The 56,291-nt window shown below is 65.4% G+C and carries 51 protein-coding genes, 1 tRNA gene and 3 pseudogenes (2 of these 55 only partly in view); 27 read left to right on the top strand and 28 right to left on the bottom strand.

The features are described from left to right. A protein-coding gene (locus ACXAGF_RS09755; protein WP_475016536.1) for a MarR family winged helix-turn-helix transcriptional regulator crosses the window boundary here: on the bottom strand, positions 1-167 show its 5' end (the start). 301 nt of this gene lie to the left of the window's left edge; only the first 167 of its 468 coding nucleotides appear in the window; it begins with the start codon at positions 165-167; its stop codon lies off the left edge, out of view. A gap of 142 nt (positions 168-309) precedes the next feature. Between ACXAGF_RS09755 and ACXAGF_RS09750 the strand changes: the two genes are divergently transcribed. From ACXAGF_RS09750 to ACXAGF_RS09740, 3 genes are all read left to right on the top strand, one after another. After that, positions 310-1,101: an alpha/beta fold hydrolase gene (locus ACXAGF_RS09750; RefSeq protein WP_475019251.1), complete on the top strand. Its 792-nt coding sequence runs from the start codon at positions 310-312 to the stop codon at positions 1,099-1,101. Positions 1,102-1,300: 199 nt separating this feature from the next. Continuing rightward, a complete protein-coding gene (locus ACXAGF_RS09745) occupies positions 1,301-2,932 on the top strand; it encodes a GMC family oxidoreductase (protein ID WP_475016533.1) in 1,632 nt (543 codons plus the stop codon). 323 nt (positions 2,933-3,255) lie between these two features. Next, entirely contained in the window at positions 3,256-3,561 is a 306-nt protein-coding gene (locus ACXAGF_RS09740) for a hypothetical protein (RefSeq protein ID WP_475016531.1), read from the top strand. A 63-nt stretch (positions 3,562-3,624) separates the two neighbouring features. Here ACXAGF_RS09740 and ACXAGF_RS09735 read toward each other — a convergent pair whose 3' ends face one another. The 4 genes from ACXAGF_RS09735 to ACXAGF_RS09720 are packed head-to-tail and all read right to left on the bottom strand — an operon-like array spanning position 3,625 to position 5,559. After that, the gene (locus ACXAGF_RS09735) at positions 3,625-3,834 is read right to left on the bottom strand and encodes a helix-turn-helix domain-containing protein (protein ID WP_475016529.1); all 210 of its coding nucleotides are present in this window, start codon (positions 3,832-3,834) and stop codon (positions 3,625-3,627) included. A gap of 52 nt (positions 3,835-3,886) precedes the next feature. Then, positions 3,887-4,297 carry a DUF2177 family protein gene (locus ACXAGF_RS09730; RefSeq protein ID WP_475016527.1) on the bottom strand — a complete coding sequence of 137 codons (411 nt, stop codon included), beginning with the start codon at positions 4,295-4,297 and terminating at the stop codon, positions 3,887-3,889. A gap of 24 nt (positions 4,298-4,321) precedes the next feature. Beyond that, positions 4,322-4,993: a ChrR family anti-sigma-E factor gene (locus tag ACXAGF_RS09725; protein ID WP_475016525.1), complete on the bottom strand. Its 672-nt coding sequence runs from the start codon at positions 4,991-4,993 to the stop codon at positions 4,322-4,324. Continuing rightward, positions 4,990-5,559 (bottom strand): sigma-70 family RNA polymerase sigma factor, encoded by a 570-nt coding sequence (locus ACXAGF_RS09720; protein ID WP_475016522.1) that lies wholly within the window; start codon positions 5,557-5,559, stop codon positions 4,990-4,992. The genes ACXAGF_RS09725 and ACXAGF_RS09720 overlap by 4 nt, the downstream gene beginning before the upstream one ends. 231 nt (positions 5,560-5,790) lie before the next feature. Between ACXAGF_RS09720 and ACXAGF_RS09715 the strand changes: the two genes are divergently transcribed. From ACXAGF_RS09715 to ACXAGF_RS09705, 3 genes are read left to right on the top strand one after another with little or no spacing between them, the layout of a single operon-like run. After that, positions 5,791-7,146, top strand: coding sequence for an NAD(P)/FAD-dependent oxidoreductase (locus ACXAGF_RS09715; protein WP_475019250.1), 1,356 nt, complete (start codon positions 5,791-5,793; stop codon positions 7,144-7,146). Then, positions 7,146-7,955 (top strand): DUF1365 domain-containing protein, encoded by an 810-nt coding sequence (locus ACXAGF_RS09710; protein WP_475016520.1) that lies wholly within the window; start codon positions 7,146-7,148, stop codon positions 7,953-7,955. The genes ACXAGF_RS09715 and ACXAGF_RS09710 overlap by 1 nt, the downstream gene beginning before the upstream one ends. Further along, positions 7,942-9,162, top strand: a complete 1,221-nt coding sequence (locus ACXAGF_RS09705; protein WP_475016518.1) for a class I SAM-dependent methyltransferase — start codon at positions 7,942-7,944, stop codon at positions 9,160-9,162. The genes ACXAGF_RS09710 and ACXAGF_RS09705 overlap by 14 nt, the downstream gene beginning before the upstream one ends. On the opposite strand, the gene ACXAGF_RS09700 is transcribed toward ACXAGF_RS09705, so the two are convergent. The 7 genes and pseudogenes from ACXAGF_RS09700 to ACXAGF_RS09670 form a co-directional block, all read right to left on the bottom strand. Continuing rightward, positions 9,159-9,944, bottom strand: coding sequence for an SDR family NAD(P)-dependent oxidoreductase (locus tag ACXAGF_RS09700; protein WP_475016516.1), 786 nt, complete (start codon positions 9,942-9,944; stop codon positions 9,159-9,161). The genes ACXAGF_RS09705 and ACXAGF_RS09700 overlap by 4 nt on opposite strands. A gap of 80 nt (positions 9,945-10,024) precedes the next feature. Beyond that, complete coding sequence (locus tag ACXAGF_RS09695) at positions 10,025-11,383, bottom strand: MFS transporter (RefSeq protein ID WP_475016513.1); 1,359 nt, start codon at positions 11,381-11,383, stop codon at positions 10,025-10,027. Positions 11,384-11,387: 4 nt separating this feature from the next. Then, the gene (locus ACXAGF_RS09690; protein ID WP_475016511.1) at positions 11,388-11,870 is read right to left on the bottom strand and encodes a DUF3833 family protein; all 483 of its coding nucleotides are present in this window, start codon (positions 11,868-11,870) and stop codon (positions 11,388-11,390) included. Between the two features lie 86 nt (positions 11,871-11,956). Then, entirely contained in the window at positions 11,957-12,346 is a 390-nt protein-coding gene (locus tag ACXAGF_RS09685; RefSeq protein ID WP_475016509.1) for a hypothetical protein, read from the bottom strand. Between the two features lie 319 nt (positions 12,347-12,665). Beyond that, positions 12,666-13,000, bottom strand: a pseudogene (locus ACXAGF_RS09680) (IS3 family transposase); the annotation flags it as partial. A 555-nt stretch (positions 13,001-13,555) separates the two neighbouring features. Further along, positions 13,556-13,666: pseudogene (locus ACXAGF_RS09675) on the bottom strand (transposase); the annotation flags it as partial. A 135-nt stretch (positions 13,667-13,801) separates the two neighbouring features. After that, positions 13,802-13,891, bottom strand: a tRNA-Ser gene (locus ACXAGF_RS09670). A gap of 574 nt (positions 13,892-14,465) precedes the next feature. Here ACXAGF_RS09670 and ACXAGF_RS09665 point away from each other — a divergent pair. From ACXAGF_RS09665 to ACXAGF_RS09650, 4 genes are all read left to right on the top strand, one after another. Then, entirely contained in the window at positions 14,466-15,467 is a 1,002-nt protein-coding gene (locus ACXAGF_RS09665) for a septal ring lytic transglycosylase RlpA family protein (RefSeq protein WP_475016507.1), read from the top strand. Between the two features lie 62 nt (positions 15,468-15,529). Next, complete coding sequence (locus tag ACXAGF_RS09660) at positions 15,530-16,690, top strand: D-alanyl-D-alanine carboxypeptidase family protein (protein ID WP_475016505.1); 1,161 nt, start codon at positions 15,530-15,532, stop codon at positions 16,688-16,690. Positions 16,691-16,869: 179 nt separating this feature from the next. Next, on the top strand, positions 16,870-17,562 hold the full coding sequence (gene tmk / locus ACXAGF_RS09655) for a dTMP kinase (protein WP_475016502.1): 693 nt from the start codon (positions 16,870-16,872) through the stop codon (positions 17,560-17,562). Further along, positions 17,559-18,593, top strand: coding sequence for a DNA polymerase III subunit delta' (locus tag ACXAGF_RS09650; protein WP_475016500.1), 1,035 nt, complete (start codon positions 17,559-17,561; stop codon positions 18,591-18,593). The genes tmk and ACXAGF_RS09650 overlap by 4 nt, the downstream gene beginning before the upstream one ends. A 28-nt stretch (positions 18,594-18,621) precedes the next feature. Here the strand turns inward: ACXAGF_RS09650 and ACXAGF_RS09645 are convergent, their stop codons facing one another. After that, positions 18,622-19,422, bottom strand: coding sequence for a sulfite exporter TauE/SafE family protein (locus tag ACXAGF_RS09645; RefSeq protein WP_475016496.1), 801 nt, complete (start codon positions 19,420-19,422; stop codon positions 18,622-18,624). Positions 19,423-19,645: 223 nt separating this feature from the next. On the opposite strand from ACXAGF_RS09645, the gene metG reads away from it, so the two are divergent. The 3 genes from metG to ACXAGF_RS09630 are packed head-to-tail and all read left to right on the top strand — an operon-like array spanning position 19,646 to position 22,839. After that, on the top strand, positions 19,646-21,196 hold the full coding sequence (gene metG, locus ACXAGF_RS09640; protein ID WP_475016494.1) for a methionine--tRNA ligase: 1,551 nt from the start codon (positions 19,646-19,648) through the stop codon (positions 21,194-21,196). Between the two features lie 10 nt (positions 21,197-21,206). After that, complete coding sequence (locus tag ACXAGF_RS09635; RefSeq protein WP_475016493.1) at positions 21,207-21,986, top strand: TatD family hydrolase; 780 nt, start codon at positions 21,207-21,209, stop codon at positions 21,984-21,986. A 4-nt stretch (positions 21,987-21,990) separates the two neighbouring features. After that, positions 21,991-22,839 (top strand): MBL fold metallo-hydrolase, encoded by an 849-nt coding sequence (locus tag ACXAGF_RS09630; RefSeq protein WP_475016491.1) that lies wholly within the window; start codon positions 21,991-21,993, stop codon positions 22,837-22,839. 54 nt (positions 22,840-22,893) lie between these two features. On the opposite strand, the gene ACXAGF_RS09625 is transcribed toward ACXAGF_RS09630, so the two are convergent. Further along, positions 22,894-23,844 (bottom strand): phosphoribosylaminoimidazolesuccinocarboxamide synthase, encoded by a 951-nt coding sequence (locus ACXAGF_RS09625; RefSeq protein WP_475019249.1) that lies wholly within the window; start codon positions 23,842-23,844, stop codon positions 22,894-22,896. A gap of 404 nt (positions 23,845-24,248) precedes the next feature. Between ACXAGF_RS09625 and ACXAGF_RS09620 the strand changes: the two genes are divergently transcribed. Continuing rightward, positions 24,249-26,198: an elongation factor G gene (locus ACXAGF_RS09620; RefSeq protein ID WP_475016489.1), complete on the top strand. Its 1,950-nt coding sequence runs from the start codon at positions 24,249-24,251 to the stop codon at positions 26,196-26,198. A gap of 271 nt (positions 26,199-26,469) precedes the next feature. Continuing rightward, complete coding sequence (locus tag ACXAGF_RS09615) at positions 26,470-26,895, top strand: DUF4864 domain-containing protein (protein WP_475016488.1); 426 nt, start codon at positions 26,470-26,472, stop codon at positions 26,893-26,895. A 79-nt stretch (positions 26,896-26,974) separates the two neighbouring features. Here ACXAGF_RS09615 and tgt read toward each other — a convergent pair whose 3' ends face one another. The 5 genes from tgt to coaD form a co-directional block, all read right to left on the bottom strand. Continuing rightward, positions 26,975-28,114 (bottom strand): tRNA guanosine(34) transglycosylase Tgt, encoded by a 1,140-nt coding sequence (gene tgt / locus ACXAGF_RS09610; RefSeq protein ID WP_475016487.1) that lies wholly within the window; start codon positions 28,112-28,114, stop codon positions 26,975-26,977. Next, complete coding sequence (queA, locus tag ACXAGF_RS09605; RefSeq protein WP_475016484.1) at positions 28,111-29,196, bottom strand: tRNA preQ1(34) S-adenosylmethionine ribosyltransferase-isomerase QueA; 1,086 nt, start codon at positions 29,194-29,196, stop codon at positions 28,111-28,113. The genes tgt and queA overlap by 4 nt, the downstream gene beginning before the upstream one ends. A gap of 107 nt (positions 29,197-29,303) precedes the next feature. Then, a complete protein-coding gene (locus ACXAGF_RS09600) occupies positions 29,304-29,813 on the bottom strand; it encodes a peptidylprolyl isomerase (protein WP_475016481.1) in 510 nt (169 codons plus the stop codon). Positions 29,814-29,837: 24 nt separating this feature from the next. Beyond that, on the bottom strand, positions 29,838-30,407 hold the full coding sequence (locus tag ACXAGF_RS09595) for a peptidylprolyl isomerase (RefSeq protein ID WP_475016479.1): 570 nt from the start codon (positions 30,405-30,407) through the stop codon (positions 29,838-29,840). A 27-nt stretch (positions 30,408-30,434) separates the two neighbouring features. Further along, positions 30,435-30,929, bottom strand: coding sequence for a pantetheine-phosphate adenylyltransferase (gene coaD, locus ACXAGF_RS09590; RefSeq protein WP_475016476.1), 495 nt, complete (start codon positions 30,927-30,929; stop codon positions 30,435-30,437). Between the two features lie 244 nt (positions 30,930-31,173). Here coaD and ACXAGF_RS09585 point away from each other — a divergent pair, with 244 nt between their 5' ends. Beyond that, complete coding sequence (locus ACXAGF_RS09585) at positions 31,174-31,311, top strand: hypothetical protein (protein WP_475016474.1); 138 nt, start codon at positions 31,174-31,176, stop codon at positions 31,309-31,311. Further along, positions 31,308-31,448 (top strand): hypothetical protein, encoded by a 141-nt coding sequence (locus ACXAGF_RS09580; RefSeq protein WP_475016472.1) that lies wholly within the window; start codon positions 31,308-31,310, stop codon positions 31,446-31,448. The genes ACXAGF_RS09585 and ACXAGF_RS09580 overlap by 4 nt, the downstream gene beginning before the upstream one ends. Positions 31,449-31,576: 128 nt before the next feature. On the opposite strand, the gene gyrA is transcribed toward ACXAGF_RS09580, so the two are convergent. Then, positions 31,577-34,375, bottom strand: coding sequence for a DNA gyrase subunit A (gene gyrA / locus ACXAGF_RS09575; protein WP_475016469.1), 2,799 nt, complete (start codon positions 34,373-34,375; stop codon positions 31,577-31,579). A 240-nt stretch (positions 34,376-34,615) separates the two neighbouring features. On the opposite strand from gyrA, the gene ACXAGF_RS09570 reads away from it, so the two are divergent. Then, a complete protein-coding gene (locus ACXAGF_RS09570) occupies positions 34,616-35,245 on the top strand; it encodes a MarC family protein (RefSeq protein ID WP_475016467.1) in 630 nt (209 codons plus the stop codon). Between the two features lie 93 nt (positions 35,246-35,338). Here ACXAGF_RS09570 and ACXAGF_RS09565 read toward each other — a convergent pair whose 3' ends face one another. Further along, positions 35,339-35,869, bottom strand: coding sequence for a single-stranded DNA-binding protein (locus ACXAGF_RS09565; protein ID WP_475016462.1), 531 nt, complete (start codon positions 35,867-35,869; stop codon positions 35,339-35,341). Positions 35,870-36,158: 289 nt separating this feature from the next. On the opposite strand from ACXAGF_RS09565, the gene uvrA reads away from it, so the two are divergent. From uvrA to ACXAGF_RS09550, 3 genes are read left to right on the top strand one after another with little or no spacing between them, the layout of a single operon-like run. Continuing rightward, positions 36,159-39,077, top strand: coding sequence for an excinuclease ABC subunit UvrA (uvrA, locus tag ACXAGF_RS09560; RefSeq protein ID WP_475016460.1), 2,919 nt, complete (start codon positions 36,159-36,161; stop codon positions 39,075-39,077). A gap of 4 nt (positions 39,078-39,081) precedes the next feature. Next, on the top strand, positions 39,082-39,708 hold the full coding sequence (locus tag ACXAGF_RS09555) for a glutathione S-transferase family protein (RefSeq protein ID WP_475016458.1): 627 nt from the start codon (positions 39,082-39,084) through the stop codon (positions 39,706-39,708). Between the two features lie 34 nt (positions 39,709-39,742). After that, complete coding sequence (locus tag ACXAGF_RS09550; protein ID WP_475016456.1) at positions 39,743-40,555, top strand: DUF72 domain-containing protein; 813 nt, start codon at positions 39,743-39,745, stop codon at positions 40,553-40,555. A 14-nt stretch (positions 40,556-40,569) separates the two neighbouring features. Here ACXAGF_RS09550 and ACXAGF_RS09545 read toward each other — a convergent pair whose 3' ends face one another. After that, entirely contained in the window at positions 40,570-41,463 is an 894-nt protein-coding gene (locus ACXAGF_RS09545) for an EamA family transporter (RefSeq protein ID WP_475016453.1), read from the bottom strand. A 63-nt stretch (positions 41,464-41,526) separates the two neighbouring features. Next, positions 41,527-43,008 carry an NAD(P)H-hydrate dehydratase gene (locus ACXAGF_RS09540; RefSeq protein ID WP_475016449.1) on the bottom strand — a complete coding sequence of 494 codons (1,482 nt, stop codon included), beginning with the start codon at positions 43,006-43,008 and terminating at the stop codon, positions 41,527-41,529. A gap of 344 nt (positions 43,009-43,352) precedes the next feature. Between ACXAGF_RS09540 and ACXAGF_RS09535 the strand changes: the two genes are divergently transcribed. The 3 genes from ACXAGF_RS09535 (at position 43,353) to hspQ (ending at position 45,734) form a co-directional block, all read left to right on the top strand. Next, positions 43,353-43,691, top strand: a complete 339-nt coding sequence (locus tag ACXAGF_RS09535; protein ID WP_475016446.1) for a P-II family nitrogen regulator — start codon at positions 43,353-43,355, stop codon at positions 43,689-43,691. Positions 43,692-43,755: 64 nt separating this feature from the next. Further along, complete coding sequence (gene glnA / locus ACXAGF_RS09530) at positions 43,756-45,165, top strand: type I glutamate--ammonia ligase (protein WP_475016444.1); 1,410 nt, start codon at positions 43,756-43,758, stop codon at positions 45,163-45,165. A 233-nt stretch (positions 45,166-45,398) separates the two neighbouring features. After that, a complete protein-coding gene (hspQ, locus tag ACXAGF_RS09525) occupies positions 45,399-45,734 on the top strand; it encodes a heat shock protein HspQ (RefSeq protein WP_475016442.1) in 336 nt (111 codons plus the stop codon). 91 nt (positions 45,735-45,825) lie between these two features. On the opposite strand, the gene ACXAGF_RS09520 is transcribed toward hspQ, so the two are convergent. Next, positions 45,826-46,449, bottom strand: coding sequence for an invasion associated locus B family protein (locus tag ACXAGF_RS09520; protein ID WP_475016440.1), 624 nt, complete (start codon positions 46,447-46,449; stop codon positions 45,826-45,828). Between the two features lie 282 nt (positions 46,450-46,731). Between ACXAGF_RS09520 and ACXAGF_RS09515 the strand changes: the two genes are divergently transcribed. Both ACXAGF_RS09515 and ACXAGF_RS09510 read left to right on the top strand, forming a co-directional pair. Beyond that, a complete protein-coding gene (locus ACXAGF_RS09515) occupies positions 46,732-48,531 on the top strand; it encodes an extracellular solute-binding protein (RefSeq protein ID WP_475019248.1) in 1,800 nt (599 codons plus the stop codon). 110 nt (positions 48,532-48,641) lie between these two features. Continuing rightward, positions 48,642-49,313: a DsbA family oxidoreductase gene (locus tag ACXAGF_RS09510; RefSeq protein ID WP_475016438.1), complete on the top strand. Its 672-nt coding sequence runs from the start codon at positions 48,642-48,644 to the stop codon at positions 49,311-49,313. A 61-nt stretch (positions 49,314-49,374) separates the two neighbouring features. Here ACXAGF_RS09510 and mfd read toward each other — a convergent pair whose 3' ends face one another. Continuing rightward, on the bottom strand, positions 49,375-52,887 hold the full coding sequence (gene mfd, locus ACXAGF_RS09505) for a transcription-repair coupling factor (protein WP_475016436.1): 3,513 nt from the start codon (positions 52,885-52,887) through the stop codon (positions 49,375-49,377). Further along, a complete protein-coding gene (locus ACXAGF_RS09500; RefSeq protein ID WP_475016434.1) occupies positions 52,884-53,198 on the bottom strand; it encodes an FAD assembly factor SdhE in 315 nt (104 codons plus the stop codon). Before ACXAGF_RS09500 ends, mfd begins: the two co-directional genes overlap by 4 nt. A 169-nt stretch (positions 53,199-53,367) precedes the next feature. Between ACXAGF_RS09500 and recG the strand changes: the two genes are divergently transcribed. Next, positions 53,368-55,473 (top strand): ATP-dependent DNA helicase RecG, encoded by a 2,106-nt coding sequence (gene recG, locus ACXAGF_RS09495; protein WP_475016430.1) that lies wholly within the window; start codon positions 53,368-53,370, stop codon positions 55,471-55,473. Between the two features lie 7 nt (positions 55,474-55,480). On the opposite strand, the pseudogene ACXAGF_RS09490 reads toward recG, so the two are convergent. Together ACXAGF_RS09490 and ACXAGF_RS09485 are read right to left on the bottom strand one after the other, a co-directional pair. Next, a pseudogene (locus ACXAGF_RS09490) lies at positions 55,481-56,172 on the bottom strand (DUF502 domain-containing protein). A gap of 21 nt (positions 56,173-56,193) precedes the next feature. Next, a protein-coding gene (locus ACXAGF_RS09485; RefSeq protein WP_475016426.1) for a GNAT family N-acetyltransferase crosses the window boundary here: on the bottom strand, positions 56,194-56,291 show its 3' portion. Its footprint extends 397 nt past the window's final position; 98 of the gene's 495 nt are visible here — the last part of the coding sequence; its start codon lies off the right edge, out of view; its stop codon occupies positions 56,194-56,196.

Here is a 56,291-nt window from a genome sequence, read left to right as displayed (position 1 = left end):
TGCTTGTCCTCGCTCCACAAGACATTGAGCACGAGATATTGCGGGTAAGTCAGCCCCAACTGGTCGAGGAGGGGTTTGTAGGCTCGCTGAATGGCGATGCCGGCAGTGTAAATTGCGTAGCACAGCTGGTCGTGCAAGGGCGGTGGATCGTTGCGGAGTTTGGCCATTTTGAGCTCCTGTTAGGCCTCTATATAGCCAATCCTACAACGAAAATAAATATCGCGATAACAATTAACTTGACGGATATGTTGGGATCTGCCACGAAATGTATCGCAATAACATTTCTCGCGATTAGGGATGGATACAACGATGACAAACAGGACCAAGACGACCGTTGCAGCTATGGCAGCCGCAGCCGTGCTATCCGCCGCACTGCCGGCAAACGCCGCCGACACGGTTCCCGGGAATCAGGCCGTAAAGAATGTTGTGCTCGTGCATGGCGCCTTCGCCGATGGCTCGGGGTGGAAAGGTGTCTATGACAGGCTGACAAACCGCGGCTATCGCGTCACCGTGGTCCAGAACCCGTTAACCTCCCTCGAAGATGACGTTGCCGCGACCAACCGCGCGCTTGAGCGGCAGGACGGACCGGTCATTCTCGTCGGGCATTCCTGGGGCGGTACGGTCATCACGGAAGCGGGGATCGATCCGAAGGTTGCAGGCCTCGTCTATGTCTCGGCTCTCTCCCCGGATGCCGGCGAGACGACGGCCCAGCAGTACGAAGGGTTTGCTCCCGCATCGGAGTTTGTCATCGAGACCACGAAGGATGGCTTCGGCTATGTCAGCCCGGAAAAGTTCAAGGCCGGTTTTGCCCATGACGTCAGCGATGCCGATGTAGCGCTGATGCGGGACGCGCAGGTCCCGATCAACATGTCGGCATTCGGGACGAAGCTCCAGAATGCTGCCTGGCGCACGAAGCCCAGCTGGGCCGTGATCGCAACCGAAGACAAGGCATTTGACCAGGCGATGCTGATCCACATGGCCGAGCGCATCAAAGCCAAGATCACCAAGGTGGCCGCAAGTCACGCGCTGTTCATGACGCAGCCGGAAGTCGTTGCGGATACCATCGATCAGGCCGCCAAAGCAGTCTCTACCAAGAACTGATGATGACGTGCGTCGTATCACCGGGACAATTGGCACTGTTCCGGTGACGGCCGGCGCGCGCCCCGGACCGACGGCACGGAAGGGCGATTGCGAAGATGGCAGTCCAGCCTGAGCTCTGACCGAGCGTCAACGCGCGTTCGCGCCCGCCGCCACCACCACTTCACAATCTTTTCCAGTTCCATTCACGGAGGTCAGTCACGTGAAGCTGAATACCCATGAGCAAAATACACCAGATCATTCGGCCATTCCGCAGCGTGCGGTCGGCGATGTGTTCGACTTCATCGTTTGCGGCGCCGGCTCCAGCGGCTCGGTTGTTGCCGCCCGGCTTGCAGAAGACGAAAGCGCGCGCGTGCTGCTGATCGAGGCAGGCGGCGATGATTCGGCCGAGTCCGTCGCGGATCCTGCGCAGTGGCCGCTCAACCTCGGCTCGAGTCGGGACTGGGGTTTCGTCGGGGAGCCGGCGCCCGGCCTCGGCGGTCGGCGTCTTCCTCTCAGCATGGGCAAGGGGCTTGGCGGCGGTTCGAGCATCAATGTCATGGTGTGGGCCCGAGGACACAGGGAAGACTGGAATCATTTCGCCGCCGAGGCGGGGGATGACGCCTGGGGCTATGAGGCGATCCTCGGCTACTATCGCCGGATCGAAGATTGGCGCGGCGCTCCGGACGCTACCCGCCGCGGCGTGGGAGGGCCGGCATATGTTGCGCAGCCGCTGGCACCTCAGCCAGTTGCAGAGGCATTGCTGGGTGCCGCATCCGCCATGGGCATTCCAGTCTTCGACACACCGAACGGGGAAATGATGGAGGGCGCTGGAGGCGCCTCGATCGCCGAACTGCGGATCCGAGATGGCAAGCGGCAATCTGTATTCGGCTCCTATGTTCGTCCCATGATGGCGCGGCATAACCTTACGGTACTGACCGACGCGCTGGTCACACGCCTCATCTTCGATGGCAAACGAGTGACGGGCGTCCACGTTGTCGTTGATGGCCGGCCGCGTCAGTTCACCGCGCGTTGCGAGACGGTGCTGTCGCTTGGCGCGATCAGCACCCCGAAAGTTATGATGCAGTCGGGCATCGGTCCGGAGGATGAACTGCGGGCCCACGGCATTCCGGTCATACAGCACCTCCCGGGGGTCGGACGCAATCATCAGGACCATCTCGCTTTCGGCTGCACCTGGGCCTACCGGAAACCGCAAGGCGTCGGGGGTGGAGGCTGCGAGGCCCAACTGTACTGGAAGAGCGACTCGCGTCTTGCCCAGCCAGACATCCTCCAGTGCCAGCTGGAGTTCGCGGTCCCATCGCCGATCGAGACGGGCCTCGAGACCCCTGAACATGGCTGGACCATGTTCACCGGTCTTGCCCAGCCGAAAAGTCGCGGTCGGCTGCGGCTGTCGGGACCGGGCGCAGACGATCCGATGCTGATTGAACCGAATTCCCTCAGCGAGGCGGAAGACATGGCCGCCGCCTTGGTGGCAGTGGAGCTGTGCCGTGACATCGGAAACAGCGATGCGTTCGCTTCGCTCGTGACAGGCGAGACCGCTCCAGGCGGTCGGGACCGGGGCGGGATGATCGATTTCATTCGGCGGTCGGCGGTAACCTACTGGCACCAGTCCTGTACCGCCAAGATGGGCCGCGACAGCATGTCGGTCGTCGATAGCGAGTTGAAAGTCTACGGCATCGATGGCCTGCGCATCGCGGACTCCTCGATCATGCCTCGGATCACAACTGGCAACACCATGGCACCTTGTGTCGCCATCGGAGAACGGGCTGCAGATCTGGTAAAGGCGACGCACAGCCTCATCGCTTCAAGCGGCGCACTCTCTTCATCCCTCTGAAGAGTTGAGTTCGGCGTCCAATACCCGCGGGTCGCCGAACTTCGCACCACGGGTTGGCGGTTCGTACTGGTTCGACCGTTCGGAGTTGTTCATGCGAGCACGCCGATCCGCAGTGCCAAAGCAGCAAACGATTTTTCGGCAACGCGCAGAACTGCGGGGGACCTTTCGCGGCTGGCGGGCTTCGGTTCGGACCTGCTGCACGACGCGGTCTGCTCGAGCGAGCCCCGAGTGGTCACCGTGATGCAAAGCCCGTGAGGAAAGTTTGCGTTGACCGTCCCCTTTCGCAAGGCGACACTCCAGCCTGGAGCAGACAGGAGGGAAAGATGGACGAACCAGACCGCTGGCGGCATATGCGAAGCGCGCCGAGGGACGGCAGTCGCATCCTCGTGACAATCCGTCCGTCCGAACAGGGACCCGGAACGGTTGACCTCGCTTACTGGTCGAATGGTGATCAATTCGGCGGAGATGCCTGGCGCTCATCGGATTCCACGCCAGGGCGGATAATCGAATATGCCGAGCCAGAATTGAAGTGCTGGATGCCGATGCCTTCAGCCTATCTCGATCGCATGACGTTGCCCTCGCCTTGGAAGGGCGACGATGCCCGAGAGCTCGACGGATCGGGGATTTAACGACTTCGCACCGTGGAACGAACGGGCCAACGGCCCCCCGGGGCCTAACCCGGATCCGGACCGCTATTTGGTCTTACATATGCCGCGCCGAAGCCTCGACCGCATGGCTCCACTCCCTGGGGGACTGGCCGTACAGGCGCTTGAATCCTGGCTGAACTGCGAGGTGCTCGCGTAGCCCACGTCCCAGGCCGCCTCGGTCACGGTCTTGCCCTCGGCAATCTTCATCGCGGCGTTGTTCAACCGCATCGACTTCACGAACTGGATCGGCGACATCGTCGATGCTTCCCCCTGCCGGTCGCGCCGAACCCGGACGTCAATGTCGGGATCATGGGGCGGGTGGAGACCAACGCATTGCCATCAGGCATCCGGCCACGGCGGATGCTCCGGTAATGACCATGCCCCAGGCCATGTCGACAAGGCTCACCGGCAGCGACCAGCCCTTCAGCGTCGCCAGGTTCGTCATGTCGTAGGTGCCGAAAGCGACGAGGCCGAGAAGGGCGCCGGAAGTCAGCGCGCTCGTCCAGCTGCCGGCGTGCACCGCCGGGAGGACGGCGAAATAGACGATACCGCCCACATACAGGAGGTAGAAGGCGCCGGCAGCGGCAAAATTCGGTTGCGCCAGCAGTAAGTCACCGATGCGGCTGCGATAGAAGGCAGATGAGATGCGCGTCAGCCAGAGGAAGTCGAGTCCGAGAAAGGCCAATGCCGTGGCCAAATATGCGATGATGTAGGTCATGCCCTGCGCCACCCCCTCGCTCTGTCAGATCCCGAGCACCGGCTGGACCAGCCGCACCAGCCAGCTACGGAACTTCAGCGGTGCATCGGTCACGGCAAGGCAGATGCAGTCTTCCCCCGGGGTCGCCACGGGTTGGTGCTGGATACTGGCATCCGCTTCCTCCAGGTCGCCACGTGCAAATATCGTTTCGCCATCGACGAAGCTGCCGCTGAGAACCAGCGTCAGTTCACGACCGCCATGGCCATGCTCCGGCACCGGCTTTCCGGCCGGGATCCGCAAGAGCCGGACCATCGTCGTGGTGTCCTCGGTCCTGATCCGGATGTGATAGGCACCACGGCCGAGCGCCTTCCACTTCAGCGTCTCCACGTCGCCGCCGACATAGGACCGCAGCGGTTCCGGCAACACCGGCTGGGCCACGCTCGCGGGTTGCGGCCTCGCATGCGCGGGCGCGTCCGGATCCGGCACCGCCTCGGCACGAATGCGCTGCCGCAACTGGTCGAAGGACGTCGTCATATCCGGCTCGGGAGAAATATCCTCCAGCAACTGTCCGGCCGTTTTCTCCATCAGTGAAAGCCGCCTGCGGCACGCTGGGCAGAGCGCCAAATGCGTTGCAACGGCAATCCGCCAGCCTTCCTCGAGGCTGCCGGAAGCATAGGCGAGCAAGAGTTCGTCCGCGACGTGGTGGCGGATGCTCATCGTCCATCCTCCAGTGCCGCGCGCAACTTGGAAAAGGCTAGCCGGATTCGCGACTTCACCGTACCGAGCGGCAAGTTCAGGCGTTCGGCGATCGAACTGTGCGAGCACTCGTTGAAGAAGGAAAGACGGAGCAACTCAAGCTGTTCCGGCGGCAGAACCGCCATCGCGCTGCGCAGTCGCTCCGCCTCCTGCTGCTCCTCAAAGGCGGCGTCCGCCGGCGGCGTGTCATCCGGCACGAAGGCTGGGTCGTTGGGGTCGAAATCCGGACGTCTGTTCTTGCGGTAGGCGTCGATGCGCAGGTTTCGAGCGATGGAAAAAATCCAGGTAGACGCGTTGCCACGCTGATGGTCGAACTGCGCCGCCTTGTTCCAGACTGCTATCATGGTCTCCTGCATCAGTTCTTCAGAAAGGCTGCCGTCCCGGGTCAGGCTGGCCATGTAAGCCTTTATCCTCGGGCCGTAGTGGCGAAAGAGAGCCTCGAATGCCTCCAGGTCGCGATCGCTCCCAACGGCCTCCAGCAGTGTCCGCGCCTCGTCTCTGGTCAAGTCCCTGACCGTTTCGCTCATCCGTGCGCACTTTTCTGTTGCCCAGTACCTGCGCCCGGCCAAGCGCCGGGGCTGCAGAATGGGGTTGTCGGGGCACGCGGGCGCCAAAATCGGGACAGCAATTGTCATGATCGCCGTTACGGCAGCGCCAGCGTGCCGGATCACCATTGTTCAAAAATCTGCGCCGGCATCAATCCAGCCGCGAAAATTCTTCGTAACAAATCAGGCAAAGCGTGGAATGGAGAGGGAAGCATGCGTTTCGATCGTGATCTCGCCGACCTTCTGGGCCGACGCCGGGTGGCGGTGATCGGTGCCGGCATCTCAGGCCTGTCGGCGGCCTGGCTGCTCGCACGCAGCATGGATGTGGTGCTCTATGAATCCGCGGACCGGCCGGGCGGCCATGCCCACACCGTATCGGCGCCTTCGCCGGCTGGCCCCGTCCCGGTCGACACCGGTTTCATCGTCTACAATGACCGCAACTATCCCAACCTCGTCGCCCTGTTCGACCATCTCGGCGTCCCCACCCAGGCGTCCGACATGTCCTTCGCCGCATCGCTCGATGGCGGCGCTTTTGAATATTCTGGCTCTGGCATCAGGGGGCTACTCGGCCAACCCGGCAATGTCCTGCGGCCACGCTTCTGGCGGATGGTGTCGGATGTGATGCGCTTCTACCGCGAGGCGCCTGGCGCGCTCAGCCGAGAGGACCTGACCGGGAAGACGCTCGGAGACTATCTCGATGACAACCGCTACAGCGCGGCCTTTGTTCGCGACCACCTGCTGCCGATGGGCGCGGCAATCTGGTCGACAACGGCACGGCAAATGCGCGACTACCCCTTGCATGCGTTTATAAGATTTTTCGAGAGCCACGGCCTCCTCGCCCTGTCTGACAGGCCGCGCTGGCGCACGGTCACCGGCGGCAGCCGCGAGTATGTAGACCGGCTTCTCGCCGAATTTTCCGGCGAAGTTCGGCTGCGTAGCGCGGTGCGGGATGTCCGGCGCGACATGGGCACCGTGACTGTGACGGACTGGCGCGGAAACAGCGATACCTTCACCGATGTCGTCATCGCGACGCACGCCGACCAGGCGTTAATGATTCTGGCCGATGCCGATAGCGAGGAACGACAGTTGCTGGGCGCCATCGGCTATACGCCCAACAGGGCGGTGTTGCACACCGACGAGCGCCTGATGCCCCGGCGTCGGTCTGTCTGGTCGAGCTGGAACTATATGGGCGGGCAGGAGCGCGGCGGCGAAAGGCCCCTCTGCGTGACCTACTGGATGAACAGGCTTCAGGGCATCGCCCCTCGCACGCCTCTGTTCGTCACGCTCAATCCCCATCGGCCGATACCCGAAGAGGCCATCATCGCCGAGATCGATTACGAACACCCACTGTTCGATCTCAAGGCGGTGGCGGCCCGCAAGCAGCTCTGGCGCCTGCAGGGCCGGGAAGGCGTCTGGTTCTGCGGCGCCCATTTCGGCAGCGGCTTCCATGAGGACGGACTGCAGTCAGGGCTGGCGGTCGCCGAGGTGATCGCGGGGCGGAGACGCCCCTGGTCGGTTGGCGACGAATCCGGTCGCATCCTCTCAACGACGAGACTGGTGGCGGCATAATGACCAGCGTATCGGCCCTCTATGTCGGAGAAGTCGTTCATGCGCGCCGCCGCCCACGACGCCATCGGCTTCGTTATCGTGTTTTCTCGCTGCTCCTGGATCTCGACGAGCTGCCGGTTCTGGACCGCAGCCTGAGGCTGTTCGGCTACAATCGGCGGGCGCTGTTCAGCTTTCGCGATGCCGATCACGGCGATGGGCGGGTCGGCGCGTTGCATGGCTGGGTGGTGAGACAGCTGGTCGAAGCAGGCGTCGACGTGAGCGGTATCCGCATCCGTCTGCTGTGCTACCCGCGCATGTTCGGCTACGTTTTCAATCCGTTGACGGTCTACTTTTGCCACGCGCCGGACGGAGCCGTGCGGGCTGTCCTATACGAGGTTTGCAACACCTTCCGCGAGCGGCACACCTATGTCATTCCCGCCCCCGACGGCGGCAGCGGCGCAATCCGCCAGTCGTGCCCCAAGAAGCTCTATGTTTCGCCGTTCGTTCCGATGGACTGTCACTACGACTTCTTCATCGAACCGCCGGACCGGCGCGTGCTGGTCGCAATTCACGAGAGCGACGGTGACGGGCCGCTGTTGACGGCCATGTTCTGCGGAGAACACGAAACCCTTTCCGACCGACGGCTGCTGGCGATGCTGTTCCGCTATCCGCTGATGACGTTGAAGGTGATGGCCGGCATCCACTGGGAGGCGCTGCGGCTCTGGATCAAGGGCGTTCCGGTCCATCGCCATCGACCGGCCGATATTCCTGTCGCCACCACCATCGTTACACGCATTCAAACGGAAGAGCCCCAGCATGAGCCAAGCTGAACAGGACACCCCGACCTTCCTCGCCCCGCGCCGCCCGCTCTGGCAACAGGTCTTGTGCCGCTGGGCCGATGGCATCGCGTGCGGCCAGATCCGGCTCAGCTTTCCGGGCGACGACGCGGCGCACCAGGCGGCCGGCACGAGGGCGGGCCCGTCCGCCGCGGTCCACTTCAACAATGCCCGCCCGTTGCGGCGTCTCCTCGTCGGAGGCAGCCTCGGCTTCGCCCGGGCCTATCTCGACGGCGACTGGGACACGCCGGACCTCGGCGCGGTGATGGAGCTGGCAATCGCCAACGAGACGGCCCTGCGGCCGGTGCTGAAGTCCTTTCCGCTGATCGGCCGACTCGCCTACCTGCGCCACAAGCTGCGACGCAACTCCCGCAGCGGCAGCCGCCGCAACATCGCGTTTCACTATGACCTCGGCAATGCCTTCTACGGCGCCTGGCTCGACCCGACGATGACTTATTCCGCCGCGATTTTCGAGCGCGGGGGACAGCCGCTTGCCGAGGCCCAGCAAGCCAAATACGACCGGATCCTGCGGGAGCTTGCGATCGGTCCCGACGACCACGTGCTCGAGATCGGCTGCGGTTGGGGCGGGTTCATGGAGCATGCCGCGTCGCGCACCGGCTGCCGGGTGACGGGGCTGACCCTGTCGGCCGAGCAGGCGCAGTTCGCGCGGCGGCGGTTGACCGCCGCCGGCCTGTCGGAGCGGGCGGAGGTGCGGATGCAGGACTACCGCGATTGCCGTGGACGCTTCAGCAAGATCGTGTCGATCGAGATGTTCGAGGCGGTCGGCGAGGAGAACTGGCGGCTCTACTTCGAGCGTCTTCGGCAATTGCTGACGCCGGGTGGCCAGGCGATGATCCAGGTGATCACGATCGATGAGGCTCGTTTCGAACATTATCGGCGGAACGCCGACTTCATCCAGACCTACATCTTTCCGGGTGGCATGCTGCCCTCGCCGACGGTGTTCATGGAAAAGGCGGCCGCGGCCGGCCTCGCCGTCCGCGATGCCCTGTCCTTCGGCCGGGACTACGAGCGCACGTTGTTGCACTGGGAGAGTGCCTTCGTCGCGCAATGGCCGGCGATCCGGCGCCTCGGCTTCGACGAGCATTTCTTTCGGATGTGGCGGTACTATCTGCACTACTGTGCCGCAGGGTTTCGCGCCGACAGGATCGACGTCTACCAGTTCCGCCTGGAAAGCCGCTAGGGCAGGGGGGCGTCGCGCAACATGCGCCGGGTCAGAGCGAAACGGAACCGGTGCGGCAGCGCCCTCAACAGCCGCATCGCCACCATCATCTTCCAGGGAAAGACGATCTCGAATTGTCCGCGGTCAAGGCCGCGAACAATGTGACCGGCGGCCTCGTCGGACGAGATCAGGAATGGCATGGGAAAGTCGTTCTTGCGCGTCAGCGGCGTGTCGACGAAGCCGGGATTGATCACCGTCATGCGGACGCCGCCGCGATCGAGTTCGGGGTAGAGCGCCTCGCACATGTTGATCAGCGCCGCCTTGGTCGCGCCGTAGCCGGCCGCCCCGGGCAGGCCGGTATAGCCGGACACAGAGGCCATCACCGCGATCTGGCCGGAGCGGCGCGCCACCATCCTCGGCATGGTCACCTGCAGGCAGTTGACCGTGCCCATGATGTTGAGCGCGACCATCTCGCCGATCGTCCCGGCGTCGAAGCTCTCGACCGTCTCGCGCCGGTAGGTGCCGGCGCCGAATACAGCGAGCGAAACGGGCGCCAGCTCAGTTTCGATCGCTGCGAGCGTGGCCTCGGTCGACGCGGCGTCGGTGACGTCGAGCGGATAGGCATGGATGGCATGCGGTGCCGTCCGCGCCAACTCCTCGAGCGCAGCCGTTCCGCGCGCGCTGACCGCGACCGTCCAGCCGTTCTTCGCCAGCCGGACGGCGAGCGATCGTCCGATGCCCGAGCTTGACCCCGTGATCCAGGCGACCCTGCGGGTTGATTGCCGTCGATGCTCGTCTGCCAATTGTACACCTCGGGTTCGTGTTTCCCGTATGTCGGTACGCGGCCGGCATGCCTCCGGATCATAGGCGCGCCGGGCGCGCCTCAGTCGCCGCTGCCGATCCGGCGCCGCAGTTCCCCTTGCGCGGCCCTGTCGATCGGAAAGCGCCACATCAACCCGATCGCGGCGAGTTTCGGGGCGATCGGCAGCCAGGCATAGAGCATCGCAAGCGCCTCCAAAGACGCGGGTGCGCCGTCGCCGGCGGCCGGGCTGAAGCCGAACAATGCAAGAAGCGGAAAGACGAGCCCCACCGCAGCGGCCAGCGACAGCTTCGTCGCCAGGCTCCAGGCTGCAAAATAGAGGCCGGAGCGCTGGGCACCCGAGCGAGCGGTATCGTGGTCGATCACGTCGGCCTGGATCGATGGCGGAAGAGCGAGGTCGAAGCCGAGCAGCAGGCCCGTCAGCGCGCAAATGGCAGCGAACGCGGTCACGTCGCCCGGTCCCAGAAATCCTGCGAGCGCAAAGATCGGGCAGGTCGCGAGCATCGCGCCGCACCATGCCTTGTGCTTGCCGAAGCGGCTGGCCGCACCGACCGCCAACGGCACCCCGAGGACGGCAAAGGCGAAATAGGCAAGAAGCAGCGGGCCGCGCCATTCCGGCGCGCCGAGGCGGTCGGAGACAAAATAGAGAAACAGCGTGGCGGGGATCGCATTGGCGAAGCCGTTGAGGAGAAAGGCCGCGATCAGCCGCAAGAATGGCCGATTGCCGGCCATGAAGGCGACACCTTCGCGGATGTCGAGGTCGCGCGACGAGCGGTTCGCCGGCTCCGGCGCCAACATCACGGCCGCGAGCCCCGCGAGCGGCAGCAGCAAGGCGACGAGGACGCCGAGCACCTGAAGACCGTGCACGCCGGCCCCTGGCGCAAGGCCGATCGCAAAGGGCAGGGTCGTTGCAAACAGGATACCGATCAGCGTGGCACCTTCGCGCACGGCGGCAATGCGGGTTCGTTCCGCATAGTCGATCGACAGTTCCGCGCCCCAGGCGGTGTAGGGCAGTGATGTCCAGGTGAAACCTATCGAGACGAGCGCGGCCCAGAACCCTAGATAGCCAAGGCCGGCCTGCTCCGGCGGCCAGAACAGCATGAAGGCGGCAATGGCGGTGAGCGGCAGCGAGGCCAGGAAGAAACCGCGGCGACGGCCGCCGCGCCCGCGCCACCGGTCGGCGAGCCAGCCGAACACCGGGTCGGTCGCCGCGTCGAGCAGGCGGATGCCGAGGAGAACGGCGCCCACGGCCGCAACCGGCAGTCCGATCGCCTCCGAATAGAAGGTCGGCACGATGACGTAGAGAGGCAGGGCCAGCGCCGCCAGCGGCAAGGCTGGCAGCGCGTAGGCGAGATAGGCGAGAGGGCGCGCAACCGACGTCGGCGCCGTCTGCTTCTGGCGGAGACCGGGCGCGCGCCGCATCGCTTCAGCGTCGCCTGAACTCGACGCGCGTCCAGGCGACCGGCAGCCCGAACTTGGTGACATAGGCGGTGTTGAGAACCGAACCGTCGCTTCGCAACGTCATCGTGTCGTGGAAGCGAACCTTGTTCGCTTGCCTGGTCGAGTCGAGAAGGACAAGGTAGCTGAACCGCGCTACTTTGCCGTCGACCCTGACGATCGTTTCGCCGATCACGTCCTCGCGCGTGCCACGGTAGGTGCTGGGTCCGGTCTTGACGAAGCGCCAGGTCTTGCGATCCTGCGTGCCGTCGTCGAAGGCAAAATCCTCCCGCAGCGTCAGCCTGCGACCGTCCCATCTGCCATGGAGGGCGACGGTGAATGTCCTGTGAAGGCCAAGGATCGTGCGGAAGCTTCCTTCGGCAATCGTCTTGCCTTCAAAGAAGCGCTCGAGCACAAGCTGGCGTCCTTCCGCCATCGCCTCCGTCGGACCAAGCACAGCGGAGATCAGCATCAGCAACGCCGCCATGAGGCGGATCGGATCACGTTGCCCGAATCTGAAGGCCTTCCTGGGATGGCCGCGCTCTTTCGTTGCGAAACTCATAGCCGAGGCCCGATCCGCGCTGAGCCCGCCTTGCCGTCGTTGCGAATCCACTTCAGCCGACTGTCGTCGATGCGGTAGAGTTCAAAGCACATCGACCGGCCGTCGTACCAGCTGCGAAACTTCTGGCAGAGACGGTCGGCATCGATCCACCATCGGCCGGAATCGTTCGGCTTAGCGAAACGTCCGAGGCCGAACGCCTCCCCGTTGCCGTCGACGCGACCGTTCGTCCGATAGTTCAACGGAAACTCGCCGCCAAAGGGCACCGCCAACAGAATGCGCCGGCCGACGATGTCTTCCTTGATGTCCGCGCTGGAGAAGCGCTCGCCGGTGGCGTGGCCGGGCTGCGCGGCGAGCAACGCGATCGCAATTGTAACAAGCCTGAGCATGATCGAGCCCCCGGTAATTTACCTGACGCCCCGGATACGTCGCGTCGCCCCGACCGGATCACAGGCCGAGAAGTTCTGCGGGAGACCTTGCATGGAACTCATGGCAAGCATAGCGGGCGCATCCTCGCGGCGGCACGGATGATTGTCGGGCCCACAAACTAGCTTTGAGCCTCTGCTTTCGGCGCGAGCGCCATGGCCACAACGATGACTGTCGAAAAACGCACGCAACGGCTAGGTTGACGGCTGAATGAAAGTTGCGGTCAAGCTTGTCGTCTCGGGTGGCGATGCAGCGGAAATCTTTGAGGCGGCAGAACACAGCCAGCCTCTTCCAGCTCATCGCGACGCCCTCCCGCTTCAAAAGCAGGTGCAGGCGGCGGTAGCCGAACCGCCGTCGCTCCGATGACAGCTCCCGCAAACGTTCTCTCAGAGCAGCATCGTCCGGCCGGGTGGATATGGATCGGTAGACCCGCGGCGCAATGCCAACCAGGGCGTAGGCCCGCCGCTGCGAGTAGTTCTTCGCCTCGACTGCCCAACGCACGGCATTCCTCCTCGAGCCGGGCGTCAGACGTTTTCTGTCAGCATCTCGCGGAGCGTCGATACATCCATCATCGACCTCGCCAGACGTTTCTTCAGGCGCGCATTCTCCTCCTCCAGCGCTCAGGGTGATACGTGCCTAAAGGCTTCTGTCGGCCCAAATCGGCCTTTCAGGGGTCACTCGCGGTTTCGGCGATGGTAGTCGTGATCCAAGTCTTTGCAGACGTAGAACCCATTCCAAAGACCGAGCCAAGCCGACAATGCTCCGAAAGAGTCACTGTTTATAATCTGAGAGATTGAACTTTCTCCGGGTGAGGGGTCAATTTTCTTCGCCCAAACACCGATGAGGGCCATCATCCACCAGCCCGCGATTATAAGCGCCGTAAAGGGCCAGACATATACGATGGCCGCAAGGCAAATAATTAATATCGATCTGTAGATGTTGAGCTTCGACATTCGACTCCCATCTGGAGGCTCAAAATTCGCGGCAACTTTGGGCTACTCGAAATTATCATAAGTTGCAACGAACCGTGAGCGGATGGACCGCTCTTGGCGCATGCCGGACGGGCCGCGATGACCGCTTTGGCCGGAAACAGCCGTCCCGTTATGGCGGCAGTCTTCGAGACTGCTTAAAGCATCTTGGTCAAGGTGCGACCGGGACACCGCTTACTATAAGGTCGCATCCGAGATGCCATGATTGCGGCACAACTCGCCGGCCGTCATGCCCGCCTGATGCTCCTTCAGAAGGCCGATGATCTGTTCTTCCGAGAACCGTGATCGCATCATTGCCTGTCTCCTTTGTCGAGGAACAGGCTAGCCCAAAATCGGGAACATCTCAGGGGAGCAGGTCATGAAGGTCCAAATGACTTGGATTCGTAAACCTAGTAAAAAGACGTAAAAACAATAGGATGGTAGTTAATGTGGCGGATGGGGTGGGATTCGAACCCACGGTACGGTTCCCCGTACGCCAGTTTTCAAGACTGGAGCCTTAAACCACTCGGCCACCCATCCATCCCATTGCGACGCCGACCTCACGGCGTCCCGCGATGCGTCGGTATCGGCCGTTTCGGCCGGCCGACCGCACCTCGACTGGCTTTATAGTGGTTCGGCTTCGAGCGTCAACTTGTTCCGCGCGTGACGGACATACCGCTCGTGGGGTGGGGCGGTTCGGCACGTCGCCGCCATCCCGCACGGTGACCGACAAGGTTTCACCGAGGGAAGGGGCGGAAAACCCGCTGCAAAGGCATGGGGATAGCCAGAATAGTGTCTGGCCTTTCGACGGCTAGGAGAGCTATTCAGGATCGAGGCGGGCGACGGCGCAGATGAATGGACGCGCGCGCCGGAAACACGGCCCGGCTGAACTCTGTCAGACACCGGCGCCTCCGGCTTCAATTTTAATAAATTGCTAACCATAATGCGAATTACTTCGCGCCCGGCGCGTTTTACGCCAAGATGTTGGCGCCTTTCCGCCATCTTCATGTCATGATTAACGTATTGCTTAGAGCGCTCGGATTAGAGGCTGCGGGTCGTGGGGACGGATCGACCCGAAGCGGATTCGAACGGGGACAATAGCGGCGTGGGACAGATGGACAGTCTAATCTTGGCAGCCGCCATGCGCAGGGCGATGCGCATGGCTGCGATTCCGATGATGTGTGCGGGGCTGGCGGCCTGCAACACCAGCAGCGAGACGGCCAAGAAGACGGTGCGCAGCAAGGAATACTTTGCCGAGTCCGAATACGGCGTGAAGGCGAGCCCGCTTGTGGTGCAGGAAGGCCAGGCCGTGCCCAAGGGGGGAGGGCGCTACCAGGTCGGAAAGCCCTACCAGGTGCGCGGCAAATGGTACAAGCCGAAGGAAGACCCCGACTATGACAAGGTCGGCATGGCTTCGTGGTACGGATCGGCCTTCCACGGCCGCAATACCGCAAACGGCGAAGTGTACGACAAGTATCATCTTTCCGCGGCCCATCCGACCTTCCCGCTGCCGAGCTACGCGCGCGTCACCAATCTCGAGAACGGCTCGTCGGTGGTCGTGCGCGTAAACGATCGCGGACCCTACTCGAACGGCCGCATCATCGACCTGTCCTCGAAGACCGCCGAGATGCTGCACGTCAAGGGGAAGGGGACGGCGAAGGTCCGGGTGCAGTATGTGGGCAAGGCGCCGCTGCACGGACACGATATGCCCTATCTGATGGCGTCTTATGTGCCCAAGGGATCGCGTGCTCCGGCCGTCGATCCGGGTGGCCAGATCGCCACCGGCGTCATGGTCGCCTCGGCCGGACCGGTCGCGATCCCGACCTTTGCGGAACGTCCGGCCGCAAACTCCGGCAGCAGCATGACCGCGCTGGCCGCCGAACCGCGTCCGAGTGCGCCGGTCGCCGCGATCGACGGCCAGTTCGCACTTCTGCCCGAGGTCGGGCCGATACCGGCCGAGCGCCCGGATTACATGCCGATGCCGGGGGACGACGCCTATTATGCTGCCGCCTATGCGGCGCCGCCGCGCGCCCCGCGGGCGGTCGATTCCTTCGACGCCATCCTCCATGTCGAGGACGGTTCTCTGGTCGCGCTGTCGTCCGGGGATGCCGGTTGAGCCGATAGCGTCTTGCCGAAACCGCCCCAGTGTAGGACGCTAGGGCGCATTTCGGAGTCTCCATGTCCTTCCGCGTCCTTGTCGTCCTGCTTTTCTGTTTGCTCCCGCCCAATGCCGCCGCAGCGCAGGTTGCGGGAGCGGCCGGCTTCGACACCAAGGCCAAGCAGATCTACCTGATCGACGCCGGCACCGGCACGATCCTGTTCGCGCGCAAGGAGGATGAGCCCGTCACCGCCGCCTCGCTGGCGAAGGCGATGACGCTCGCCGTCGTGTTCAAGGCGGTGCGCGACGGCGAGATTTCGCTGGAGACGACCTATCCCGTGTCGGAGTACGCCTGGCGCACCGGCGGCGCGCCCTCGCGCACGGCCACCATGTTCGCCGCGCTGAACTCGCAGGTGCGGGTCGAGGACCTGATCCGCGGTGTGGCGGTCCAGACCGCCAACGATGCCTGCATCATCCTCGCCGAGGGCATGGCCGGCTCGGAAGCCGCCTTTGCCGCGCGGATGAACAATGAAGCCCGGGCGCTCGGTCTGACGCGCGCGAACTTCGACAACGCAACCGGCCTGCCGGCGCCGGGAAACCGGATCAGCATGCGCGATCTGGTCGTCCTCGCCAGGCACCTGCAGCAGACTTATCCGGAGTTCTACCGCTACTACGCCGAGCCCGAGTTCGAGTGGAACAAGATCAAGCAGCGCAACAAGAACCCGCTGCTGGCATTGAACATCGGCGCGGATGGGCTCGTGCTCGGGTTTGCCGAGGACGCCGGCTACGGCATCGTCGCCTCGGTGCAGCGGGACGGTCGGCGGCTGTTCCTCGCGATGAGCGGTCTTTCGAGCGACAAGGAACGCATCGACGAGGCGCGACGGGTGATCGAATGGGGGTTGAGCGCGTTTGCCTCGAAGACGCTGTTCAAGGCGGGCGAGACGGTGGCCGAGGCCAGCGTCTATGGCGGCAGCGCCGGCCATGTCGCCCTGCTGACGCGGGACGATGTCGACGTTCTGCTGCCGATCGGCAATACCCAGCGTCTGACCGCGCGCGTGGTCTACCCCTGGCCGGTCAGGGCGCCGATCGCCCCGGGCGCGCAGCTCGGCGTGCTGCGGATCTGGAACGGCGACCAGTTCCTGCGCGAGGTGCCGCTCGAGACCGCGGCCCCGGTCGAGGTCGGCACGCTGTCAAGCCGCGCACTGGATGCCCTGCAGGAACTGCTGTTCTTCTGGCTGTAGCTCCGCCCGACGAACCGTGCCGGCGGCCGCTCGGGGCCGTCGCGTCGCCTCGTGCCAAGGCGGTCGCGGTGAATGCATTTTCCGTTTCGGGGGTTATGCGCTAGAAGGGAACGAATCGCCCGGCGAAACGGGCAAGGGGCAGGCGCGGCGCGCCGGAAGCGGAAGTTGGATTGGCTGGCTTGACTGGTTTTACCGGATTGTTCGTGACGTTCGAGGGCGGCGAGGGGGCCGGCAAGTCGACCCAGATCCGGTTGCTGGCGGAGGCTTTGAGGACAAGCGGGCAGAACGTCGTCGTCACGCGCGAACCCGGCGGTTCGCCGGGCGCCGAAGCCGTCCGTCATGTGATACTTTCCGGCGCGGCCGAACGCTACGGCACGCGGATGGAGGCGTTGCTGTTTGCCGCCGCACGCAGCGATCACGTCGAGCAGGTCATCCGGCCGGCGCTCAAGGCCGGAAAGGTGGTGCTGTGCGACCGCTTTCTCGATTCCTCGCGCGTCTACCAGGGCATCACCGGCAATCTCGAGCCGGAATTCATCGAGGGGCTGCAGCGCATCGCCGTCAACGGCGTGATGCCGGATTGCACGCTGATCTTCGACCTTCCCGCGGCCATTGGTCTCGAGCGCGCGCGCCAGCGCAGCGGCCTCCAGCCGGAGGCCGGCGAGCCGGACCGGTTCGAGAAGGAGGAACTCGAAACGCATGAAAAGCGGCGCGAGGCGTTCCTCGACCTTGCCGAGCGCGAGCCGCTGCGCTGCCGCGTCATCGACGCGACGCGCACGCGCGATGACATCGCCCGCCAGGTGCTGTCGATCGTCGAGCCCCTGCTGCCGCTGCAGCGACGCGGGCGGGTGGCCTTTCCGGAGGACGCGACGTGAGCCTCGACCAGCCCGGCGTGCTCGACGGAGCGGTCGCACCGGCCGAACAGACGCGGCTGTTCGGCCACGACGCCGCCCAGGACTTCCTGGCGCAATCCTATCGTTCGGGGAAGGGCCACCACGCGATCCTGATCGAAGGGCCGGAGGGCATCGGCAAGGCGACGCTGGCGTTCCGCTTCGCCCAGCACGTGCTGTCGCATCCGGACCCGCTGTCGGCGCCCGACCAGATGGCCGATCCGGACCCGCGCTCCGCGCTCGCGCGCCAGATCGCCTCGGGCGCCTCGCACAATCTGCTGCACCTGATGCGCCCGGTCGATGAGAAGACCGGCAAGGTGCGGGCGGCGATCACCGTCGACGAGGTGCGCCGCGCGGGCAAGTTCTTCGCCCAGACCTCGGGCACGGGCAACTGGCGCATTGCCATCATCGATCCGGCCGACGACCTCAACCGCAATGCCGCCAACGCCATCCTCAAGATCCTCGAGGAGCCGCCGCGGAATTCTCTGTTTCTGGTCCTGACCCATGCTCCGGGCAAGCTGCTGCCGACGATCCGGTCGCGCTGCCTGCCGGTGACGCTCTCGCCGCTGTCCGAGAACGATCTCGGCCAGGCGCTCGCCAATCTCGGCGTGGCGCCGCCGCCGGCCAAGGCGGAGCCACTGCTTGCGGCGGCCGACGGCAGCGTGGCGACTGCGCTGAAGCTGATCAATTACGGGGGATTCGACATCCTCGAGGCTTTCCGGGCCATCGTTGACGGCCGGGGCGGGGCACCGCGCAAGGACGTCCACAAGCTGGCGGACGTGCTGGCCGCCAGGGACGGCGACACGCTCTACGCCTTCTTCTGCGGCCAGGCCGTCGACCATGTCGTGCGCCAGGCGAGGGCCGCGGCCCTGCAGGGCGACGTGATCGCGGCCGAGCGCATGGCGCGACTGTCGACCGCGCTGACGGAAAAGATCGGCACCGCCGACGCCTACAATCTCGATCGCAAGCAGACCGTTATCGAGATTCTCGACGAGATCGCGGCGCAGGCGTCCTGACTGGCGGCGCGTTCGACCGTCCGCGGTTTCAGGAAAACACGAGCTTGGAGCCGACCAGCGCGAGCGTGATCGCGAGGATCATGCTGATCAGCCGGTCGGGCAGGCGCGGCGAGAAATGGCTGCCGATGACGATCCCCGGGATCGAGCCGATCAGCAGCGTGACCAGCATCTGCCAGTCGACTTCGCCGATGGCCCAGTACCCGATGCCCGCGAGCAGCGTCAGCGGCACGGCGTGGACGATGTCGGAGCCGACGATTTCCCGCACGTGCAGGCCCGGATAGAGCGCGAGCAGGACCGTGACGCCGAGCGCGCCGGCACCGACCGAGGTCAGTGTCACCAGGGTCCCGAGCGTCAGCCCGAGCACGACCGTCAGCACCGCCACCGTTTCCGGGGCGACCGGGGGCCGGTGGCGCATCAGTTCGCGGATCTTGTCGATGATCTGGCGTCGAAAGATCAGCAGGACCGCGGTCAGGATCAGCATGTAGCCGAGCGCGATGGTGATGGTCGCGACGGCGGCGATGCTGTTGCGGTTGATGCCGGAGATCAGCCAGAGGGTCAGGGCCGCGGCTGGCAGACTGCCTGCGGCCAGCCGGCCGACCACGCGCCAGTCGATCGTCTTGTTGCGGCCATGCACGAGCGTGCCGGCCGACTTGGTGATCGCTGCGTAGAGCAGGTCCGTCCCCACGGCGGTGACCGGGTGCACGCCGAAGAGGAGGACCAGCAGCGGCGTCATCAGCGAACCGCCGCCAACGCCTGTGACGCCCACGAGCAGGCCGACGAAGAAACCGGCGACGGAAAACAGCGGATCAAATGCGGACCAGAATTCCAATCAGCGATACCCTCACGCTTCGATTGCCGAACCATGATCGAAGGTCCATGCCCACGAAGCAGGTCGAGATTGCCGAAATGGTTAGTGGCCGGGTTGCGGCCTGTCAAGCAAGCGGCGTCCGCGCGGCGCGCTCGAGCCAGAGGCGCAAAGTTGGTGTTTCCCTCAACTGCGGCATGGGTTAATAGCTGCGACCACGACAGAGAAAACAGGCCAAGCTCCGGACATGACAGATACCTCGCCCTTCTACATCACGACGGCAATCGCCTATCCCAACGGCAAGCCGCACATCGGCCACGCCTACGAACTGATCGCGACCGACGCGGTGGCGCGGTTCCAGCGGCTGGACGGACGCGACGTGTTTTTCCTGACGGGCACCGACGAGCACGGCCAGAAGATGCAGCAGACGGCGCGCAGGGAAGGCATGACCGCCCAGGAGCTCGCCGACCGGAACACGGCGCTGTTCCAGAACATGGCGGTGCTGCTGAATGCGTCCAATGACGACTTCATCCGCACCACCGAAAGCCGCCACCATGAGGCAAGCCAGATCATCTGGCAGCGGATGGCCGACGCCGGCGACATCTACAAGGACAGCTATTCCGGCTGGTATTCCGTCCGGGACGAGGCTTATTACCAGGAAGGGGAGACCGAGCTGCGCGAAGACGGCGTGCGCTACGGCCCCCAGGGCACGCCGGTCGAATGGGTGGAGGAGGAGAGCTACTTCTTCCGCCTTTCGAAATACGAGGACAGCTTGCTCAGGCTCTATGAGGAGCAGCCCGACTTCGTCGGCCCGAGCGAGCGGCGCAACGAGGTGATGTCCTTCGTCAAGTCCGGCCTGAAGGACCTCTCGGTCTCGCGCACGACCTTCGACTGGGGCATCAAGGTGCCGAACGACCCGGCGCATGTGATGTATGTCTGGGTCGACGCGCTGACCAACTACATCACCGCCACCGGCTACCTGACCAATCCGGACGGTCCGCGCGCGAAGTACTGGCCGGCCGACATCCACATGATCGGCAAGGACATCATCCGCTTCCACGCCGTCTACTGGCCGGCCTTCCTGATGTCGGCCGGCCTGCCGTTGCCCAAGCGCGTTTTCGCCCACGGCTTCCTGCTCAACAAGGGCGAGAAGATGTCGAAATCGCTCGGCAACGTCGTCGATCCGGTGAACCTCGTCGAGCACTTCGGGCTCGACCAGATCCGCTTCTTCCTGCTGCGCGAGGTGTCCTTCGGCCAGGACGGCAGCTACAGCGAGGAGGGGATCGCGACCCGCATCAATTCAGACCTTGCCAACGGCATCGGCAACCTCGCCAGCCGGTCGCTGTCGATGATCTACAAGAACTGCGACGGCAAGATCCCGGTTTGCGGTCCGCTGACCGAGGCCGACCTGACGATGCTGGCGTCGGCCGATGCGCTGCACGCGATCACCCGCGACGAGATGGGCAAGCTGATGATCCATCGCGCACTCGCAGCGATCATCGCCGTCGTATCGGAGGCCGATCGCTATTTTGCCGGCGAGGCGCCATGGGCGCTGAAGAAGACCGATCCGGAGCGGATGGGCACGGTGCTCTATGTGACGGCGGAGGTGGTGCGCCAGATCGCGATCCTGCTGCAGCCGTTCATGCCGGGATCGGCCGGCAAGTTGCTCGACCTTGTCGCCGCGCCGTCGGACCGGCGCGATTTCGCCGCTCTTGGCGAGGCAGGCCGGCTTGCAAGCGGTACGGCGCTCGAGGCGCCGACGCCGGTGTTTCCGCGCTACGTGGCGCCGGAGACCTGAGGAAAAGCGGATGCTGATCGACACCCACTGCCATCTGGACTTCCCCGACTTCGAGACCGAGCGTGACGCGATCATCGACCGCGCCCACGCCGCCGGCGTCGGCCAGATGATCACCATCTCGACGCGGGTCAAGGCGTTTCCGACGATCCTTGCGATCGCCGAGAAGTACCCGTCGGTGTTCTGCTCGGTCGGCACCCATCCGCACAACGCCGACGAGGAGCTCGACATTGGCGTCGACGAGCTTGTACGGCTCGCCGAGCACCCGCGCGTCGTCGCGATCGGGGAGGCAGGGCTCGACTACTTCTACGACAATGCCCCGCGCGCAGCGCAGGCCCAGGGGCTGCGCACCCACATCGCCGCCGCCCGACGCACCGGCCTGCCACTGGTGATCCACAGTCGCTCGGCCGACGAGGACATGGCGGCGATCCTGACCGAGGAATGCGGGAAGGGGGCCTTCCCCTTCCTGTTGCACTGCTTCTCGTCCGGTCCGGAACTGGCGCGGATCGGCGTCGAACTCGGCGGCTACGTGTCGTTCTCCGGGATCCTGACCTTCCCGAAGTCGGAGGAATTGCGGGCGATCGCAAGAACGGTGCCATTGGAGCGGATGCTGGTCGAGACCGACGCGCCGTACCTGGCGCCGAGGCCGTTCCGAGGCAAGCGCAACGAACCGGCCTTCGTAGCCCACACGGCTGCGGTGCTGGCCGAGACCCTGGGCATGACGCACGACGAGATCGCGACGATCACCACCGAAAACGCCTTCCGGGTCTTCGCCAAGATGCCGAGGGTCTGAGCCCGTGTCATACCGCCGGCGTTTCACGATCCTCGGCTGCGGCTCCTCGCCCGGCACGCCACGCATCACCGGCGACTGGGGCGACTGCAATCCCGACAACCCGCGCAACCGTCGCACGCGCGCCGCTCTCCTGGTCGAGCAGATCGGTCCGGCCGGCAGCACCACGGTCGTGGTCGATACCGGGCCCGACTTCCGCGAACAGATGATCGCCGCCAGGGTAGGGTCACTCGACGCGGTCCTCTACACCCATGCCCATGCCGACCACGTGCACGGCATCGACGACATCCGCGGCTTCGTGCAGAAAAGCCGGAAGCAGATTCCGATCTGGGCCGACGTGCTGACGATGGCACGGATCCGCGAAGGCTTTCCGTACTGCCTCGAAACGCCGCCCGGCAGTCTCTATCCGCCAATCGTGACAGCCAACCTGATCGAACCGGCCGAGCAACCGATCGTCATCGACGGAGCAGGGGGGGCGCTGCGGTTCGAGCCGCTTCGGCTGATCCACGGCTCGATCGATTCGCTTGGCTTCCGGATCGGCAAGGTGGCCTACTGCACCGACGTCAGCGCGTTCCCCGAGGAAACGGCCGACCGGCTCGGCGGGCTCGATCTGCTGGTCATCGATGCGCTGCAGTACCGGCCGCATCCCAGCCATCTGTCGCTCGGCGAGGCGCTGGAATGGATCGGACGGCTCGCACCGCGCCGCGCGGTGCTCACCCACATGCACACGCCACTCGACTATGACAGGGTGATGGGCGAGACGCCGGACCATGTGGAGCCGGGCTACGACCAAATGGCCGTCGAGTTCGACGTCACCGACGAGGTGCTGGCGCAGCAGCCGGCCGGCGGCGCCTAGCGGTACCGGTTACGACTGTTCAAGAATTAGTTGCAACAGCATGTTTTTAAATGCCTATTTTCTATCGAGGTAGGGCGCGAGATTCGCTCGGATCCGGTCGAGCACGGTGGCGCCGGACAGGTCGGGAACGAAGCTCCTGCCGGTGATGGTTTCGTAGGCGCGGATGTAGACTTTCGAGGTCTGCTCGATCAGCTCGGTCGGGATTTCCGGAATCGGATCCTTGTAAGGGTCACAGCGCTCGGTGACCCAGGCCCGCACGAAATCCTTGTCGAAGCTCTGCGGCCTGGCGCCGGCGGCAAAGGCCTCGTCGTAGCCGTCGGCGATCCAGTAGCGGCTGCTGTCGGGGGTGTGGATCTCGTCGGCGAGTACGATGCGTCCGTCCTTGTCGGTGCCGAACTCGTACTTGGTGTCGACGAGGATCAGGCCGCGCTCGGCGGCACGCTGCTGCCCGCGGGCAAACAGCGCTATGGCGTAGCGGGATACCGTTTCCCACTGCTCGGACGTCAGCAGGCCCTGGGCCAGGATTTCCGCACCGGACAGCGGCTCGTCATGGCCGCCGTCGAAGGCCTTGCTGGTCGGAGTGATGATCGGTTGCGGAAGCTTCTCGTTGTCGCGCAGGCCGTCCGGCAGCCGGATACCGTACATTTCGCGCTCGCCGTTGCGATATTTCGTCAGGATCGAGGTGCTGGTCGTTCCGGCAAGATAGCCGCGCACGACAATCTCGACCGGCAGGATGTCGAGCCGCGTGCCGACGACGACATTCGGGTCCGGATAGGCCTGGACGTGGTTCGGGCAGATGTCGGCCGTCTGCTCGAACCAGTAGCGTGCGGTCTGGGTCAGCACCTGACCCTTGAACGGGATCGACGTCAGGATGACATCGAAGGCGCTCAGACGGTCCGTGGTGATGATGATCCGGTTGCCGTCCGCCAGGTCGTAGTTCTCACGCACCTTGCCCTTGTAGTAGCCCGGCAGTTCGGGAATGAATGCATCGGATAGCACGCGCAGTTCGCTCATCGGACGGGCCTCGCTGGAACTAGGATGGCAGGGCTAAAGCAGGCACGGCGCCGAAGGTCAAGTCGGGGGCGTAGCCAGGCCGCCCAAAAGGCGAACGGAAACGGCCTTCAGTTCCATAATCTATCTTATGTGATCTTGCTGTGTAGCCGCGTGAGCCGGCCTTCCCCAGAGCGCCCGATGCGCGCGGCGCTGATCAGATCATCTCCAGTTCCGCTTTTCGGTACGGCTACAGATCACGGCATCGACGCGATGGAACCGGCAATATGTGCGGCTGCGGGGCCGCCAGCCGATCCGTCGGTCAAGAAAAAGCGAACTCTCTCTGGCGCTTCGCACGGGTTCGCGTCATCCTTGTCTTCAGGGAGAAAAACGCGAACCGGGCAAAGGGAGGAATGCCGATGCGCTGTTTTGCCGTCGTAGGACCGTCGCAGACCGGAAAATCGACGCTAGCGGAAAGACTCGGGGCATTGGATAGCCCGCCGCGCAAGGCGACCTCTCCATACGGACTGAACCTGCTCGCATTCGACTATGGCGACGAGCCGTGGTGCGCTTTGGACATGCCGGGCTCGATCGAGGCGCTTGCGCATGCGCAGCAGGCGCTTCTGGCCAGCGACGCCTGCATTCTCTGCGTTTCGCCCGCACCCGAGGAAGCGGTGCTCGCAGCGCCGTTCCTGCGCGTGATCGAAGCCTCCGGAACGCCCTGCATCATCTTCATCAACCATATCGACGAGCCGCGCGGACGGATCCGCGACGTGATTTCGGCGCTGCAGGACTATGCCAGCCACACCCTGGTGTTGCGGCAGGTGCCGATCCGCGAGGGCGAAACCGTGGTCGGCAGCGTCGACCTCATCTCCGAGCGGGCCTGGCGCTACCGCGACGGCCAGACCTCGTCGCTGGTCGCCATCCCCGACGACGTCGCCGTGCGCGAGCACGAGGCACGCGTGGAACTGCTGGAACATCTGTCCGAATACGACGACTGGCTGCTGGAGGAACTGATCGAGGACCGGGAGCCCGACAGCGCGGCCGTCTATTCGATCGCCTCACGGATCCTGAAGGAAAACAAGATCACGCCCGTCTTTATTGGCTCGGCCAGCCACAACAACGGCATCCAGCGGCTGATGAAGGCGCTGCGTCACGAGGCCCCGCCGGTCTCGGCGCTGCGCGGGCGGCTGGCTGAGGCGGCCGGCGTGGCGGTCGACGAGCTTGGGGCGGTGACGTTCCACGCCTTCCAGCGGCCGAGCATCGGCAAGACCGTGCTGGCCCGTGCCCTGAACGGCGTGAAGCAGGCCGCCCAGGCCGACTATACCCTCGGCAGCCTGCAGGACCCGATGGCCGGCCGCCCGCTCGCCAACGGCCCGGCGCCGGGCGACGTGTTTGCAACGGTGAAGTCCGACCGGCTGATGGTGCCCGCCCTGCTCGCCGGCGGGCAGGCGCTGCCGCCCCCCGACTGGACGACACCCCCCTCGCCCATGCTTGACCGGATCCTTCAGCCCGGCAACGAGCGCGACGAGACCAAGCTGTCGGCGGCGCTGGCGAAGATCGCCGAGACCGACCGTTCGCTGCTGGTGACGCAGGAGGAAGGGTCGGGCGCCTACCTCGTCAGCATTCAGGGGCCGCTGCATCTGCGCGAACTCTGCAAGACGCTGTCGGACATCTTCCACATCACCGTGACCGACCAGCCGCCCAGCCCTGTCTATCGCGAGACGATCTCCAAACCGTCCGATGTACACTACCGCCACCGCAAGCAGACCGGCGGCGCCGGGCAGTTCGCCGACGTGAAGCTGAGCATCCACCCGACCGAGCGCGGCAGCGGCTTCTCCTTTGCCGAAGTCGTCAAGGGCGGGGCCGTGCCACGGAACTACATTCCGGCCGTCGAGGCGGGCGCCCGCGAGGCGATGGACAAGGGCCCGCTCGGCTTCGGGGTGATCGACGTCGGCGTGACGCTGACGGACGGGCAGCACCACAGCGTCGACAGCTCCGACTATGCCTTTCGCACCGCCGGCAAAATGGGCGTCCGCCAGGCGCTGTCGCAGGCAACGCCGGTGCTGATGCAGCCGATCATTCGTGTCGAGATCCATATCCCCTCGATCTATACCGGCGGCCTCGTCCAGATCGTGTCTTCGCTCAAGGGACAGGTGCTGGGCTTCGACCGGGACGAGGCCGCGAAGGGCTGGGATACCTTTCGCGCGCTGGTGCCCGGCAGCGCCCTCGAGGACCTGTCGCGGTCGCTTCGGTCGGCAACCCAGGGGATCGGCTACTTCTCCAAGGCGTTTGATCACTTCGAAGAGCTCTACGGCAAGGAGGCCGACGCGATCGTCACCGCCCACGGCACTCCACATGGCAATTGAGAAGGATCCGCGCGAATCCGCCTTCGCAGCCCTGGCCCCTCTCCCGACGGCGTCGATGGTCACCGTTGCCAGGACGTGCGACGCCGACCGGTCGTCGGATCACGAACAGTTGATCCTCGTCCGTTCCCTTCGGAACCCGGTCGATCTGGTTGATTTATCCTCATAAAGTGAGGGTCGCCGCGCAGTGGAAACATGTTGCCGCGTGGCGCGGGCGGACTGCTACCATGTCGCGGGCAATGACCTACCTTTTCTATAGGAAGGAGTGCTTGCCATGCGAAGCGTTGCCACCGTCCTCGCCATCCTGGTTCCGATTGCGCTCGCCGTCCCGGCGCCGCTGCGGGCAGAGGAGCCGGTCGATACCGCGCAGAACATCATCGAACAGCAGATCGACGCGTTCCTCAAGGACGATGCGACGGCCGCCTACTCCTTTGCCTCGCCCACCATTCGCGAGCGGTTTCCGAGCGAAGCGGAGTTCTTCGACATGGTCAGACGCGGCTACGCGCCGGTCTATCGTCCGGGCAACTACGCCTTCGGTCGCAGCAAGGTGAGCGGTGACACGGTACTGCAGGAAGTGCTGATCAGCGGTGGCGACGGCAAGGACTGGACCGCGATCTACCAGATCGTTCGGCAGCCGGACGGAAACTACAAGATCAATGCCGTCCACATGCTGCCGTCGGCGGCCGGTCACGACATCTGACTGCGGCTTCCGGAGCCCGATCGGTCCGCCGACATTGCGCCCTGCCCGCCGGCCGCGATGGAACGACCGGCGCGGCCGTTCACGCGCCCTGCTTGGCTTCCGCCTCTCCGCGCGCCCAGGCGTCCTGCGTCTCCGCCATGAAGTCGGCATAGCGGCCCTGCTCGATTGCCGCGCGGATGCCGGCCATCAGTTCCTGGTAATAGGCCAGGTTGTTCCAGGTCAGCAGCATGCCGCCGAGCGACTCGTTGGCGCGGACGAGGTGATGCAGGTAGGCGCGCGAGTAGTCGCGCGAGGCGGGGCAGGACGACCGCTCGTCGAGCGGGCGGGTATCCTCGGCGTGGCGGGCGTTGCGGATGTTGATGCGCCCGTTGCGGGTGAAGGCGAGGCCATGTCGGCCGGAGCGCGTCGGCATGACGCAGTCGAACATGTCGATGCCGTGGGCGACCGACTTCAGGATGTCGTCCGGCGTGCCGACGCCCATCAGGTAGCGCGGCTTTCCGACCGGCAGGTGCGGACAGGTGATGTCGAGCATCTCGAGCATGACCGCTTGCGGCTCACCGACCGCGAGGCCGCCGACCGCGTAGCCCTTCAGGTCGAGCCCGGCCAGCGCCTGGGCCGAGCGGACGCGCAGATCCGGGATGTCGCCGCCCTGGACAATGCCGAACATCGCCTTGCCGGGCTGGTCGCCAAAGGCGGCCTTGCAGCGTTCCGCCCAGCGATAGGACATTTCCATCGCGCGCTCGATCTCACTCGCCTCGGCCGGCAGACGGACGCACTCGTCGAGCTGCATCTGGATGTCGCTGTCGAGCAGCCCCTGGATCTCGATCGAGCGCTCCGGCGACATGTGGTGCAGGGAACCGTCGACGTGGCTCTTGAAGGTGACACCCTGCTCGTCGAGCTTGCGCAGGCCCTCCAGAGACATCACCTGGAAGCCGCCGGAATCGGTGAGGATCGGATAGGGCCAGCGGATGAACTCGTGCAGCCCGCCGAGCCGGGCGACGCGCTCGGCGCCCGGGCGCAGCATCAGGTGATAGGTGTTGCCGAGGATCACGTCTGCGCCGAGGTCGCGGACCTGGTCGAGATACATGGCCTTGACGGTTCCGACCGTGCCGACAGGCATGAAGGCGGGCGTGCGAATCGTGCCGCGCGGCATGGTGACCTCGCCGCGCCGCGCCTTGCCGTCCGCGGCCAGGAGCTTGAATTCAAAACGTTCGGTCATCGGTCCTTCCGGAAAAGCAGGCTGGCGTCGCCATAGGAATAGAAGCGGTATCCGGTCTCGACGGCGTGCCGATAGGCCGCGCGCATCGTGTCCAGACCCGAGAATGCCGAGACCAGCATGAACAGTGTCGAGCGCGGCAGATGGAAATTGGTCATCAGCACGTCGGCCGTGCGGAAGCGGTAGCCGGGCGTGATGAAGATGCCGGTGGCGCCCGACCAGGGCTCGAGCGTGCCGTCGTCGCGGGCGGCGCTCTCCAGCAGCCGCAGCGAGGTGGTGCCGACGCAGACGATGCGCCCGCCCCTCGCCCGCACGGCATTCAGCGCATCGGCGGTCTGCCGCGAGACATGACCGATTTCCTGGTGCATGACATGGTCGTCGGTATCGTCGGCCTTGACCGGCAGGAACGTGCCGGCCCCGACATGCAGGGTGACGAAGTGGCGCTCGACGCCCTTGCGGTCGAGCGCGTCGAACAGGGCCTTGGTGAAATGAAGCCCGGCGGTTGGGGCGGCGACCGCCCCTTCCTCGCGCGCATAGATGGTCTGGTAGTCGCGCCGGTCCGCCTCGTCGTCCTCGCGCTTGGAGGCGATATAGGGCGGCAGCGGGATATGGCCGACGCCGGCGATCGCCTCGTCGAGGGCCGGGCCGGACAGGTCAAAGCGCAGCGTGACCTCGCCGCCCTCGCCCTTCTCCTCGACGGTCGCGTCGAGCGCGCCCAGCAGGCAGACATCGCCGCCATGGCCGAAGGCAATCCGGTCGCCGACCTTGATGCGCTTGCCCGGCTTGGCGAAGGCCTTCCAGCGGTCGGCGGCAACGCGCATGTGCAGGGTGGCCGACACCTGCTGGCCGCCTGCCCCTTCCCTGTGGCGGGTGCCTTCCAGTTGCGCCGGGATCACGCGTGTATCGTTGAACACCAGTGCATCGCCGGGTCGCAGGAAGTCGGGCAGGTCGCCGACCCGGTGGTCCGCAAGGGGGGACGGCTGATCCGGCATGACGACCAGCAACCGCGCGGCCTCGCGCGGGGTCACCGGGCGAAGCGCGATGCGCTCCTCGGGGAGCTCGAAATCGAACAGTTCAATGCGCATGGGCTGTGGTTCTTGCGGTTCGGGCCTGCCGATAAACCATTTCGGCGGAAAAGGGAAACCCGCCCCCGCATCGCAAGACGCCGGGGCGGGTTCGAAAGGCAACGCGGTCAGGCGTCGGCGGCGACCTTCATCGAGACGATCGTGTCCGGATCACGCACCGGCTCGCCGCGCTTGATCTTGTCGATGTTGTCCATGCCTTCGACGACCTGGCCCCAGACCGAGTACTGCTTGTTCAGCCAGGGTGCGTCGGTGAAGCAGATGAAGAACTGCGAGTTCGCCGAGTTCGGCATCTGGCTGCGCGCCATCGAGCAGGTGCCGCGGACATGGCTCATGTTGGAGAACTCGGCCTTCAGGTCCGGCTTGTCCGAGCCGCCCATCCCGGCGCGGGCCGGATTGAAATCCTTGCCGCCGGTCTTGCCGTACTGCACGTCGCCGGTCTGGGCCATGAAGTCCTCGATCACGCGGTGGAAGACGACGCCGTCATAGGCGCCTTCCCGCGTCAGCTCCTTGATGCGGGCGACGTGGCCCGGCGCCAGGTCGGGCAGCAACTGGATCACGACCCTGCCCTTCGAGGTCTCCATGATGATGGTGTTTTCCGGGTCCTTGATCTCGGCCATATCCTATCTCCTTGGTTTTGAATTTTATTTTCCGACCGTGACCTTCGTCATCCGGTCGGGATCGGTGACGACGCCGTTGTTGGCTTCGTCGCCGCGCTTGATCTTGTCGACGTTTTCCATGCCCTCGACCACCTGGCCGACGACGGTGTACTGGCCGTTCAGGAAGTCACCGGGAGCGAACATGATGAAGAACTGCGAGTTGGCGGAGTCGGGATCCTGCGAACGTGCCATGCCGACGGTGCCGCGTGCGAACGGTACGTCGGAAAATTCTGCCGGAAGGTCGGGCTGCGAAGAACCACCGGTGCCCGCCGCACCCGGCTCGTAGCCGCTCTCCATGTCGCCGTACTGGACATCGCCGGTCTGCGCCATGAAGCCGTCGATCACGCGGTGGAAGGCGACGTTGTCATACTCGCCGGCCGCGGCCAGGGCCTTCATGCGCTCGACATGCTTCGGCGCCACATCGGGGCGAAGCTCGACCACGACCGGGCCGTCCTTCAACTGGATCGTCAGGTATTCCTTGGCCTGCGCCCAGGCGGTGCCGGTGGCGGTAGCAAGGAACAGGGCGCCCGCGAGGGCGAACTTGAGGGGTTTCATGGTCACTCCGTTTCGTTGAGGGACGTATCAGGGTCGGGTGCGGGCCTTGAGCGCCTCGTTGACGACCTTGGGGACAAAGGCGCTGACGTCGCCGCCCATGCCGGCGATCTGGCGAACCAATGTGGCGGTTATGGGTCGCGAGGCGACGCCTGCCGGCAGGAACACGGTCTGGATGTCGGGCGCCATTTGCTGGTTCATGCCCGCCATCTGCATTTCGTAGTCGAGGTCGGTCCCGTCCCGCAGGCCGCGAATCAGAAGATGGGCCTCGTGCTCGCGCGCGGCGTCGACCACCAGCCGGTCGAAGGCTACGACCGAGACGTCGCCGGCTCGCGCCGGCAGGGACTCCGCAATCGCGCCGCGGATCAGGTCGGCGCGCTCGTCGAAGGAAAACAGCGGGACCTTGCCGGGGTGGATACCGATCGCAACGATGACCCTGGGCGCGATGCTCAGTGCCTGGATCAACACGTCGAGATGACCATTGGTGATCGGGTCGAAGGAACCCGGATAGAAGGCAACTGCCATGGCGTTTTCCCGTTTGCCGCGTTTTGTCACGCGGCGGCGCTTGACGCAATAGAGTGTTGGGCCAGCGTCGATGCTGTCCCCGGCAAAGGACCATGGCCCTCGGACCACGAGGCATCACCGTCCCGGGACGCCAACGCGCCGCTCGTCCGCTGATATAGGGTGCGGGGAACAAAAGTCGAAACGGCCGCGTTGCTACAGGGAACTCGAATACCGGATACATCCTCAAGATGGAAGGACAGGCCAGATGGCACTCGCCCTGCTCAGCATGACGATGTTCGTGGTGCTCACCACCGCCAGCATGCGCGCCCTCCGCGCCGAGGCCAGCAAGACGTTGGCGGCCGGGGGGGCTTGCACCCAAACAACGAGGAGCGCCGCCCCATGACCGGCATCCTTGTGCTCGCCGCCCTTTCGATCAGCATCTTTCTGACAGTGGAATTTTCGCGCACGATTGCGGCCCTGCACCGGCAGAACGCCGCGCTCGGGGCGGCGAAACGCAAAGCAGGCGGCTTCGACGTGTGACGTCCCCTTGCCGCCATTCCGCGGACGCCCGTGCTCCGGCGTCCACACGAAGACGGCCGGCACCGTGAGGCGCCGGCCGTCTTGTCATTTCGCAGCGATGCGGCCGCGGCCGTTCGGTTCGTCCCGGCTTACTCCGAGGCGTCTCCCTCGGCCTGGGTCGGCGCGGCGTCCACAACGGCCTCGGCGCCATCACCGTTGCCGTTGATCTCGGCCTCGTCCTCGCCATCGGGCTCGCTGATGCGCTCGACCGAGACGACCTTCTCGTCCTTGGACGTGGAGAAGATGGTGACGCCCTTGGTCGCGCGGCTGGCAATGCGGATGCCGTTGACCGGTACGCGGATCAACTGGCCGCGGTCGGAGACGAGCATGGTCTGGTCGCCGTCGGCGACCGGGAAGGCGGCCACGAGCTTGCCGATCTCGGCCGTCTTCGACGTGTCGGTGGCACGGATGCCCTTGCCGCCGCGGCCGGAGGTGCGGAAGTCGTAGGAGGACGACCGTTTGCCGAAGCCCTTCTCCGAAACCGTCAGCACGAATTGTTCCCGCGCCTTCAACTCCTCGTAGCGTTCGTCGGACAGCTGCCCCTCTTCGGTCACTTCCTCGCCCACCAGCGCGATCTCCTCGACCTCGCCGCCGGCGGCGCGCCGGTCGGCGGCCGAGCGCTTCAGGTAGGAGGCGCGCTCCCAGGGTTCGGCGTCGACATGGCTGACGATCGTCATCGAGATGATGCGGTCGCCCGGGCTGAGCGAAATGCCGCGGACGCCGACCGAGTTGCGGCCGGCAAAGACGCGGACGTCGTCGACCGGGAAACGGATGCACTGGCCCAGCGCCGTCGTCAGCAGCACGTCGTCCTGGTCGGTGCAGGTCTCCACCGAGAGGATCTCGTCGCCCTCTTCCTCGAGTTTCATGGCGATCTTGCCGTTGCGGTTGACCTGGACGAAATCCGACAGCTTGTTGCGCCGCACCGTACCGCGCGTGGTCGAGAACATCACGTCGAGGTTGGCCCAGGTGCTTTCGTCCTCGGGCAGCGGCAGGATGGTGGTGATGCGCTCGCCGGGCTCGATCGGCAGCATGTTGATCAGGGCCTTGCCCTTCGACTGGGGCGTGCCGATCGGCAGGCGCCAGACCTTCTCCTTGTAGACGATGCCGCGCGAGGAGAAGAACAGCACCGGCGTGTGGGTGTTGGCGACGAACAGCCGCGTGACGAAATCTTCGTCGCGCGTCGCCATGCCCGAGCGCCCCTTGCCGCCACGGCGCTGCGCGCGATAGGTGGCGAGCGGCACGCGCTTGACGTAGCCGGCGTGCGACACGGTGACCACCATGTCCTCCTCGGCAATCAGGTCCTCGTCGTCCATGTCCGGACCGAAATCGGCGATCTCGGTGCGGCGCGGCGTGCCGAACTCGTCGCGGATCGCGATCATCTCGTCCTTGACGATGGTCTGGATGCGCAGGCGCGAACCGAGAATGTCGAGATAGTCGCGGATCTCCTCGCCGATCTTGTTCAACTCGTCGGCGATCTCGTCGCGGCCGAGTGCGGTCAGGCGCGCCAGCCGCAGCTCGAGAATCGCCCGCGCCTGCTCCTCGGACAGGTTGTAGGTCATGTCCGCATTGATGCGGTGGCGCGGATCGTCGATCAGGCGGATCAGCGCCTCGACGTCGAGCGCCGGCCAGCGGCGCTCCATCAGTTGCTCGCGCGCCGTCTGCGGATCGGGTGCATGACGGATAAGGGCAATGACCTCGTCGATGTTTGCGACTGCGATCGCCAGCCCGACCAGCACGTGTGCCCGCTCGCGCGCCTTGCGCAGCAGATACTTGGTACGGCGGCTGACGACCTCCTCGCGGAAGGAGACGAAGGCGCGCAGCATGTCGAGCAGCGTCATCTGCTCCGGCTTGCCGCCGTTCAGCGCCACCATGTTGCAGCCGAATGAGGTCTGCAACGGGGTATAGCGGTAGAGCTGGTTGAGGATGACGTCGGCATTGGCATCGCGCTTCAGTTCGACGACAACGCGGTAGCCCTCGCGGTCGGACTCGTCGCGCAGGTCGGAGATGCCCTCGATGCGCTTGTCGCGCACCAGCTCGGCCATCTTCTCGATCATCGTCGCCTTGTTCACCTGATAGGGGATTTCGGTGATGATGATCTGCTCGCGGTCGCCGCGCATCGGCTCGACGCGTGCGCGCCCGCGCATGATCACCGAGCCGCGGCCGGTCTCGTAGGCCTGGCGAATGCCGGCCCGGCCGAGGATCATGGCGCCGGTCGGGAAATCCGGTCCGGGGATGATCTGCATCAGGTCCGGCAGTTCGATCGCGGGGTTGTCGATCAGCGCGACGCAGCCGTTGATGACCTCGACCAGGTTGTGCGGCGGGATGTTCGTCGCCATGCCGACGGCGATACCGCCGGCGCCGTTGACGAGCAGGTTCGGGAACTTCGCCGGCAGCACGGACGGTTCCTGCAGCGTGCCGTCGTAGTTGTCGCGGAAATTGACGGTTTCCTTGTCGAGGTCGTCGAGCAGGCTGTGGGCGGCCTTTTCCAGGCGGCACTCGGTGTAGCGCTGCGCCGCGGGCGGGTCGCCGTCGACGGAACCGAAATTGCCCTGGCCATCGATCAGCGGCAGGCGGAGCGACCAGTCCTGCGCCAGGCGCGCCAGCGCGTCGTAGATCGCCGCATCGCCGTGCGGATGGTACTTACCCATCACGTCGCCGGTGACGCGCGCGCATTTGACGTACTTCTTGTTCCAGTCGATCCCCATCTCGCCCATGCTGAAGAGGATGCGCCGGTGAACGGGCTTGAGGCCGTCGCGCACGTCGGGCAGCGCGCGGCTCACGATCACGCTCATGGCGTAATCGAGGTAGGACCGCTGCATTTCCGCAGTGATGGAAATGGGCTCAATACCGGGAGGGTTCTTGCCGCCGGGGGTCGTTTGCTCTGTCAATTGCGATCACGATCTTTGTTCAGAATCAGTCGGGAGTTTATAGCCTAACAGCTTGATCTGCGCCAATTTTGCGGGAGGTTTTGAACAGTCTTTTGCCTGAGACGCCGCCGGCCGGCGCGTTTTTGGACGGCGGCGGAGACACCTGGCGCGGGCGGCCCTTCCCTTGTGTCGACCCTTTCCCTAACAATGAGGCAGAAACGCGTCGAAAGTGCGCGTCAGATCGGCAGGGGGATAGCCGGAATGTATGACACCGATTTGGTCGTCAACGCCTTGACGACGTTACTCGTGACGCTCGATCCGCCGGGGCTCGCGCCGATCTTCCTCGGATTGACGGTCGGCATGAACCGCGCCGAACGGGCGCAGGTGGCGATGCGGGGCTCGATCATCGCCTTCGGAATTCTCGCCGTCTTCGCCGTCTTCGGCGCAGGCGTGCTCGGTTTGCTCGGCATTTCCATCGCCGCCTTCCGCATCGCCGGCGGCATGCTGCTGTTCTACATCGCCTTCGAGATGGTGTTCGAGCGCCGGCAGGAGCGCAAGGAGAAGACGTCCGAGGTGGCGATCACCAAGGATCACATCCGCAACATCGCGGTGTTCCCTCTGGCGCTGCCCCTGATCGCCGGGCCGGGCGCGATATCCGCGACGATCCTCTTGTCCGGCTCGCTCTCCTCGCCGATGGGACGGGCCGCCCTGATCGCCGTCATCGCCCTTTGCGTCGCCCTCGTCTATGTCACGCTGGTGGTCGCCGAGCGCGTCGACCGCTTTCTCGGCGCCACCGGCCGGGCGATCCTGACCCGGCTGCTCGGCGTGATCCTCGCCGCCCTTGCCATCCAGTTCATCGTCGACGGGGTCCGCGCCGCCTTCGTCATCTGACGCCGGGCCGGCGTCGCCGCCACGACAACCGAGAAAACGAAAGCGCCGGCTCTGCAGCCGGCGCCGAGAATACGTTCGGAGCAGACAGCGACCTCAGAACGGGATGTCGTCGTCCATGTCGCGCGAAAACGAAGGCGACGAGCCGCCACCACGGCTGGAGCCGGACGACGACTGCTGCGAGCCGTAATCGTCATAGTTCGGGCCACTGCCGCCGCCATAGTTGCCGCCACCGAAGTCAGAGCCGCCGCCGCGGCGGTCGCCACCGCCCTCGCCGCGGCCGTCGAGCATCGTCAGCGTCGAGTTGAAGCCCTGCAGCACGACCTCGGTGGTGTAGCGGTCGTTGCCGGTCTGGTCCTGCCACTTGCGGGTCTGCAGCTGCCCTTCGATGTAGAGCTTGGCGCCCTTCTTGACGTATTGTTCGACGACCTTGCACAGGCCCTCGTTGAAAACAACGACGTTGTGCCATTCGGTCTTCTCGCGCCGTTCGCCGGAATTGCGGTCGCGCCAGCTCTCCGAGGTGGCGATGCGCAGGTTGGCGATCGGCCGGCCATCCTGGGTCCGGCGGATCTCCGGATCCGCTCCGACGTTTCCGATCAGGATTACCTTGTTGACGCTGCCAGCCATCCACCTTGTCCTTGTTGTCGCGCCGGAACCGGTCCGGCCTCATCTGAAAACTCGATCCGTCATCTTAACGGCCGCCGCGCCGGCGCGCCGCCCGTGAGCCGGATAATCCACAGATCAAATTGCAGTTTATTTTGTTCTTTTTTTGTTCTAGTAAACCCCTACACTCTTGTCAACCGAATCGGAAAGAGGCAGGTTTCGTCGCCACGCGCATGGACAGGCACACTCCAGTCCCTACATAGGCGCTACGGAAACACACCTCATCCGAGACCTGACACCTGACGCCGGACCCATGAGCGAACTCAAGACCATTTCCATCCGCGGTGCACGCGAGCACAATCTCAAGGGCATCGACCTCGACCTGCCGCGCAACAAGCTGATCGTCATGACCGGCCTTTCCGGCTCGGGCAAGTCGTCGCTCGCCTTCGACACGATCTATGCCGAGGGCCAGCGCCGCTATGTCGAGAGCCTTTCGGCCTATGCGCGCCAGTTCCTCGAGATGATGCAGAAGCCGGACGTCGACCAGATCGACGGGCTGTCGCCGGCGATCTCGATCGAACAGAAGACGACCTCGAAGAACCCGCGCTCGACGGTCGGCACCGTCACCGAGATCTACGATTACATGCGCCTTCTGTTCGCGCGCGTCGGCGTGCCCTATTCGCCGGCGACCGGCCTGCCGATCGAGAGCCAGACCGTCAGCCAGATGGTCGACCGGGTGATCGACTTCGGCGAAGGCACCCGCCTCTATATCCTGGCGCCGATCGTGCGCGGCCGGAAGGGCGAGTACAAGAAGGAACTCGCCGAGCTGATGAAGAAGGGCTTCCAGCGCGTCAAGGTCGACGGCCAGTTCTACGAGATCGCCGACGTGCCGGCGCTGGACAAGAAGTACAAGCACGACATCGACGTGGTGGTCGATCGCGTCGTCGTCCGCGCCGACCTCGCCGCCCGGCTCGCCGACAGCCTCGAGACCTGCCTGAAGCTGGCCGACGGGCTGGCGATCGCCGAGTTCGCCGACAAGCCGCTGCCGCCGGAGGAAACGGCCGCGGGCGGTGCGGCCAACAAGTCGCTGAACGAGACGCATGAGCGGGTGCTGTTCTCGGAAAAATTCGCCTGCCCCGTCTCCGGCTTCACCATTTCCGAGATCGAGCCTCGGCTGTTCTCGTTCAACAACCCGTTCGGCGCCTGCCCGACCTGCGACGGGCTCGGCAGCCAGCAGAAGATCGACCCGGACCTGATCGTGCCCGAGCCGCAGCGGACCTTGCGCGACGGCGCCATCGCCCCCTGGGCCAAGTCGTCCTCGCCCTACTACAACCAGACCCTGGAGGCGCTGGGGCAGGCCTATGGCTTCAAGCTCGCCAACCGCTGGTCGGACCTGCCGGAGGCCGGCCAGAAGGCGATCCTCTACGGCACGGAGGAGAAGGTCGAGTTCCACTACCAGGACGGCGCGCGCTCCTACAAGACGACGAAGACCTTCGAGGGCATCGTCCCCAACCTCGAGCGGCGCTGGAAGGAAACCGACTCGGCCTGGGCGCGCGAGGAGATCGAGCGCTTCATGTCCGCCGCCCCCTGCCCGGCCTGCAACGGCTATCGCCTGAAGCCGGAGGCTTTGGCGGTGAAGCTTGACCGCCTGCACATCGGCGAGGTCACCAACATGTCGATCCGGGTCGCGCGCGACTGGTTCGACGCGCTGCCGGCACACATGAACGCCAAGCAGAACGAGATCGCCGTCCGCATCCTGAAGGAGATCCGCGAAAGGTTGCGGTTCCTCAACGACGTCGGCCTGGAGTATCTGAGCCTGTCGCGCAATTCCGGCACGCTGTCCGGCGGCGAGAGCCAGCGAATCCGCCTCGCCTCGCAGATCGGCTCCGGGCTGACCGGCGTGCTCTACGTTCTCGACGAGCCGTCGATCGGCCTGCACCAGCGCGACAATGCCCGCCTGCTTGACACGCTGCGGCACCTGCGCGACATCGGCAACACCGTGATCGTCGTCGAGCACGACGAGGACGCGGTGCTGACGGCCGACTACGTGGTCGACATCGGCCCCGCCGCCGGCATCCATGGCGGCGAGATCGTCGCCCAGGGCGCGCCGGCCGAGATCATGGCCAACCCGAATTCGCTGACCGGCAAGTACCTCTCGGGCGAGCTGGCCGTGGCGGTGCCGGCCGAGCGGCGCAAGCCGGAGAAAAAGAAGGAAATCACGGTCGTCGGCGCGCGCGCCAACAACCTGAAGAACGTCACCGCCTCGATCCCGCTCGGCGTGTTCACCGCGGTCACCGGCGTCTCCGGCGGCGGCAAGTCGACCTTCCTGATCGAGACGCTGTACAAGTCGGCGGCGCGACGGGTCATGGGCGCGCGCGAGATCCCGGCCGAGCACGACCGCATCGACGGATTCGAGTACATCGACAAGGTGATCGACATCGACCAGTCGCCGATCGGCCGCACGCCGCGCTCGAACCCGGCCACCTACACCGGTGCCTTCACCCCGATCCGCGACTGGTTCGCGGGGCTGCCGGAGGCGAAGGCGCGCGGCTACCAGCCGGGCCGCTTCTCCTTCAACGTCAAGGGTGGCCGCTGCGAGGCCTGCCAGGGCGACGGCGTCATCAAGATCGAGATGCACTTCCTGCCGGACGTCTACGTCACCTGCGACGTCTGCCACGGCAAGCGCTACAACCGCGAGACGCTCGACGTGACCTTCAAGGGCAAGTCTATCGCCGACGTGCTCGACATGACGGTGGAGGAAGGGGTCGAATTCTTCTCCGCCGTTCCGGCCGTGCGCGACAAGCTGGTAACGCTGAACCAGGTCGGCCTCGGCTACATCAAGGTCGGCCAGCAGGCCAACACGCTGTCGGGCGGCGAGGCCCAGCGCGTCAAGCTCGCCAAGGAACTGTCGAAGCGCTCGACCGGGCGCACGCTCTATATCCTCGACGAGCCGACAACCGGCTTGCATTTCCATGACGTAGCGAAGCTTCTTGAAGTTCTGCATGAGCTGGTGAACCAGGGCAATTCGGTTGTGGTGATCGAGCACAATCTCGAGGTCATCAAGACCGCCGACTGGATCATCGACTTCGGTCCCGAAGGCGGCGACGGCGGCGGCGAGGTGATCGCGCAGGGCACGCCGGAACAGGTGGTGACGGTCGCGCGCTCCTATACCGGGCAGTTCCTGAAGGAGTTGCTGGAGCGGCGGCCGGTGCGCCGGGCAGCGGCGGAGTAGCCCGGTGATCCTGATCGGCCAGTACGATTCGTCCTTCGTCCGTCGCGTCGCCATCGCGCTGCGGCTGTACGAGCTGCCCTTCCGGCACGAACCCTGGTCGGTGTTCGGCGACGGCGCAAGGCTGCAGGCGCTCAACCCGCTGATGCGGGTGCCGACGCTGGTGCTCGACGACGGCGACGTTCTGGTCGACAGTCACGCGATCATCGATCACCTCGACGGGCTGGTGGCGCCGCAGCGGCGGCTGATGCCGCAGGACGAACCGGAGCGGCGCCGGGCCCGGAATGTCGTGGCGCTCGCGACCGGCTTGGCCGACAAGGGCGTCAGCCTGTTCTACGAACTCTACCTGCATGACGACCCGGCGGCGGTCTTTGTCGATCGCTGCCGGTCGCAGATTTCGGCCGCGCTGCGGGCGCTCGAGGCCGACCGCGCCGCCCGCCCGGGCGATGCCTGGTTCGACGGAAGGATCGGCCATGCCGACATCGCGGTCGCCTGTGCCTGGCGCCATGTGGGCGAGGCCCATCCCGGCCTGATCGTGGCAGCCGACTACCCGGCGCTGGCGGCGCATTGCGCGCGCATGGAAGCGCTCCCCGTCTTTACCGAAATCTCGCAACCCTTCAGCGCGCCGGCCTGAGGGCCGCGCCGCCCCCGCCGCAAGGAGACGACCCATGGCAGAAACCGGCACCATCCGCACCGGCATCGGCGGCTGGACCTTCGAGCCGTGGGAGGGAACGTTCTATCCGGACAAGCTGGCGAAGAAGCGCCAGCTTGAGTATGCCAGCCGCGAACTGACGGCGATCGAGGTCAACGGCACGTATTACAGCTCGCAGAAGCCGGAAACGTTCGCCAAGTGGGCGTCGGAGGTGCCCGAGGGCTTCGTCTTCTCGCTGAAGGCAAGCCGGTTCTCGACCAACCGCAAGGTGCTGGCCGACGCCGGCGAGTCGGTCGAGCGGTTCCTGTCCCAGGGGCTGACGGAGCTCGGCCCCCACCTCGGGCCGATCCTGTGGCAGTTCGCGCCGACGAAAAAGTTCGAGCCGGTCGATTTCGAGGGATTTCTCAAGCTGCTGCCGGAAAAGCAGGACGGCTTGCTTTTGCGCCATGCGCTGGAGGTTCGCCATGCATCGTTCATGGCGCCGGAGTTCGTGGCGCTGGCCCGCAAGTACAAGGCGGCGATCGTCTATGCGCAGCACGAAACCTATCCTGAGATCGCCGACGTCACGGCGGACTTCGTCTATGCGCGGCTGCAACGCGGGTCGGATGAGGTGCCGACCTGCTACCCGCCGCAGGCGCTGGATGAATGGGCCGGCCGGTTGAATACGTGGGCGGCTGGCGGGCAGCCGGACGGCCTGCCGCTGGCCGATCCGGCACGAACAGCGGAGCGTGAGCCGCGCGACGTGTTCGCCTTCTTCATCACCTCCGGCAAGGTCAACGCACCGAACGGCGCACGCGAATTGCAGCGGCTGGCCCAGCCGCACCGGTAGCGCCGACCCGGCCGCTATTGGGCGGCGACAGCCCGGCGGCGCGTGCGATCGAGGACGCGCGGGCCGAGCGCGGTCAGGATAAGGCCGGCGACCACGAGGGCCGCGCCGGCCAGGCGCAGCCCGCCGAAGCTCTCGCCGAGCACGAGCGCGGACGAACTCATGCCGAACACCGGCACCAGCAGCGAGAACGGCGCCACGGTCGACACGCCGTGCTTGCGGATCATGTAGCCCCAGACGCCGAAGCCGAACACGGTTGCGACATAGCCGATATAGGCGACCGCACCGATCCCCTCCCACGACAGCGCGGCGAGCGCCGCCAGATCGCGGTCAAGCCCCTCCGTGGCGAGCGAGATCAAGGCGAGCGGGATCGGCGGCACGAGGCTGACCCAAACCATCAGCGCCAGCATGCCGACCCGGCCGACCTGCTTCATCAGCATGTTGGAACACGCCCAGGCCAGGCCGGCGGCGAGCACCAGCGCCAGCCCGGCGTAGGTGAAACCGCGGTCCACCGTCATCGCGATCACCGCCATGCCGGCAAAGGCGACGAGAATGCCGGCCACCTGCACCGGACGCGGACGGTCGCCAAAGATCGCCGCCGCCAGGATGACCGTGAAGAACGCCTGCGACTGCAGCAGCAGCGACGCGAGCCCTGCCGACAGCCCGGCATCCATGCCGACAAAGAGAAAGCTGAACTTGACGACGCCGAGCACCAGCCCGATGCCGAGGATCAGTCGCCAGGGCACGTCGGGTCGCGGCACGAAGAAGACGAGCGGGAGGGCGGCGAAGACGAACCGCAACGCCGAGAACAACAGCGGCGGAAAGTTGTCGATGCCGATCTTGATGACGACGAAGTTGAAACCCCAGACCGCCGCGACGAGCACGAGCAGCGCTATGTCGATCAGGCCCATGATGCACCTTCCGTGCCGGCTAGCAATGGGCCAGCAATAGCGAGCGCCTCGCCGGGAGCCAAGTCAGTAGATTTGATCAAAGCCATTCAGACGGCTGATGAGATCCTCGGCGGTGAGGCCGTTGCCAGCGCGCCTGCCGGCCTCGCCGTGGCGCCACACCGCCGCCGCGGCCGCCTCGAATGCGGACATGCCCTGGGCCAGGTGCGCACCGATGACGCCGGAGAGCACGTCGCCGGAGCCGGCGGTCGCAAGCCAGGGCGGCGCGTTGGTGTTGATCACCGCCCGGCCGTCCGGTGCGGCGATCACCGTATCGGCGCCCTTCAAGACGACGGCCGCATGGCTGCGCGCCGCGGCCTGCCGCGCCCGGTCCACCTTGGACAGCGCGCCGTCGGCCGCCAGATCGGGAAACAGGCGCGCAAACTCGCCGTCATGCGGGGTGAGCACCAGCCGGCACGGGCCATCGGCGAAGGCATCGAACAACGGCTCGGGCGCCTCGCGAAACGCGGTGATTCCATCGGCGTCCAGCACCAGCGGCCGGTCGCAGATCGCCATCACATATTCGCGCGCCCGGGCGAGATCGCCAAAGCCCGGGCCGAGCACAAAAGCTGACAGCCGCGGATCGGCGGTGAGCGTGCGCAGCGCGGCGACGTTGTCGACCTGCCGCAGCATCACCGCGCTGAGGTGTCCGGCATTGACATCGGCCGCCTCGGCCGGCGACAGCAGCGTCACCAGCCCTGCCCCGGCCTTCAGCGCCGCGCCGGCCGATAGCCGCGCGGCGCCGGTCGCCAGCCGCCCGCCGGAAAAGACGGCGAGATGGCCATGGCCGTACTTGTGCGTGTCCGGACCGCTGCGCGGCAGGCTCATACGCCAGATGGCGGGGACGTTGACCCGCAGGTGATGGGACGCCGTCGCGAGGATGCGCGCCGGAATACCGATATCGTAGACTGTCGTGTCGCCGCACAGCGCACGCCCCGGCATCAGCAGGTGACCGGGCTTGCGGCACATGAACGTCACGGTATGGGCGGCCGAAAAGGCTGCGCCGCGGATGCCGCCGGTGCGGCCGTCGACGCCGGAGGGAAGATCGACGGCGACGACGGGGATGGCGAGACCGACCACCTTGGCGACGAGCGCGCGGACGGGCTCGTCGAGGTCGCGCCCCAGTCCGGCGCCGAACAGTGCGTCGATGACGACATCGCCAACCGCAGGCGCATAGGCGGACAACGGCCGGGCCGGCCCGGAATAGCGCTGCCGGGCCGTGCCGGCGTCGCCCTCGCTCGGCAGTCGGCCAAGCGCGAACAGTTCGACGGTGCCACCGGCGGCGGCAAGTGCGCGCGCGGCGACATAGCCGTCGCCGCCGTTGTTGCCCGGACCGGCGAGGACGACGAAGCGCAGCGCTCCGGGATAGTGCCGCAGCGCAACTGCCGCCACGGCCTGACCGGCCCGTTCCATCAGTGCGAAACTGTCGATGCCGCTCTGTGCTGCAGCCCTGTCGATGCCCGCCATCTCGTCCGGCGTGACAACGACCGTCTCAAGGTCGATATGCATGCGCCGACAATGCCCGCAAAATCTCCGCCAGGCTACCGCATTCTTTACTGCCTATATTGTGGGCATTTGCACAGCATATGTGCTTAAATTGACGGCGATGGAGGATCGTGACCGCGGTTCGTTTCCCACGGGGGCCCCGCCTGATGGCTGGCCGATCTATTTTTTAGGCACGGACCGGTCCGGATGGCGCGGCTTTTCCGGTTGCGGCCGCCGGCGGCTGCGACAAAACGGTAATTTGCGGAAAATGCGGCCCGGAATCGGCAAAGCTGGCACGCAACCTGCATAAAAACGGCGAGCGGGTACTCAATTCCTGCAAAACGGGAGAAGCGGAGAGACATTTTCTCATGAAAAAGGTCGAAGCGATCATCAAGCCTTTCAAGCTGGACGAAGTGAAGGAAGCCCTTCAGGAGGTCGGCCTGCAAGGCATCACCGTCACGGAAGCGAAGGGCTTCGGGCGCCAGAAGGGTCACACGGAACTCTACCGCGGCGCCGAATACGTGGTCGATTTCCTGCCGAAGGTGAAGGTCGAGGTCGTCCTGGCGGACGAGAACGTCGAGGCGGTAATCGAAGCGATCCGCAATGCCGCACAGACCGGCCGCATCGGCGACGGCAAGATCTTCGTCTCCAACATCGAAGAAGCCATTCGCATCCGTACCGGTGAAACCGGCATCGACGCCATCTAACCCCTCATTCGCCCTGGCGTTCTGCCGGGGCGCCATCTTGCCATCTCAACAGGGACTTTCGCAAATGACGACTGCCAATGATATCCTCAAGCAGATCAAGGACAACGACGTAAAGTTCGTCGACCTGCGCTTCACCGACGTTAAGGGCAAGCTGCAGCACGTGACGATGGACATTTCCTGCGTTGACGAAGACATGTTCGCCGACGGCGTGATGTTCGACGGCTCCTCGATCGCCGGCTGGAAGGCCATCAACGAGTCGGACATGGTGCTGATGCCGGACCCGGCCACGGTCCACATGGACCCGTTCTTCGCCCAGTCGACCATGGTGATCTTCTGCGACATCCTCGACCCGATCTCCGGCGAGGCCTACAACCGCGACCCGCGCGGCACCGCCAAGAAGGCCGAAGCCTATCTCAAGGCGTCCGGCGTCGGCGACACCGTCTTCGTCGGACCGGAGCCGGAATTCTTCGTCTTCGACGACGTCAAGTACAAGGCCGATCCCTACAACACCGGCTTCAAGCTCGATAGCTCCGAACTGCCGTCCAACGACGACACCGACTACGAGACCGGCAACCTCGGCCACCGCCCGCGCGTCAAGGGTGGCTACTTCCCGGTCCCGCCGGTCGACAGCTGCCAGGACATGCGCTCGGAAATGCTGACCGTGCTCGCCGAGATGGGCGTCGTGGTCGAGAAGCAGCACCACGAGGTGGCCGCCGCCCAGCACGAGCTCGGCGTCAAGTTCGACACGCTGGTTCGCAACGCCGACAAGATCCAGATCTACAAGTATGTCGTCCACCAGGTCGCCAACGCCTACGGCAAGACGGCGACGTTCATGCCGAAGCCGATCTTCGGCGACAACGGTTCGGGCATGCACGTGCACCAGTCGATCTGGAAGGATGGCAAGCCGACCTTCGCCGGTGACGAATATGCCGGCCTGTCCGAGAGCTGCCTCTACTACATCGGCGGCATCATCAAGCACGCCAAGGCCATCAACGCCTTCACCAACCCGACGACGAACTCCTACAAGCGGCTCGTTCCGGGCTACGAGGCTCCGGTCCTCCTCGCCTACTCGGCCCGCAACCGCTCGGCTTCGTGCCGCATCCCGTTCGGCACCGGCCCGAAGTCCAAGCGCGTCGAAGTCCGCTTCCCCGACCCGCTGGCCAACCCCTATCTCGGCTTCGCCGCGATGCTGATGGCCGGCCTCGACGGCATCAAGAACAAGATCCATCCGGGCAAGGCCATGGACAAGGATCTGTACGACCTGCCGGCCAAGGAACTGAAGAAGATCCCGACCGTCTCCGGCTCGCTGCGCGAAGCGCTCGAGAACCTCGACAAGGACCGCAAGTTCCTGACCGTCGGCGGTGTCTTCGACGACGACCAGATCGACTCCTACATCGAGCTGAAGATGGCGGAAGTCATGCGCTTCGAAATGACGCCGCATCCGGTCGAGTTCGACATGTACTACTCGGCCTGAGGCCGAGACGCAGCGGGAACCCGGCAGAGATGCCGGGTTCCCTGTTCGGCGGCCCCAATTTGCGGCACGCCGGGGCGGGAGCCGAGCCTATGCGCCGTGCTCGGATCTGCGAAACCGCAGGACGCCAGACGATCGCCGTTTCGGCAGGACCGGCCCCGACGGGGTTCAAGGGGCGCCAATCTCTTGAGTTTTCCGCGCTCCTCCCCAGATATAGGGCGAAAGGAAGGCCAGACATGAAAATGAGGAATGCCAAGTTCGGGATTGGTGACGTGGTTCGTCATCGGATCTATCCGTTCCGTGGCGTGGTCTTCGACGTCGATCCGGAATTCGCCAATACGGAGGAGTGGTGGAACGCCATTCCCGCCGAGATCCGGCCGTCGAAAGACCAGCCGTTCTATCATCTGTTCGCGGAGAATGCGGAGACGGAATACGTCGCCTATGTGTCCGAACAGAACCTGGTGGCCGACGACAGCGGCAAGCCGGTGCGTCATCCCCAGGTCCGGGCGCTGATGGTACCGGACGAGACGGGCAACTACCACTGGAAGGTGGACGCCGGCATCATGCACTGACGCCTCGCGGCAACCCGGCCGTAGAGGCCTGAAATGCAAAAGACCCGGCCATGCGGCCGGGTCTTTGCGTTTGGCAGCAGGGAACAGCCCGTTACTGGCTCTTGGCGGCCTTCTGCGCGTCCTCGAGCTTCTTGCGGGCCTCCTCCGCCTTCTTCTGCATTTCTTCCTGCAGCAGGCGCTGACGCTCCTGGAGCTTCGACTGCTCGATCGGCTCGCCGTCATAGGCACCCGTGAAGCCGGACAGCGTCATCTTGATCGGGTTCGGCGTGCGCTGGAAGTTCACCGAGGTAAAGACGACCTCATTGCCCTTCTTCAGGCTGTTGAGCATCTGGTCGGTGAGCGGCGCCTCGGCGACGCACTTGTCGGGCATGCAGATGGCATAGTCGAGCTTCTGCGGCTTGCTGCCGTCGATCTGGATGGCGATGCCCGGCGGGATCAGCCGCGCGCTCGGAACCGAGACCTGGATGATCTTGCGGTTGACCTTGCCCTCGACCGAAATCAGGCCGACGGCCGTCAGCAGCTGGCCTCCGCCGGCGGTCAACAGGTTCTGGACGATGCAGACGTCGTTGTCCTCCTGCTTGGTGCAGACCTTGAACCAGCCCTGCGGTGCCCCCGCCTGCTGCGCCTGCGCTGCGGACGGCAGGGCGGCGGCTGCGAGTGACACCGCGAAAGCCGAAAGCACAGCCTGTTTGGTAAGGATCGATTTGAAGGTCATAACGAGTTCCGTCTCCTGAAATACGGTGCCGAGCGCTGTTTTCGCCCCTGGAATGTTTCGGTCAGCCGTGCGCTCTCCTGTTGGCGAATTGAGGCATTTGCATGACCCGTCATCTCGGGTTCCCCTGTTACAATGGGCCGCGCCGGATATCCAGCCTCCCCATCGTGATTTTGCCCAGAGTTCCTGAAAAAGAGGGCCTAAGAATGTTCGCGCGCGCCGCGAGCATGTAAGTTGGCGCCGAATCTCGTTCGGCCGAAAAGAGGAATCATCTTGCGGGTTCTCCTGACTGCGCTCTTCATCGGACTTGTTCTGCCGGCGGCGTCCGAGGCGTCGGCAGCGCCGCTGCACGGCATTGCCATGCATGGCGAGCCGGCCCTGCCGCCGGACTACCAGCACTTTCCCTATGTGAACCCGACGGTCAAAAAGGGCGGCAGGATCACCTACGGCGTGGTCGGCACCTTCGACAACCTCAATCCCTTCATCCTCAAGAGCATGCGCACCACCGCGCGCGGCATGTGGGATCCGGAGTTCGGCAACCTCGTCTACGAATCGCTGATGCAGCGCTCGCGGGACGAAGCGTTCACGATGTACGGGCTCCTGGCCGAGACGGTCGAATGGGACGACGAGCGCAGCTACATCCAGTTCAACCTCAATCCGAAGGCACGCTGGGCGGACGGCCAGCCGGTCACCGCCGACGACGTGATCTTCACTTTCGAGCTGTTGCGCGACAAGGGGCGCTCGCCCTTCAGCCGCCGGCTCGAGGTGGTCGAGAAGATGGAGAAGGTCGGCACCAACAGCGTGCGCTTCACCTTCAACGACAAGGCCGATCGCGAGTCGCCGCTGCTGCTCGCGCTGTCCCCGGTGCTGCCGAAGCACGCGGTCGAGGTCGACGGCTTCGACCGCACGACGCTGGCCTTGCCGCTCGGCTCGGGTCCCTACCGCGTCAGGGAGGTCAAGCCGGGCGAAAAGATCGTCTTCGTGCGCAATCCCGACTACTGGGGCAAGGACATCCCCTCGAAGGTCGGGTTCGACAACTACGACCAGATCACCGTCGAGTACTTCCTGCAGGAGAACTCGCTGTTCGAGGCGTTCAAGAAGGGCAATGTCGATATCTTCCAGGAGGGAAACCCGACGAAATGGGCGCGGGGCTATGACTTTCCGGCCGTGACCTCGGGCGCGATCGTCAGGGACACCTTCAAGCCCGAGGTGCCGTCCGGCATGCTGGGCTTCGTCTTCAACACCCGCCGGCCCATATTCGCCGATGCGCGCGTGCGTCACGGCCTGTCGCTCGTGTTCGATTTCGAATGGGTGAACAAGAACCTGTTCGAGGGCGCCTATCGACGAACCGAGAGCTATTGGCAGAACTCCGAGCTGTCTTCACTCGGCGTGCCGGTGGACGATCGGGAGAAGGCCCTGCTCGGTCCGGCGTTCGCGCGCATCGAGCCGGCGATGCGGGACGGCAGCTATCGCTGGCCGGCCACGGACGGGTCGGGACGCGACCGCATGGTGCTGAAGCAGGCCGTGACGCTGCTGAAGGAGGCCGGCTACACGATCAAGGACGGGGTGATGAGCGACGCCGCCGGCAGGCCGCTCTCGTTCGAGATCATGACGCAGAACGCCGACCAGGAGAAGCTCGCCCTCGCCTACCAGCGCTTTCTCTCCGCCCTCGGCATCCACGCCGCCGTGCGCACCGTCGACGACTCGCAGTACCAGAGCCGCTCGCAGACCTTCGACTATGACGTCATCATCCGCGCCTATTCCTCCTCGCTGTCGCCGGGAATCGAGCAGGCGGCCCGCTGGCGTTCCGACTTCCGCGACCTCGAGGGCAGCGAGGCTTTCGCCGGCGCCAACGACCCCGACGTCGACCGGATGGTGGATGCGATCCTCGGCGCGCGCGGCGCGGAAGATTTCCGGGCGGCCGTCCGTGCCCACGACCGCGTGCTCCTGTCCAATCACTACGTCCTGCCGCTCTATCACCTCGGCCAGCAATGGGTGGCCCGCCACAGCCATATCGAACACCCGGATGCCATGCCGCTATACGGCTACCAGTTTCCGGTGTGGTGGGACGCCCGGATACAGTAAATCGGCCGGGTACCTGTGTGGTTGGCGCATTGACCCGTTGAACCGGCCCCCTTGCGCGCCTATCTGCGCTTAAGGGCCGGAAAGGCCGGCAAGGGAAGGATAGCCCGGAGATGGAGACTATTTCGATCGACGTCGTTTCCGACGTGGTGTGCCCGTGGTGCTATCTCGGCAAGAGACGGCTGGAGCAGGCGCTGTCGGAGGTTTCGGGCGAGGTGAACGCCGCCGTCACCTTCCGCCCCTACCAGCTCAATCCCGACATGCCGCCGCAGGGCACCGACCACAAGAAATACCTTGCCGCAAAGCTCGGCGGCGAGGCGGCGGTGACCCGCGCCCACGACATGCTGACCCATCTCGGGCAGGAGGCCGGAATCGACTTCAACTTCAAGGCGGTCGAGCTCAGCCCGAACACGCTCGATGCGCACCGGCTGCTGCGGTGGGCGATGATCGAAGGGCCGGAGGTCCAGAATCGCGCGCTGCTGGCACTGTTCAAGGCCTATTTCGAGGAGGGCAGGAACATCGGCGACCGCCGCGTTCTCCTGGACATCGCCGAGCAGGCCGGCATGGACCGCACGGCGGTGTGCGCGCTGTTTTCCGCCGGCGCGGACGTCGATTCGGTGAAGGAGGAGATCGACATGGCGCGCCAGATGGGCGTCACCGGCGTGCCCTGCTTCATCATCGACAACAAGTACGCGGTGGTGGGCGCCCAGTCGGCCGACGTGCTGGCCGGGGCGCTGCGCGAAGTCGCGGCGATGAAAAAATCCGCGGCGGCCGCCCAACCGTAAGCCAAGGCCGACCGATCCGGCCCAGGCCCACGGCGGTCCCGTGCACCGCCGGCGAAGACCGCTATGCCGCCGCCTGCCTTGCCAATCCCGCCAGTTGCGTCATCAACTGCGCCGCGCCGGTCAACCGCTTCTCCGGCGTCGGCAGATCCCGCGACAGGAACAGGCTCTGGTCCGGCCGGATCTTCGCCAGCGTGCCCTGCTTGGCGATGTAGCCGACCAGCGCCGCCGGGTTCGGGAACTGCTTGTGGCGGAACTGGATGACAACACCCTTCGGGCCGGCGTCCAGCTTTTCGACGTTGGCAGTGCGGCACAGCGACTTGACGTAGACGATCTTCAACAGGTGCTGGACCTCGACCGGCAATGGGCCGAAACGGTCGATCAGTTCCGCGCCGAAGGCGTCGATGTCGCCAAGCTCGGTGATTTCTCCGAGCCGGCGGTAGAGGCCGAGGCGCAGGTGGAGGTCCGGCACGTAGTCGTCCGGGATCATTACCGGGGTGCCGACAGAGATCTGCGGCGACCAGCCGCTGTCGACGATCTCCTCGTCACCCTTGATCTCGGCGACCGCCTCCTCGAGCATCTGCTGGTAGAGCTCGAAGCCGACCTCCTTGATGTGTCCGGACTGCTCTTCGCCCAAAAGGTTGCCGGCGCCGCGGATGTCGAGGTCGTGGCTCGCCAGCTGGAAGCCTGCGCCGAGCGTGTCCAGCGACTGCAGTACCTTCAGGCGACGCTCGGCCGGCCCGGTCAGCTTCTTGTTCACCGGCAGCGTCAGCAGCGCGAAGGCGCGCACCTTGGAGCGCCCGACGCGGCCGCGCAGCTGGTAGAGCTGGGCCAGCCCGAACATGTCGGCCCGATGCACGATCAGGGTATTGGCGGTCGGCACGTCGAGCCCGGATTCGACGATGGTCGTCGACAACAGCACGTCGTAACGCCCCTCGTAGAAGGCGTTCATGATATCCTCAAGCTCGCCGGCCGGCATCTGACCGTGGGCGACCGCGACCTTCAGCTCGGGTACGTCCTGCTGGAGAAACTCGTGGATCTCGGCAAGGTCGCTGAGACGCGGGCAGACATAGAAGCTCTGGCCGCCACGGTAGTGCTCGCGCATCAGCGTCTCGCGGATCACCAGCGGGTCGAATGGCGAAATGAAGGTGCGGACCGCCATGCGGTCGACCGGCGGCGTCGTGATCAGCGACAGCTCGCGCACGCCGGTCATGGCCAGCTGCAGGGTGCGCGGGATCGGCGTCGCCGACAGCGTCAAGACGTGCACGTCGGTCTTCAGCTCCTTCAGCCGCTCCTTGTGCTTCACGCCGAAATGCTGCTCCTCGTCGATGATGAGCAGGCCGAGATTGGCGAACTTGATGGCGTTGCCGAGCAGCGCGTGCGTGCCGACGACGATGTCGGTCTTGCCGTCCGCGACCTCCTTCTTCGTCAGCGCCAGGTCCTTGGCGCCGACGAGCCGCGAGGCCTGCTGCAGCCGGATCGGCAGGCCGCGGAAGCGGTCCGCGAAGGTCTTGTAGTGCTGGCGGGCGAGCAGCGTGGTCGGCACGACCACGGCGACCTGCACCCCGTTCATGGCAGCGATGAAGGCGGCGCGCAGCGCCACTTCCGTCTTGCCGAAGCCGACATCGCCGCAGACCAGCCGGTCCATCGGCCGGCCGGCGCCGAGATCCTCGCGGACCGCGTCGATGGCATTGGCCTGGTCGTCGGTCTCGTCATAGGGGAAGCGGGCGGCGAATTCGTCATAGACGCCGTCCGGCGCCGTCAGCACCGGCGCGTGGCGCACCAGGCGGGCGGCGGCGACCTGGATCAGACCGCCCGCCATCTCCAGCAGCCGCTTCTTCAGCTTGGCCTTGCGCGCCTGCCAGGCGACGCCGCCGAGCTTGTCGAGAATCGCGTCGGTGCCCTCGCCGCCGTAGCGCGAGAGCAGGTCGATGTTTTCCACCGGCAGGAACAGCTTGGCGTCGTCGGCATAGAGGAGCTCGAGGCATGCGTGCGGCGCGCCCGCCGCCTCGATCGTGCGCAGGCCGATGAACCGCCCGATTCCGTGCTCGGCGTGAACGACGATGCTGCCTTCGTCGAGGCCTGCCACCTCGGCGATGAAATCGGCACCGCGCTTGCGGCGGCGCGTGCGGCGGACCATGCGGTCGCCGAGAATGTCCTGCTCGCCGATGAAGACCAGGTCGCCGGCCTCGAAACCGCTCTCGAGGCTGAGCACGGCCGATCCCGCCTCGCCCGGTTTCAGCCGACGAAGCGCCGTGAGGTTCGGCACGTCCACGATATTGCCGAGCCCGTGTTCGGCCAGCACCTGCAGCAGTCGGTCGAGCGAACCCTCGCTCCAGCCCGTCACCAGCACCTTCCTGCCGGCCGCGCGCAGGTCGGCGACATATTTTACCACCTGGTCGAACACATTGACCCGGTCGTTGCCGGCATCGCCCTCGGTCGCCGCCTTGGCCCAGCGCGCGCCCGCCCGCGCCTGCACAGGGAAAATCCGGCGCGCTTCACCCTCGTGCTCGTTGAAGGGCGACAGCCGGATGGCGTCGTGCTCGGCGAGCAATTCGGCAAAGCGCGCGTCGTCGAGATAGAGCTGCTCGGGCGGTACCGGCTTGTAGGGCGTGGCCTGCGCCAGCTGCCCCTTGGCGGCGGCCGAGGACTGCCGGGCCTCGTAGTAGTCGCGCACGAGCTTCCAGCGCTCCGCGGCCGCTTCCCGCGCCGCGTGGTCGGTGACGATCCGGAAGCCGCCCAGATAGTCGAACACCGTCTCGAGGCGGTCGTGGAACAAGGGCAGCCAGTGTTCCATGCCGGCATAGCGCCGGCCTTCGGACACGGCCTGATAGAGCACGTCGTCGCGCGTGGCTGCGCCGAACAGCGACAGGTACTGGGTACGGAAGCGGCTGATGGATTCCGGCGTCAGCGTCACCTCGCTCATCGGATTGAGGTCGAGGCTCCTGACCTGGCCGGTCGAGCGCTGGCTGGCGGGATCGAAGGCGCGGATGCTCTCCAGCGTATCGCCGAAGAAATCGAGCCGGACCGGCTCGGGGCTGCCGGGCACGAAGACGTCGAGAATGCCGCCGCGCACCGCGTATTCACCGACCTCGCGCACGGTTGCGACGCGCTCGAAGCCGTTCTGTTCCAACCGCCCGGCGAGGTCGTCCATCCGTACCTGGTTGCCGGGACGGGCAGAAAAGGTCAGGCCGCCGATGACGCTGCGCGGCGCCATGCGCTGCAGCATGGCGTTGACGGTCACCAGCACGATGGCGGGATGCGGCTTCTGCGAATGGGCGATCAGTGCGGCCAGCGCCGACAGGCGCCGCGCGGAAATGTCGGCGCTCGGAGAGACGCGGTCATAGGGCAGGCAGTCCCAGCCCGGAAGGGTCAGGACCGGGACCTCGGGCGCGTGGAAAGCGAGCATCTGTTCGATGTCGGCGATGCGCTGGCCGTCGGACATGACGTAGGCGACCGGTCCGAGCTCGCGTGCAAGTTCGGCGAGGACGAGCGGCTCGGCGCCGCCCGGAACCGAGGTCACGCTAGCAGGCTGACCGATTGTCGCCAGCGCCGAAACGTCGAGCCCGGGAATCATCGGGACTTCCCGGGCGCTTGCGACAGCGGCGAGAAATCCGGCTTGAACGCGCAGATGCGCGGAAACAGTCCGGTGCGCAACCGATCCGGCACCGGCCGCTCCCCGGTCACCCACTTGACCAGGTCCGCATCGTCCAGCGCCATGATCTCCTCGAGTTCGTCGAGCTCAGCCTCGGTCAGGGTCGTGATCTCGGCGTCGGCGAACGCGCCGAGAACCAGGTCCATCTCGCGGATGCCGCGGTGCCAGCAGCGAAAGAGGATGCGCTTACGGCGCGGTTCGATGTCTGCGCTGGAGCGTTTTGTGCCGGTCATGCCCGTGTCTTTCCGCATTTGATCTTGGCGCCTGTGGGGAGACAGGCGGCGCCATCCAGGGACGCCAGGCGCCATCCGAAGAAGCGGTGGTCGCCGCCGGCTTCTATAGTCGTTCGAAAGCCGATTGTCAGCCTTGCCAAGCGGCAATTCTGCGGGGCAATTTGTGCGCATGCGACCCGCCCTGCTCGATCCCCTGTTTGCTTCCCTTTCCTCCCTGCCCGGCATCGGACCGAAGACGGGCGAGCTGTTCGCCCGGCTGCTCGGCCAGGAGAGCCTGGAGGACTGCCGCGTCATCGACCTCGTCTTCCACATGCCGCACGGCCTGATCGACCGGCGCAACCAGCCCGGCATCGCCCATGCGCCGCAAGGCACGATCGTGACGGTCGCCGGCCGCGTCGACCGACACCAGCCACCGCCGCGCGGCCGGACGAACGTCCCCTACCGGGTCTTCCTGCACGACGACACCGGAGAACTGGCGCTGACCTTCTTCCGCGCCAAGGGCGACTGGCTGGCGAAGGCCCTGCCCGTGGACGAGCCCGTCATCGTGAGCGGCAAGGTCGACTGGTTCAACGGCCGCGCCTCGATGGTCCACCCCGACTACATGGTCAAGGCGAGCGAGGCGGAGGCCATGCCGATGGTCGAGCCGGTCTACGGGCTGACCGCCGGCCTGTCGCCGCGCACCCTGCGCAAGGCGATCGAGGCGGCGGTCCTGCGGGTGCCGCAACTGCCGGAGTGGATCGATCCCAGCCTTGTGGCCAGACAGGGGTTCCCGGAGGCAGCGGTCGCCATCGCCGCGCTGCACCATCCACGCGACGCGCTCGACATCGAACTGCAGGCGCCCGCCCGCCGCCGGCTCGCCTATGACGAGTTCCTGGCCGGCCAGCTGTCGTTGGCGCTGGTGCGCCAGAACCTGCGTCGTCTTTCCGGGCGCCCGGTGACGGCGACGGGACAGTTGAGCGGGCCTGTGCTGGCGGCCCTGCCCTTTGCCCTGACCGGTAGCCAGTCCGCCGCCGTCGCCGAAATCCTCGGCGACATGGCGACCGACCAGCGCATGTTGCGGCTGCTGCAGGGCGACGTCGGCTCCGGAAAGACCGCCGTGGCGTTGATGGCGATGCTGGCCGCGGTCGAGGCGGGCGGACAGGCGGTGCTGATGGCGCCGACCGAGATCCTCGCCCGCCAGCATCATGCCACCCTGTCGAAGATGGCCGCGCCTGCGGGCATCACCATCGACGTCCTGACCGGCCGCACGAAGGGGCGCGAGCGGGACCAGGTGATTGAGCGGATCGCAACGGGTGCGACGAGCATCGTCGTTGGCACCCACGCCCTGTTCCAGGACAATGTGAGCTACCGCGACCTGGCGCTGGCGGTGGTGGACGAGCAGCACCGGTTCGGCGTGCACCAGCGGTTGCGGCTGACCGCCAAGGGGATCTCGCCGCACATGCTGGTGATGACCGCAACGCCGATCCCGCGCACGCTGGTGCTCGCCGCCTTCGGCGACATGGACGTCTCCAAGCTCACCGAGAAGCCGGCCGGCCGCAAGCCGATCAAGACCGTGACCGTGCCGCAGGAGCGCACCGGCGAGATCGTCGAGCGGCTGCAGAAGGCCGTTGCCGAGGGCAAGAAGGCTTACTGGATCTGCCCGCTGGTCGAGGAGAGCGAAGCGACCGAACTGATGTCGGTCGAGGAACGCCATGCCTCGCTGGCCCGCGCCTTCGGCGACAGGGTCGGCCTGGTGCACGGCCAGATGGGCGGCCCGCAGAAGGACGAGGCAATGCTGGCGTTCAAGGCCGGCGATACCCGCCTGCTCGTCGCCACGACCGTGGTCGAGGTCGGCGTCGACGTCCCGGATGCAAGCATCATGGTGATCGAACATGCCGAGCGCTTCGGCCTGGCCCAGCTGCACCAGCTGCGCGGCCGCGTCGGCCGGGGCGCTGAGGCCTCGACCTGCATCCTGCTGTACAAGGGGCCGCTCAGCGAAAGCGGCCGCGCCAGGCTCGGCATCCTGCGCGAGACGGAAGACGGGTTCCGGATCGCCGAGGAGGACCTGAAGCTGCGCGGCGAAGGCGAACTGCTCGGCACGCGCCAATCGGGCATGCCGGGGTTCCTGATCGCCAGCCTCGAGGCGCACGGCGACCTGCTGGAGATCGCCCGCAAGGATGCGGCCTACGCACTGGAAAAGGACCCGGAGCTTCTGTCCGAGCGCGGCACGGCGCTGCGCACCCTGCTCTATCTCCACCGCCGTGACGAGGCCATCCGGTTCCTGCGCGCGGGCTGATCCGGCGTTACTTCTTGAAGGTCCGCCGCAGCTTGGCCGAAAGCGGCGTCGGCGCGGAAAGGAGCCTGTCCGGCGGATTGACCAGGCCGACGGAGATGATCAGCTTGGCGGCGTCCTCGGCGCTCATGTCGAGCAGGACGATCTTTTCGCGCGGCACGAAGACGAGGTAGCCCGCGGTCGGAAACGGCGTCGGCGGCAGGAAGCAGGCCACCATGTCTCGCCCCATGGCGTCGAACTTCGACTTCATCTCGCCCTTGGCGTCGGTGGCGATGAACACGATCGACCACAGCCCCGCGCTCGGGTACTCGATCACGCCGGCCTTGTTGAAGGAGGTACCGTTTTCCTTCAACACCGACTCGAAGATCTGCTTCAGGCTCTTGTAGATCGTCCGCACCAGCGGGGTGCGGTTGATGATCGTCTCGCCGAAATTGAAGATCGAGCGGCCAATCAGGTTCTTGCCGAGAAAACCGACCAGGGTGATCACCACCAGCGCGATCAGCAGGCCGAAGCCGGGGATGGCGAACTGGAGGTAGCTCTCCGGGTTGTAGGAATGTACGGCTTCACCCAGCTGTCGGCCCAGTGGATAAAGGTCCAGGTCAGCCAGATCGTGATCGCGATCGGCGCGCAGATGACGAGGCCGGTGAGGAAGTTGTTGCGCAGCCGCGCGGCGAGGGAAAGTCGGGGAATGATCTCGTTCATCGCGTCCAGCCGCTGGGAATCTCACCCGTAGAAGGCCGGATGATAGGTAACCGTTCCGCCGGCGTAAACCGTCGATAGCTCCAGGCGCAGGAAATACTCCTGCGGGATGCCGGGCGAGG

This window comes from Mycoplana sp. ABR4_002, assembly GCF_056159645.1.
Note: the sequence above shows the minus strand (reverse complement) of the source record. Positions and strands in the feature narration are given on the sequence as shown.

Coding starts and splice junctions, on each gene's coding strand:
- ACXAGF_RS09750 (WP_475019251.1), top strand. CDS start 310: ATGACAAACAGGACCAAGACGACCGTTGCAGCTATGGCAGCCGCAGCC.
- ACXAGF_RS09740 (WP_475016531.1), top strand. CDS start 3,256: ATGGACGAACCAGACCGCTGGCGGCATATGCGAAGCGCGCCGAGGGAC.
- ACXAGF_RS09735 (WP_475016529.1), bottom strand. CDS start 3,834: ATGTCGCCGATCCAGTTCGTGAAGTCGATGCGGTTGAACAACGCCGCG.
- ACXAGF_RS09730 (WP_475016527.1), bottom strand. CDS start 4,297: ATGACCTACATCATCGCATATTTGGCCACGGCATTGGCCTTTCTCGGA.
- ACXAGF_RS09725 (WP_475016525.1), bottom strand. CDS start 4,993: ATGAGCATCCGCCACCACGTCGCGGACGAACTCTTGCTCGCCTATGCT.
- ACXAGF_RS09720 (WP_475016522.1), bottom strand. CDS start 5,559: ATGAGCGAAACGGTCAGGGACTTGACCAGAGACGAGGCGCGGACACTG.
- ACXAGF_RS09715 (WP_475019250.1), top strand. CDS start 5,791: ATGCGTTTCGATCGTGATCTCGCCGACCTTCTGGGCCGACGCCGGGTG.
- ACXAGF_RS09710 (WP_475016520.1), top strand. CDS start 7,146: ATGACCAGCGTATCGGCCCTCTATGTCGGAGAAGTCGTTCATGCGCGC.
- ACXAGF_RS09705 (WP_475016518.1), top strand. CDS start 7,942: ATGAGCCAAGCTGAACAGGACACCCCGACCTTCCTCGCCCCGCGCCGC.
- ACXAGF_RS09695 (WP_475016513.1), bottom strand. CDS start 11,383: ATGCGGCGCGCGCCCGGTCTCCGCCAGAAGCAGACGGCGCCGACGTCG.
- ACXAGF_RS09690 (WP_475016511.1), bottom strand. CDS start 11,870: ATGCTGATCTCCGCTGTGCTTGGTCCGACGGAGGCGATGGCGGAAGGA.
- ACXAGF_RS09685 (WP_475016509.1), bottom strand. CDS start 12,346: ATGCTCAGGCTTGTTACAATTGCGATCGCGTTGCTCGCCGCGCAGCCC.
- ACXAGF_RS09665 (WP_475016507.1), top strand. CDS start 14,466: ATGGACAGTCTAATCTTGGCAGCCGCCATGCGCAGGGCGATGCGCATG.
- ACXAGF_RS09660 (WP_475016505.1), top strand. CDS start 15,530: ATGTCCTTCCGCGTCCTTGTCGTCCTGCTTTTCTGTTTGCTCCCGCCC.
- metG (WP_475016494.1), top strand. CDS start 19,646: ATGACAGATACCTCGCCCTTCTACATCACGACGGCAATCGCCTATCCC.
- ACXAGF_RS09635 (WP_475016493.1), top strand. CDS start 21,207: ATGCTGATCGACACCCACTGCCATCTGGACTTCCCCGACTTCGAGACC.
- ACXAGF_RS09620 (WP_475016489.1), top strand. CDS start 24,249: ATGCGCTGTTTTGCCGTCGTAGGACCGTCGCAGACCGGAAAATCGACG.
- ACXAGF_RS09615 (WP_475016488.1), top strand. CDS start 26,470: ATGCGAAGCGTTGCCACCGTCCTCGCCATCCTGGTTCCGATTGCGCTC.
- tgt (WP_475016487.1), bottom strand. CDS start 28,114: ATGACCGAACGTTTTGAATTCAAGCTCCTGGCCGCGGACGGCAAGGCG.
- queA (WP_475016484.1), bottom strand. CDS start 29,196: ATGCGCATTGAACTGTTCGATTTCGAGCTCCCCGAGGAGCGCATCGCG.
- ACXAGF_RS09600 (WP_475016481.1), bottom strand. CDS start 29,813: ATGGCCGAGATCAAGGACCCGGAAAACACCATCATCATGGAGACCTCG.
- ACXAGF_RS09595 (WP_475016479.1), bottom strand. CDS start 30,407: ATGAAACCCCTCAAGTTCGCCCTCGCGGGCGCCCTGTTCCTTGCTACC.
- coaD (WP_475016476.1), bottom strand. CDS start 30,929: ATGGCAGTTGCCTTCTATCCGGGTTCCTTCGACCCGATCACCAATGGT.
- ACXAGF_RS09585 (WP_475016474.1), top strand. CDS start 31,174: ATGGCACTCGCCCTGCTCAGCATGACGATGTTCGTGGTGCTCACCACC.
- ACXAGF_RS09580 (WP_475016472.1), top strand. CDS start 31,308: ATGACCGGCATCCTTGTGCTCGCCGCCCTTTCGATCAGCATCTTTCTG.
- ACXAGF_RS09570 (WP_475016467.1), top strand. CDS start 34,616: ATGTATGACACCGATTTGGTCGTCAACGCCTTGACGACGTTACTCGTG.
- ACXAGF_RS09565 (WP_475016462.1), bottom strand. CDS start 35,869: ATGGCTGGCAGCGTCAACAAGGTAATCCTGATCGGAAACGTCGGAGCG.
- uvrA (WP_475016460.1), top strand. CDS start 36,159: ATGAGCGAACTCAAGACCATTTCCATCCGCGGTGCACGCGAGCACAAT.
- ACXAGF_RS09550 (WP_475016456.1), top strand. CDS start 39,743: ATGGCAGAAACCGGCACCATCCGCACCGGCATCGGCGGCTGGACCTTC.
- ACXAGF_RS09545 (WP_475016453.1), bottom strand. CDS start 41,463: ATGGGCCTGATCGACATAGCGCTGCTCGTGCTCGTCGCGGCGGTCTGG.
- ACXAGF_RS09540 (WP_475016449.1), bottom strand. CDS start 43,008: ATGCATATCGACCTTGAGACGGTCGTTGTCACGCCGGACGAGATGGCG.
- ACXAGF_RS09535 (WP_475016446.1), top strand. CDS start 43,353: ATGAAAAAGGTCGAAGCGATCATCAAGCCTTTCAAGCTGGACGAAGTG.
- glnA (WP_475016444.1), top strand. CDS start 43,756: ATGACGACTGCCAATGATATCCTCAAGCAGATCAAGGACAACGACGTA.
- hspQ (WP_475016442.1), top strand. CDS start 45,399: ATGAAAATGAGGAATGCCAAGTTCGGGATTGGTGACGTGGTTCGTCAT.
- ACXAGF_RS09520 (WP_475016440.1), bottom strand. CDS start 46,449: ATGACCTTCAAATCGATCCTTACCAAACAGGCTGTGCTTTCGGCTTTC.
- ACXAGF_RS09510 (WP_475016438.1), top strand. CDS start 48,642: ATGGAGACTATTTCGATCGACGTCGTTTCCGACGTGGTGTGCCCGTGG.
- mfd (WP_475016436.1), bottom strand. CDS start 52,887: ATGATTCCCGGGCTCGACGTTTCGGCGCTGGCGACAATCGGTCAGCCT.
- ACXAGF_RS09500 (WP_475016434.1), bottom strand. CDS start 53,198: ATGACCGGCACAAAACGCTCCAGCGCAGACATCGAACCGCGCCGTAAG.
- recG (WP_475016430.1), top strand. CDS start 53,368: ATGCGACCCGCCCTGCTCGATCCCCTGTTTGCTTCCCTTTCCTCCCTG.